Origin of the sequence: Paenibacillus amylolyticus, from assembly GCF_003719335.1 — a bacterium.
Lineage (GTDB): Bacteria > Bacillota > Bacilli > Paenibacillales > Paenibacillaceae > Paenibacillus > Paenibacillus amylolyticus_D.
In genome coordinates this window covers 1-57,671 of the sequence record NZ_RIAS01000009.1, presented here as the reverse complement: position 1 = coordinate 57,671, position 57,671 = coordinate 1, and the positions used below count along the sequence as shown (strand labels likewise).

Below are 57,671 nucleotides of genomic sequence, written 5' to 3'. Positions count from 1 at the left end.
GCGGATGCATACCATTTTGGGGTTTGTTCTGTGCAAAAGTATGGCCCGTAAAACACTTCCTGCAGTCCGATAATCTTTGCCCCTCGTGCTGCCGCTTCGCGTACAAGTGTAATATGCTTCTGAATGGATGCCTCCTTATGCACTTCAACCGGGGCCGAGCCTTCAATCTCATGGGAAGCCTGAATCAAACCGATGCTGATCTTTGCCATAACGTTATCCCGCCTCCTTTGGTGGATTACCGGTGCACATCTTGCGAATGGTGCGATAGAGCACCTCCGTACCTAACGCAATATCCTCAGAAGAGGAATATTCACTGGGATGATGACTGATACCGTCCTTACTGCGGACAAAAATCATGCCATAATCGCACACATAAGATAATGCAAGCGCATCATGGAACGGGCCACTCATCAATTCAGGCATCACGATCCCCATCTCTTCCGCGGAAGAGCGAATGATGGACATCATTGACTCGGCACAATATCGCGGTTCACTGTTGGTATCCTCGGTGACGGTATAGGTCAGACCATATTGGGAGCTGACTTCATCCAGCAATGTCATCAAACGGGCTTCCAGCCCGTTTCGGCGTTCCATCTCCATATCACGTAGATCCACGGTAAAGCTTACTTCTTCAGGAATGATATTCCTCGAGTCCGGAAATACCCTCAGACTTCCTACCGTACCGACAGTGGGTGCTCCCGGATCTTCACGGACCATATCGTCAAAGGCCGCAATCACTTTGGCACTGCCCACAAGTGCATCATGACGCATAACCATAGGAACCGAGCCTGCGTGCCCCGCCATCCCCTTCATCGTCACCGTGAGCCAGAGCGGACCCGAGATGCCTGTCACTAGACCGACCTGAGCGTCCATAGCTTCAAGCACAGGCCCCTGCTCAATATGCAGCTCCAGATAACTGCCAATGGAACCGGGAGGATATACCGCTGCCGCGAATTCAGATGGTGAACATCCGAAGGATGCCAGTGCCTCCCGGCGCTTCACCCCGTTTTTATCCTGGCGTTCCAGCTCCCCCTCCTCCAACTGGTTTGTAATGCCGCGGGAACCAAATAAACCTTTGTTAAACCTCGATCCCTCTTCATCGCAAAAAGCAATCACTTCAATTGCCATGCGAGGCTGTATGCCTTGTTCAACCAAACACTGCACGGCCTCCAGCGCACCCAGTACACCGATCGCACCGTCATAACGTCCTCCATAAGGCTGGGAGTCGATATGTGAACCGACCATCAGGATCGGTTTAGCTGAATCCGTTCCTTCCAGGCGGCCAATCAGATTACCGAAAGCATCCATTCGAGTCACAAGGCCTGCCTTCTCCATCCAAAACCTGACCTGATTGATGCCCTCTATGTCCTCTGGAGTAAGCGCAAGCCTGCATACCCCTGTATCTCCGATCTTGCCGATCTGAGCTAACTGTTCAATATGTTCATCCAGCCTCAGCTGATTAATGGATAACTCGGTTATGGTCTGCATCCTTCCTCTCCTCCTTGTCGCGGATTAAATCAACTCATGCCTACCCTCATCCAGACTGCGAAGTGCAGTAAACAAATGACTTACGATAAGGTCCAGTTCTTCCTCTGTGGTGACAAAGGGCGGGGATAGGGTCAAAATGTTCGCAAAGCCCGGCACCGTGTCTCCGTTCTTGCCGATCAGGATGCCTTCCCGTTTACAATGAGCCAGCACCTGCATGACGTTCTCTGTTGTCGCCGGAGAACCGTCCGGCTCGATCATCTCGATGCCGCAGGTGAATCCGAATAGACGGATATCACCTACGGAAGGAAGTTCAAGCAGCGGCTCTAACTTCTCACCAAGAAGCTGACCCAGTTCCGCAGCCCGGCTGACCAGTTGTTCCCTTTCCAAAATCTCCAGATTTGCCAGCGCAACCTGACAGGACACCGGATTTCCGCCAAACGTGTTCACATGGCGAAAGTGGTTATCCGTTCCAGGCTCACGAAAAGATGGATACAAGTCGGCTCTTATCGCCGTGGCGGATAACGGAGCGTAGGCACTCGTCATGCCTTTGGCCATTGTGATGATATCCGGCTGCACACCATAATTCTGATGACCGAACTTCTGTCCGGAGCGGCCAAAGCCGCAAATTACCTCGTCAACAATGAACAGCACACCATAGCGCTGGCAGATGTCCTGTACCCTGCGCATATAATCTGGCGGAGGAACAATCATACCGCCACCGGTAATCACCGGCTCCATAATTACAGCAGCCACCGTCTCCGGGCCTTCCCATTGAATGACTTCCTCATAGATGGCGGCACATTCAAGCCCGCAGCTATCTTTACTTTTTCCAAACGGACAGCGGTAACAGTACGGCGGAGGAACATGGGAGAAGCCTACACCGAGCGGCTCGTATTTGATCTTGCGTGCAGCCTGCCCTGTGGCGCCCAGTGCCCCCATAGAGTTACCGTGATAGGCACGGTGACGAGAGATGAATTTATGACGCGCGGGCTCACCGTTCTGATGGTGGAACTGACGGGCTATTTTGAAAGCCACCTCATTGGCATCCGAACCTGAATTAGAGAAAAAGATTCGATACTCTCCCTCAAGCCATTCATTCAGCTTCTCGGCCAGTAAAATCGCCGGTTCATGGCTCTGTGTCATCGGGATATACGCGAGAGTTTTCATCTGATCGTAGGCACGTTTGGCAATCTCCTCACGTCCATGCCCTACATTGACGCACCACAAACCCGACATGGCATCGAGGTAACGTTTACCCTCCTGATCCGTAATCCAGCTCCCCTCACCGCTAACGGCAATCAACGGGTGATCGTTATGCGGTGAGATGTGGTGCCAGACATATTTGCGATCCTTCTCCAGCCATTCTTCCTTCGTACCGCCCAGACGTTGTGATTGCTGATCCACAGAACTCATCCACCGTGCTCCCTTCTCTGATATGATCCGTATTACAACGTTCCAATGTCAGTCTCGTCCGTAGATTCATGTAAGGCAGGCTTATTTCACGGCCTCTTCATATATACTCTTCTCTAGCGCTTCATCCAGATTGGCTGCTTTCTTGATTAGCCCATATTTCAGTGCAATATCTGCCGTACGGGTAAACGATTCGTCAACAAAGCTTCCCACTTGCTTCTCGGTAAATCCTTCCGGACGAATCAGCTTGGCAATCTCTTCGAGCATCGTCACTTGATGTTCACGAGTTGTACTGCCCTCGGTCACATTACTCATCACGATGTCCACCGTCTCATCCTGATGATCAATGGCATAGTTCCAGCCTTTCAGGATGGCCCGGGTTACTTTTACCGCCAATTCACGGTTATTATCCACCCAGTCCTTCTTGGCAATCAGCGTATCCTCCAGCATGCCGACTCCGGCGTCCTCAATGTTGAACACGTTCAGATCGGATTCCTTTGTGCCGCTTTCCAGTACAACGTGATATTCGTTATAAATCGTGGCTGTAGCCACATCCACCTGATCATTGAAAAACTGATCCATCGTAAAGCCCTGCTTCACCAGCTCGATATCTTTTTTCGGATCAAGTCCATTCCTCTCCATAAAAGCAAGCACCTGAAATTGCTGACTTCCAAACCAGGTACTCACCTTCTTGCCTTTCATCTGTGCCGGATCGGTAATTCCTGCGGACTTCTTCGCAATCAGTCGATAGCTACTCTTCTGTGAAATCTGGGCAAGTGAAACGAGGGGGAGACCGTTATCCCGGCTGACCAGCAAGCTGTCCACTCCCGTAATCCCCACATCGGCTGCACCATTAACGACCTGTTGCTCGATAACGATATCCGGGCCTCCTGGAATAATCTCCGCATCAATACCTTCTTCTGCAAAAAAACCTTGTTCCTTCGCGGCATATATTCCGGCAAACTGTGCCTGTGGTACCCATTTAAGCTGAATCTTCACTTTGGTTAATGGCTGCTCCGCGGTTCCTGAACCACCCGAGCTTGCAGCGGCTGGCTGTGCTGCCGGCTCCGTTTTTGTAGAACATGCTGCCAGCACCAGCACCACACACAAGATCAACATCCCTAAACCCGGCTTCATCGTTTTGTACATGTCCAGAACAACCCCCTGTTTATATATGGATTTTGTTAAACGGTACGGCGAGATGGAGAACGGATTTTCCGCTAGAAAACAGAGCATTTCAGATTTCATAATTTCAGATTTCAGAATGTTATTGAGGGATAGTATGCACACGACTCCAGTGAAGCAGGCGTTTTTCAGCCAGAACAACCGTCTCATAGAGCACAATGCCGAGGATCGCTGCGATGACGATACAGGACCAGGCCAGCGGCATGTTGGCGAGCCGAATCTGATCAGAGAGCAAGTAACCCAGCCCTTGGGAAGCGATAAAAAACTCCCCTACAATAGCGCCGATAATACTGGTCGACATGTTGATTTTCAAACCCGCAAAGAGAGATGGCAACGCATGGGGCATCCTCAGCTTCCAAAAGAACTGTTTCCTGCTCGCCGCCAAGCTGCTCAGCAGTTCTTCATACTGCGGCTGAATAGAGGTCAGCCCTTTGAACAGGCTGACAGCCATCGCGGCCATCGTTATGACCGACACGACGGCAATACGTGACCAGATCCCGTCTCCGAACCAGTTGTTCATGATGGGAGCCAGAGCCACAATCGGAACAGCATTTAGTGCAGACAGGACTGTGACGGCTGCCCTGCCACTATTCGCGAAAAGTGAAGCTCCCATCGCAGCCAGAGCCCCTAGCAGAGAACCAATCAGAAAACCGCCCAACATCTCGGTACCACTGTAGATGGCATAGCGGAAGAGCATCTCGGCATTGTCCCGGATAGATGCAGCAATGGCAGAGGGTACGGGCAACTGATAATCTTCCAGTGACAGCAGCACATGAAAGAAGCGCAGTTGCCACAATGTTAGAAAGATTCCGCCTGCGAGCCATGGCAATAGGCTGCGAAGCATCCTGCCAAGCTTCATGCCAATACGCTGAATACCTGTGCGGGAGCGGCCAGTAGATGAGGACGAAGGTTCCGCTTGTTGTCCCCAACCCCTGTTGCCAGGAAGAGGTTGCCCCGTAGCTCCGCTTGTGGTTCCTTCATCACGTTTTCGCTGGAATACACTGCTTTTGCTCACGGCTGCTCCCCTCCTTTGGGTCTGAATTCGGGCTGCCATGGGGTAAGCCAACGTTCAGCCAAGCTGATGAACAGATAGGAGATGAGTCCGATGCCCATGCTGAGCATGATGGTTGCCCAGAACATACCTGCTTGTGCTGAACCATAATACAGCGAGCTGACCATCAGTACGCCAAGTCCATCAGGTGCTCCCATCAATTCCACGACAATCGAGGAGGTCACTGCGAGTGGAGCCGCAATTTTCATGCCGGAGAATAGACCAGGAAGTGCCGAAGGCAGTAAACACTTTACATAACGTGCCCTCCACGAAGTGCCGTAGGCACGCATGAGTTCCAGATGCTGAGGAGAAACACTTTTCAAACCTTTTAAGGTATGGATGATGACCGGGAAAAAGGTGACATACGCCGCCATGACAATTCGCGCCCACTCGGCGTTATGAATAATGCCATATACGATCGGAGCAAGCCCGATGACCGGAACCATCTGTGAAGACACCACGTAAGGAGACAACGTGCGTTCAATCCAGACCGCGGCACTCATGAGCAGTGCCAGTGATGCCCCTAGCAATGTTCCGCCGGCAAAACCGATGGCAGCATTGCCAAAGGTAACCGAGCCTTGCTCCGCCAGCGTGCTCCAGTGACGGAAGAACGACTCCATGACAATGTGAAGATATGGCAGACGAGAAGTGGCCTGCTGCGGAGACATAAACAGATGCAGCATCCACGCCAGCCCTTCCCAAAGGACGAAAATCGATATGATCCATATCATCACCCAGGCACGGTAACCCGGTTTAAACAAACGAAGGAACATGGGCTTTATCACGCTCCTCATGAAAACAGTTACGAATCGTCGTTATCATCTGATAGAAGGATTCGGTTTCCCTCAACTGGCTCTCTCGCTCGGCTGGAAGGTTCACGGAATGGATCGAATGCACTTGGCCCGGATGGGCAGAGAGTACGATGATGCGGTCCGATAAAAAGACTGCTTCGGGGATGCTATGGGTAACAAAGAGGAAGGTTTTTCCGGTAGAACGTTTAATCTCAAGCAGTTCCATCTGCAGTTTTTCTTTGGTGAATTCATCCAGCGCAGAGAACGGCTCATCCATTAGTAGAAGGGGTGGATCAAGTGCCAGTGCACGTGCAATAGACACGCGTTGCTGCATCCCTCCGCTCAGCTGCCATGGATAATGATCTGCAAATCTAGTCAGTCCAACCCTATCCAGCAGTTCACTGCTAATGCGTCGACACTCTTTTCGCCGGGTACCCCGTAGTTCCAGCGGCAGTTCTACATTGTGGCGCACCGTACGCCAATCGAACAGAGCCGGAGTCTGAAAAACGATGCCGAACTCCCTTTGCAGCCTTGCCTGCTTCGGTTCTTGTCCTGCGATCCGAACACGGCCTGTTGTTGGCTGAAGAAGATCAGCAACAATGCGGAGCAGCGTTGATTTGCCACAGCCGGAAGGACCTAACAGGGAGACAAATTCATTGGATGCAATATGAAACGTCACATCGGATAAGGCTTTTACTTGCTGAGGTCCGCTACCAAAGACGACAGAAACATGGTCCACATCAATAAGAAGCTGTTCAGAGGTACTTTTCGTGGATTGATGAAGTGATACAACAGAGGGAGAGGTCATAGGCATTCTCCTTTGGAAGGATGGGATGGTTGGAGACATCAAGGTTGAACGGTGGTAGGTTAACCTACACAAACGTAACGGGTTGACTTGTTAGATACTACTATATCGCTTTGACTGAAAATTACATTATACAAACTGTTTGGAGTATGGGCTTGAACATGTGACAAACTGTAAAATGAGATTGGTTCTCAGCACATAAGCTACACATTTGTTGTGACATGAAGTAACGTATATCTGCCATAAATTAAACTCTCCTCTTTACTCCTTCTTCTGCAAACAGCGTATATTCATTTGTATTAATTGATGAAATATTCGGAAAATATGACATATCCCCTCGTAATCCTATGAGATTTCATGTATAACGATGGATATAGACAGAGATTGGAATAAAGCCATGGTGGGATACAGTTGTACCAACTATAGCTTGAATTATCACAAAATCATTGAAGACAACATGTTTGAGGGCTGTTCAAATCTTTTTAAATCCAAAATTTGGGGTGGTCATCATGTTTGATTGGCTGGGATGGAAAAAAGGGTTGCCGCTGTGGTGGTCTTATCGGTTGAACGCACACCGTAAGGAAGATGTGGAGCACATTTTTGAAGGGATCGCGGAGACAAGAAGACAGTTATTGATGGATTGGGCGAGTGATCAGTGGAGTCATCTGGATCGATTGCTTCAGCAGATCGAATCGGTTGACCTCCAAGATGCGAAGCCCGGATCACCACAGGCAGAGAAGCTGGATACCTGGTTTAAGGCGAGCTACGCACGAACTCAGGATAGCACGGAATTGTTCATTCTTAACGAGCAGCATGAAGTTTCATTTTCTACATATCAGAAACATATAGGTCAACGTTATAACCCTCACGAGAATATATCCTTCGGTCACGGATTGAGCCATGCACAAGCAGGCATACATGGTCAGAAGTGTCTTTATGGTCCGTATTCTGATCCGCTTACACTGGAGATCGGGCCACGCTCGTCCACATTTCATGACGCCATTACCTTGATGTTCATTGCCCCTATCGTGCAACAAGGTAAGTATGCGGGTGCTTTATGCAGCCGTATTCCTGGCGACGTGCTTGGTGATCTCATTCAGCGTGAATCGGGACATATCTACCCGGATTCAGGGGATAACTATCTGTTTATGGCTGAGTCTGTATTGCGGCCTGAGCTGCAACCAGGTACCGCTCTATCTCGCAGCCGCTTCGAGGACCGAACATTTACGCATGGGGAAAACCTGAAAGACGGTGTGACCACCGATTGGGGCATCGTGTCTGTCCAGAAGCATACAGAGCTTGAGCTGATGTTCACCGATCCCTCCACCGGCCAATTGCATCCGGGGGTATCGAAAACGATTCAAAATGGCTCCAATCTGTTTGTGGCCTATCCCGGTTATTCGGATTACCGCCATATTCCCGTCATCGGTAAAGGTATCACCTTTCAACTTCCTCACTGCCCGGATCGCTGGGGCATGATGTGTGAAGGTGATCTGGAAGAAGTATACCGAATACGCAGTATCGGATGGCGACAATTCAAACAGCATAGCTTCTATATTACGCTCTCGGCTGTTCTGGCTGCCGCCTTGATTTTTGCGCTGACAGGCAGTGGATGGAACGCAGCTGCAATCGCTGGCTTTCATATCATCTTTGGATTCTTTGGTGCATTCCAGCTTCATCGCAAACAATACAATCGCGTCCATAGGGACTTGCGCAGTCTCAGTCAATTCATTCGAGTGAATGCAGAGGGGAAAGGTGATCTTACCCAGCGTCTGGATACGAACGCTTTTGCTCAAGATGAATCAGGTGAACTGGCCAAATGGATTAATAACATGATCGATTCTCTGGAGAGCATTATGCTCAAAGTGCAGCGTGCTACGGTGGACGTGATGGATAATCAGCATCTGATGCGTGCATCTACAGAGACTACTCAAGTGACTACTGACCGCGTCAACCTCAAGCTTGGTTCAATGATTCAAGCTACCCGTACACAATTACAAGACCTGGATCAAGCAAAGCTGGCCGCCGATCATATGCGATTAACCCTAAAGCAGTTGGAGGCATCCGCCAATGAACAGATTGGTGTAGCCAGACAGGAAGTAGATCGCATCGGTGATAAAATGATTCAAATCTCCAGTGCCGTGTCGGATACAAACCAGACGATTCTCTCCTTCCTTGGCACAATGAAAGACATCTACCGCGCTTTAGCGGTCATTGAAGAAATATCGGCACAGACCAACCTGCTTGCATTAAATGCGACAATCGAAGCCGCTCGTGTGGGAGAGCATGGACGCGGATTCTCGGTTGTCGCTGAAGAGATTCGCAAGCTGGCTGATGTGTCCCGCTCCTCCACGGAGGACATTCATCAGATTTTAGATCGGATCTCGACGGCTGCAAGCGCAGCATCCAAGCAAATCACCGAAGGAGATCAGGTGCTTGCAGAAGGAACAACACTGGTTCAAGCAGCATCAGAGCTTCTCCAAAAAGCCACTGCCGAAGAAGCGGAGCGTACCCAAGTCGTCGATCAGGTCGTATTTTTAATGGAAAATATCGCTGCCATCAGCCACCAAAATCGGGTGACCTCTACCGAGGTGGAAGCCGAGATGATGGCGTTGATCCGGGATATGTTGAAGGTTCAGCAATCCTCCCATGATGTGGAGGCCATTACCCTTTTCCTGCAGCAAGTCGTCAGCCAATTTCAATTGAATCAGTCTGCCTAAATTGCTGTCACGGGACGTCATCATTGACGCGGATTGGAGAAATAGCTAAAATTTGATGCAACTGTTGCTTTTACAATTGTCGTATCATTTTCTATAGAAGATTTCCAATCTGAACCGTTGAAAGGGTGGTCTGCATGGAATTGCTTCAGGATTCATTTGGCCGCATACATGACTACATCCGTATTTCCGTTACGGACCGCTGCAATCTGCGTTGTGTCTACTGCATGCCCGCGGAAGGCATGGAGTTTGCTCCGCATGATGAAATTATGAGTTATGAAGAAATTACGGAAGTGCTGAAAGTGCTCGCCCCGATGGGCATGCGCAAGGTTCGGCTCACGGGGGGAGAACCGCTGGTACGGAAGGATTTGCATAAACTTGTGGGCATGATCTCTGCCATTGATGGCATCGAAGACATTGCACTGACCACAAATGCCTTGCTGCTGGACAAACAGGCGAAGGCTTTGAAGGATGCTGGGCTGAACCGCATTAATATTAGCCTGGACTCCCTGCATGCTGACCGCTTCTCTATGATCACACGCGGTGGAGATGTCAATAAGGTGCTGAAGGGTATCGAGGCAGCTACTGCAGTGGGCCTGGCACCGATCAAGCTGAATGTAGTGCTCATGAAAGGCATTAATGATGATGAGATCAAAGATTTCATTGCTATGACGATGGATCAGCCGCTGCATGTGCGGTTCATTGAATACATGCCCATCGGGCATGCTTCCGACTCCTGGCGCAAATCGTATTTGCCACTGGAGGCCGTAACGGATGTGTGCGCCGAGGCTGGCTGGACGGTTGAGAATACTGAGGGCCCAGCCGGGAACGGTCCATCCCGCAACATGAAAATTGCAGGCTCCCAAGGCACATTTGGTCTTATTCATCCGGTCAGTGACCACTTCTGTGATAACTGTAATCGGCTGCGCCTTACAGCGGACGGACATATCAAGGCTTGTCTGTACTGGTCAGATGAATACAATGTTCGCCGCTATGTAGATGATCCCGATGCGATGGCTGCACTTTTCCTGAAAGCACTCGGTACCAAACCGAAAAATCATGAAATGGCACTGGCACTGGAGAAAAAAATGCAATCCCACACCCCGACGGTACGACGTATGTCGCAGATCGGTGGATAAAAGAAAGCCGGACTTCCTTATCCGAACGGAAGGAATACGGACCATTCGTTATCTTAAACTACCGTTGTAATACGCACTATTATGTATATCAAAACAGACGAGAACATCATGTTCCCGTCTGTTTTTGCGTTGTATTTTAATCCTAGTTGAGCTTAACAACCTTTTCTGATTCAAAAGATTCGAAAAAATGTAAGTAGACATCATCCCAACATTGGGGCTACAATTCTTCAATGCATCTGACGATGTATAACATAAACCAAGATTATATATAAACATATTATAGGAGCTGACAGTATTGAACATCGTAGAAGCACTCGTTGCAGCAAGCCCGTATTTTAAAACATTACTAAAAGAACAGGATATCATGATAGCAGTCAACGATACTAAGCAGGTACGGTATTATTCCCCCAGCAATGATCTTGATCTGGGCTAAAAACCAGGCGATCCCATTGTCCTTGAAGATCCAACAATACGCCAAGCACTTATACACGGCGAGACTTCCTCCTACCGTATAGATGCCCAACACTATGGTACACCCATCAATACGGCATCCACCCCGATTCGGGATGAGGAAGGGAATATCGTTGGCATATTTGCTATTGCTCGCTCTCTTAAAAATGAAGAAGAGCTGGAGCATTTCACAGAGGTAATCGGCGGCATCAGCGACAAATTAACAGATATGGTGCAGACGGTAGCTGCCCAAGCCGAGCAATTGACGGCATCATCCACGCAAATTTTGGATAATGCCCGCGTAGCTGTGCAAAATTCTGGCGAGGTTAACAAAGTCGCCAGATTTATTCGCGAGATTTCAGAACAAACGAATCTGCTCGGTCTGAATGCTGCAATTGAAGCTGCACGAGCCGGCGAGGCAGGTGCAGGATTCGGTGTCGTTGCATCCGAGGTACGCAAACTATCTACTGGAACCAAGGAAGCTACAGTCAACATCGAACGTTCACTCAAAGACGTGCAGACCTCCATTCGGCAGATGGAACAGGAGATTTCCTCTATAGCCCAGTCCAGTAATGAACAGGCCGAGCTGGTAATCGAGTTCAGTGAGATTATTGACCATCTGAACGCCACAAGCCAGGATCTTAAAATATTCATTGAATCGATGCTACTCAAAGCAGAATAAACGAATACATCAGGCTTCCCGTAATTACGATGCGGGGGCCTTTTTTGGAGTAATAAGTTTCTCTTTCCTCCTTGTTTCTATTAACTTTCTCGTGATCCGTTCCCTTCTCATCCCCCTCTCGCGATTTTGCCCCTTCTTATGCGATTCCCTGATCTAGGCATGAAAGAGTTTCCAGCACATCATGAGCGCAAGTCCAACCATGATCAGAGCGGATAAGCGATTGAGTACAAACCGTAGTTGTCCTGTACGATCATGACTGCCGACCATCCTGCCAGCTCCTACAAGTCCCAAAAACCACACCCAGGATACAGCCATCGTTGTCGTTGCAAAATATAACCGTTCCACCCCTTCATACTGAAGTGAGCTGGTACCAATTACAGCTACGGTATCCAGCAAGGCATGCGGGTTGAGCAGGGACACAGATGCAGCAAAAGCAATCTGCCGTCCTGCAGACATAGCCACTGGAACTTCTTCGGGGGAAGCGGATGATTTCCATAACCCCCAGGCCATGTAGAGCAAAAACAGGCTTCCAGCCCCATATAAAACATGGGTAAGTAGAGGCCATTGAACCAAAATGAGAGACATGCCCCCCACAGCGGCTCCAATCAACAGTGTGTCACTAATCCCTGCTGTAATTATAGCTGGCAGTGCATGCAGGTATTTCTTTTGCGTTAACCCTTGATTGAAAATAAATACATTCTGAACACCCAGCGGCAAGATCAGGCCGAATGCCAGCACCACCGCATGAATAAAAACGTCCATTGCCCTTCCCCCTTATCTCTTTGTTCAGCGTAAATGAAATCAGGAAAGACGTAACCAGCCACTTGGATGGCAATGAACCCAACCAAATGGTATAGTGGACGGTACGAATACGATAACGGACACTTTAGAACCCTCCGTCTCTGTACATCCTAACAACTGTCATAGACACATGATCAGCGACATCTTTATCTTCATGACTACAGGAGGTGAAACTACCTGATGGGACATCAATATTCCAATATTTCTTCTGGCCATAGCTGGAAGCCAAACCCTGCGCTTGATCTGCCTTTGTATCGTCAGATCGAAGCCTATATCCGGCAGAAAATCACAACAGGTGAGTGGTCGGCTGGGACTCGTCTTCCTTCTCAGCGAATGTTGGCAGCATCCATGGGTGTAAACCGCAGTACGCTGGTCACCGCTCTGGATAACCTGACTGCGGCAGGCATGATTGAAGGCCGGCACGGAGGCGGGACCTATGTCTCCGGTTCCGGTTGGCACAGTATGGCCCATGCCGCGTTACCTAAATGGAACGAAGCTGCACAGGAAGGCTGGTACTATCCAAATTTGCCCGAGATTCAGCAGATTAATCAGGCGGAGTTCAGGCCTGGCATTATTCGACTGGGTACAGGTGAGCTAGCGCCGGAACTGATGCCTAACGATGCGTTTAATGAAATTCTCCAGACCCTGTCCAGCCGAGCACTTATGCTGAATTACATCGAACCTCAAGGCAGTTTGGCGCTCCGTGAGGCATTGTCTGTGCATTTGCAGTCTGGTGGTATTCAAGCCTCACCAGATTCGATCCTGATCGTGTCGGGATCTCTACAGGCACTGCATCTGATCTCCGTGGGACTGCTACCTCGTGGATCAGCTGTATTATTAGAGAAGCCATCCTATCTCTATTCCATCCACGCCTTCCAATCGGCAGGGCTCAAGCTAAACGGAATTACCATGGAGGAAGAGGGCTTACATCTGGGGCATTTAGAACGTGCGATGCACACGTTACACACAGGAAAAGACGAGAATAACGGCGAATCCTTCCCGCTACTGTACACCATTCCGAGTTTTCATAATCCTACAGGCAGCGTAATGAGTCGCCGCCGCCGGGATGAATTGTTGTCCCTCGCCCGCAGTTCCGGTATTTCCATCTTGGAGGATGCCGCTTATCAGGAACTTTGGCTGGATCACCCTCCCCCTCCTCCACTTAAGGCAAGTGACCAGGAAGGTCGGGTGCTGCATATGGGCACACTCTCCAAAGCAGTCAGTCCAGGTCTTCGTCTTGGCTGGCTTGTCGGTCCTGTGCCCGTCATTCGAAGGCTGGCTGATATCAAAATGCAAACGGATTACGGTACCAGTTCAATCGCACAAGAAGCAGCCGCATTATGGTTTGCAGATGGCCATCACGCAGCCCATATGGAGCGGCTGCGTCCAGAGCTCCAAAGACGCAGAGACTTCATGCTGGAGCTGCTTCAACGTTACCTTCGTGACATTGCGGAATGGAAGATCCCAGAAGGCGGCTTCTATATCTGGCTACGCTTCACAGCGGAATCCTTGTCTATCCGCAAGTTGTTCTATGCCTGTCTGGAAGCAGATGTACTCATTCATCCAGGTTATCTGTATGATCGCATGGATGCGAGTCATATCCGCCTCTCTTATGCCTACGCCTCGCAAGATGAGACGGAACGCGGACTCATGGTTCTTGTCGAAGCTGCCCGAAGGCTGATGGTGTCCAGCTTGTGAGCAACATTTTATGTATGCCAACCAAGATACTTCCCCTGCCGTATGGCTCCTGCATCTAGATGCTGCTCACCTTACGCTTACGTTGGCCGTTCGACAAAATGAAAATAGCCTTGAACCTGGGCGGAATATATCCGCAGTAGTTCAAGGCTATAAATATAAGCGAGCACTCACAATCATTGAAGAAGTCAGTACCAAGAGATCATACCCCAATGGTTATCCTTTGACCGCACCCTCTGCAATACCCTCCATAATAAACTTTTGGAAGAAGGCATAGATCAGGATGACCGGAATTGCTGTCAAAACCAGAGAAGAGAGAATCAACGGCCATTCCTTATTGTACTCACCAAACAGCATGTTTGTGGACAGGATCAGTGTATACCGGTTTACATCCGTCAACATCAGTAGTGGCAACAGGAAGTCATTCCAGATCCACAGGAAGTCCAGAATGGCTATCGTCACTGTGATTGGAAGCAGCAGCGGGAAAATAATCTGAAAGAACGTCTGGAATTCGTTACATCCATCGATCTGAGCGGATTCTTCCAGTTCACGCGGAATGGACTTCACAAACCCGTGATAGAGGAAGATTGCCATGTTTACACCAAGTCCGATATAGATCAAGGCCAGTCCGTAAGTGCTTCCTTGCACCCACATCGTCTTCGCTACACGTGTCAGCGGGATCATGATGGAGTGGAAAGGCACCAGCATGGATGCAACAAACATGAAGAAGATCAGGTTACTTAATCGACCGGAAGTCCGTGACAGCTTGTAACCTGCAAGCGAAGCACAGAAGACGATTCCTCCAATGCCCAGAATGGACACAATCGCAGAGTTCAGCGAGCTGCCGAGCAGATTGATTTTGTTAAACGCATCCGTATAGTTTTCCCAATGTAATGTGGTCGGCAGAGCGATAAATGATTGGAACATTTCACCCTGTGTTTTGAACGAGTTCACCACAGCCATGTAGATTGGAAGCATGGCTAGCAGGGAGCCGAGAACCAATAACAGCCGAATCAGGTAGTTATTCAGTCGCTGCATTCTCATGCTTCCACCTCTTTTCTCTTCATGACGGTGATCTGGATAAGTGTGAAGATCAGTACTATGATGAACAATACAACTGATTTGGCACTTGCGTAACCGTATCTGAAGTTGTTCGAAAAAGCTTCTTCATATATATTCATGGTGATGACTTGTGTAGCCCGACCTGGGCCGCCACCTGTCAAACCATAGACAACCTCGAACACTTTGAATGCACCGTTCAATGTCAGGAAGAAACAGATTGTAATGGCGTGTGTAATCATCGGCAGTACGACGTTACGCAGCACCTGAAACGCATTTGCGCCGTCAATGACCGCGGCTTCCTTAAGACTTTTCGGTACACCCTGCAATGCAGCCAGGTAGATGATCATCATATAGCCCACACCGTTCCAAAGCGATACGATTAGAATCGAGTAGAAGGAGAACTTCGGATCACCGAGCCATTGTTGGTCGAGAAAAGAAATAGCCAATTTCTCAGCCAGCTGCGGCAACACCTGGGAAAAGATGAACGTCCACATGAATGCACTGATAATGGTACTGATCATATTGGGCATGAAAAATAACGTCCGGAACAACCCTTTGCTGCGTGTACGCGACTCAATGAATACGGCCAGCAGCAATGCAATGACATTTTGCAGAATGAGCATAAAGATCACATATTTCAGCGTAAACCACAGCGAGTTCAAGAAATCGGGATCTTCCTTGAACAATTCCACAAAGTTTCCCAGTCCGATAAAGCTGTAGTCACGGTTTAATCCGTTCCAATCCGTCAAGCTGTAGAACATCCCGCTAAACGTCGGGTACAGCAGGAATATCGCATAGATTATAAAAGCTGGCGCTGTGAACGCGAGCAGTGAAAGATACTTTTTGAACACATTCGTAGCCATAACTTCTCCCCCTTTTTGCACAGCGGATGAAGGTTAACGGGGGAACGAAGATCGTTCAACCAGCCGTTTCATCTGCTTCGAGACGGTGACGAAATAAAGCACCGCTAATTTGTTGACAAAACCCCCGAGAAACGGATATAAACGAGATCTTGTCAACAAACGCGGGTGCTGCTTCCGTACATCTCAACCTTGTTGACCGTTCAGGCGCTTACTAGTTAAGCATTCAGCTCTTACTTGTTGACTTTATTGTAGGACTTCCACGCCTTGTCGAGCGCATCAATCACCTGCTGTTGATTCAATTGACCAGAGTAGTATCCTTGCAGCGCTTTACCAGACTCATCTTTAACGGCTTGAGGGATCGTTGGATCCTGATATGCTTTGCCTTCGTTTACATATTTCAGGGCATCGTCTACCCATGGGAAGCTCTTGAAGGTATGCACTTTGGCAACCGGATTAAACTTGAGTGCTTCGTAGAATGCACTGGAGTCTTTGTCATCCAGAATGTAGTTTACAAAGTCGAGTGCCACTTCTTTATTTTTACTTGTCGAAGATACGGCCAGGGAAGTGGAGGTACTCAGGTTGATTTTCGTATCATCCGGATTGTCGTTCAGCGGCATTGGAGCTACACCAAAATTGATGTCAGGATTGGATTTCAGAATCGTTTCTGCGTACCAAGGTCCTTGAATCCACATTGCTGCTTTGCCTGTAGCATACGCCGCTGCACCATCATCCGCTCCGACTTCAAGCGCTTTATCCGTTCCATTGGCATTGACGAGATCGAATACGTCAAACAGTGCTTTCATATCGGAGAAGGAAGCTTCGTCCTTGTTCATTTTTTCTACAAAGTCTTTGTGCTCTGTCTGTGTCAGTGCCCCTACAGTGAGCGGCAGGAACAGTTGCGGAACCCAAGCTTCTTTGTAAGAAAGCTCAAACGGGGTGATGCCAGCTGCTTTCAGCTTCTCTACAACCGCTTTCATTTCTGTCAAGGTCGTTGGCACCTCAAGCCCTTGCTCCTTGAAGATATCTTTGTTGTACAGATAACCCCATGACAAGGTTTCAAGCGGAACCGCGACGACTTTACCACTTGCATCCGTTACCGAAGGTTTGACCGAATCCAGCAATTTATCTACAAAAGGTTGGTTGGACAAGTCTTCGAGATATCCGGCTTTGCTGAAAGGTGGAATCTCGTTCACCGCGTGCAGAGCGAATACGTCTGGTGCATCATTGGATGCTAGTCTTGTTTTCAAAATCTGAGGTGCGTTATCTGCTGGCGGCATCTCCAGCTGCACATTCACCTCGATGTTTTTGTCTGCTTTTTCCTTGGCCTTGAACTGTTCTATATATTTATCGTAATGTTCTTTCAGCCTGGGTTGAGCAATGAATACTTTGAGGTTCACGGTGCTGCCAGCTTTGACTTCGTTCTGCTCAGTATCTGTGCCTGCATTCGAGCCGCAACCCGCGAGCAGAACGCTAACCAGTGCCGCACTTACAACGCTTTTCCATACTTTCATCTCTTATGACCTCCCGGTGTGTGACTGGTTTGTCTTTCATAGGCTTATTATATATCGCAAAATGTAAGCGCTTCATTGGACAAAATTAGACTCTTCCATTGGATTATTTTAAACCTTAATTCAAATAAAACCCCCGAATGAGTTATTCGGGGAATGGGTTAGACAACTTAGACTGGCCCTTGCGCATCTCTCCGGGTGACACACCAAAGTGCTTTTTGAACACCCGATAGAAATAGGACACATCTTCATATCCGGTCATCTCGGCAATATGTTTGAATGGAATTTGATCGTCCAATACCCACTCTTTTGCTTTAGTCATTCGAAGCTGCACGATGTAATCCGTTACATTCACGTCGTACTCTTTCTTGAATGCTTTGCTCAGATATTCCTTGCTGACAAAAAAGATCTGGGCAAGCTGCTCCAGTGTAATCATCTCCATGCAGTGCTGCTCCATATATTGCTTCACATCTTGGAGGTTCAGCTTATTCTTATATTTTCGCTGTGCAATAAGCTGCTCTAATACCTGATAATACGAATCCGCGATCCACTCCACAGCGGCGGAGATGGAAGTTAAAGCTGCTGCAGGCGGCAATGCCCCTTCTTCCGAGCGACCTGACAGTCCGTTAGACACACACAACTCATCCAGCAAGTTCTGCAACTCGTAAACAACACGCCCAAGCTGGCGAGGTCTGAGGATTTCACTCCGTTCTAGCTTCTGCTCCAATTGCTGAAACCATTCCCGCAAACTGGGCAGATTCAGATCGTTGAATCGCAGACGTGCTTGCTGCTGGAACAGTGAGAACTCACCTGCGAATAAGACCGGATAAGCTTCCCACAACTCTGGAGCCGTAGTTGCTTTGTCCAGTTCACGGCTACATTTTGCCAGCGTAGCATTTAATTCGTCTGGATTCACCGGCTTCAGCAGATAATCAGCTGCACGATACCGCAGAGCGTGTTTGGCATAATTAAAATCATCATAACCGCTAACCACAACGACCTTAATCTCCGGGTATTGACTGTTCAGCGTCTGCATCAGCTCCACACCGTCCGATCCCGGCATACGCATGTCGGTAATAATAAGATGAGGCTGCAAAGCCTTGACCATCTGTATCGCCTGTTCCCCATCCTCTGCTTCACCGCAGACAACCAAGCCGAGCTCATTCCATTCACCAAGATTGCGGATAATATCCCGATTCCACGGCTCATCATCCACCAGCAACACTCTATAGATCTCCTTACTCACAAGGGCTCGCCTCCTGTTGTGCAGGGGATTGTTACGATCACTTTTGTTCCCTGCCCTAGTTCACTTTCCATACGTATACCGTATTCAGGTCCAAAATGCATCACCATTCGTGATGTAGCATTGAGCAGTCCAATACTCGTGCCTGAACTCCATACCCGATCGGTATGCCGCGTAATGCGTTCCAGTTTCGATTGCATCTCTGCGAGCCTATCCGGCTCCATACCCACGCCATTATCACAAATTTGAATGGTCACCATACCCTGCTGTGGATCACAGAGCACTTCGATGCCCAGTCTCCACTCCCCAGGCTTTTTCTCCAACCCATGCAAAAATGCATTTTCTACAATGGGCTGCAATGATAACTTCGGAATATAACACGCTCGGAGTTCTCCCGTAATTTCCAGCTTATATTCAAGCCGGGTGGCAAAACGCTGCTTCTGAATCAGCATATAATGTTCCAATTGATCCAGTTCGGATTGCAGGGGGACAAGGCCGTCCGGTGCCCGCACAATATACCGGAACATTTCACTTAAAGCCCGAATCACCTTGTAGCTGTCTGCCGGTTTTTGCGAATAGACCATGCCGCCGATCATCTGCAGTGTATTTTGTAGAAAATGAGGGTGAATCTGAGATTGTAGCGCTTTGAGCTCGGCTGTCTGCTTCTCCAGATTCATTAAATAGTTGTCCCGGATATGTTCCCGGATTCGGCTAGCCATACCGTGCAGATTTTTCTCCAGCAGGCCGATCTCATCCACTCGTCCGCTGCGCTCTACTTTACGATCCTTGATCAGCTGGATGCCCTTCATGGAATTCGCCAGTTTGACAATAGGTTTAGAGGTTCGCCAAGCGACCAGTGCTGCCAGAGCAACAGATACTACCGTTGCCACTCCGCCCACGACAAGTCCATACTTCATCGTTTCCAGTGCGCTCTCGTTAATGACATGATCCGGTACGATTTTGATCACCCGCAGCCCTGTCGACTCAATATCGTGATAGAAAATATATTCCTGTGCTGTGCGAATAAAACCTGCGTTATTCTTCGTTTCACTCAGCTGCTTCAACGCTTCATCCGAGGGCTGGATGGAGGAGTTCGGCTGATATACCGGATGACCTGAGCCATCCCCAATATATGCGGTATAATCTCCCCTGCTGTCGAGCAGGTCCAGAGTCTGGTTAAACTCAGCCCATTTGATCTCCAGACTGATTGCCCCGATCTGAGCCTGATCCTCAAAGCGGTTCATGCTGCGGGTCATATGGAACTTCGCCGGATCTATCGGATCATTGATAATTGTAAAATCTTTATGCTCTGTAAAAAGCTTATCGTATGCTTCCGGAACATCCTGAACCGTCTTAATGCGAGATTCCATCGAGTTAAACGTGAACAAAGTGTCCTGCTCCCTCAAGTACAGTTCGACACCGAATACATAATTGCCAGCAGAATAGTACACACTGTTCAGCATATTAAAGACGGCTTTCTGTTCATCGAAACGGCTGGAGGCTGGTGCTTCCCGAGTCAACGCCAAATACTGATGCAACTCATCACTGATCTGAATGGAATAAATGATATTATTCATGCGAGTAAACTGTTCTGCCAAATAGATAGACGCCCAATTCATATTGACCCGGTTCGTATCCATAATCTCTGCTTCCATGGAGGAACGTGTATTCTCCGCAGCTACCGCGGTCATCACAATGACCGGCAGTACAGCAACCAGGGTCATCGCCAAAATCAGTTTATTACGAATGCTGCGCTTGAAAGGGTCTATCAGCCGACGGTAGAATTCGTTAAACACAGCGCATCCACTCCTGAGCTAAAATAAGACAAACGCCCCAGCATCAAAGCGAGGGCGCCATGGTCTTGTTATTTTTTTCGGAAAATATGAAGTAAATGTTGAACTAAAGATTTTACACAGGCCATTCCGATGACAGAATAACCTGGAGAGTAGCGGTTATCCCCAGATTTTTTTGATTCCTTTTTCCAAAAGGGAAAATCCGGTGATAAGTTTATGCTTCCGATGTAGCTTTCTTGCAGAAAGCTTTCAGGCGACCGCTTCGCTTTTTCAGGTTTTTTCTGTCCTCTCCGTTAAAGTGTAAAAGAACAATTCAAAATCTTCTATTTTCCTTAGGTACATTTTCAATATCATTCCCTAGTGTTGCTCGATAATGCGTACGCCCCATCGTTCCAGCTTGATCTCTTGCCCAGCAACAATCGAATCTCCTGATAATAGCTCTGTCCCTTCGCCATGCGGATTCTTGAAGGAAACCGGCGCATCCGAATAGTTGAAATAATAGCGAATGGTATGACCCTGATCGTTCACACCTGTCTTCACAATGAGTGGAAATGCAAGTTCCTGATCCGCTCCCCATACGCCAGCTTCTTTCATCACACGTTCCAGCACCTTGCGAATGACGGCAGCACTCGTATAACATCCAACATATGTCGCTTTGCCTGTACCATAGTTATTTTGCGTGATCGCTGCATACTCTCCCCAGTGTGGATGATCGTACCAAGCGAGCACCTCCGCCGTCGTCGGTGTAATCAGCTCCATCCAGGTGTGCACCTGATTATGCTCCTCACCTACGCCAAACGGATCATCCCGCAGCGCGACATGCTTCGGCTCAACAAACAGGTTATAGCTAATACCACACGCTTCACTGATCAGTCCGGGCTGACGCGTAGAGCGAACTTTGATGTGCTCATTGGCAAAACCGCTTTTAAACGAGTACACGATGTGTCCGCCGTCCTGTACAAATTGATTTAATTTTTCCAGCAACGCATCCGAAGCTGCGTACAGGGCAGGCACAACAAGCACATCATAGTCTGCATAACTCTCCACGGAAGGATCGATTAGATCGCAGCCAATGTTCATTTTATACAGTTCATCGTACATCCAGCGCACAACGTCGTTGTAGTTCTTGTCACTTGTAAAGTTAAAGCCAAACCACTTGATAGAGGTCAACGCCTCGTTGCTAAACAGTACAGCCACCCGATTCGTCTTCTTCAGATTCACCAGCTTAGGACTCAGGCGGGCAAAATCGCTGCCAATCGTCTTTGCTTCGTTATACACCGGATTCGGTTCAAAATCATGGCTCAGCAGACCTTTCCAATAGGTCTCAAACGAATTGTGCAGCGAGTGCCAATGCCAGTAGGCAACCATGTTTGCACCTGAAGCCAAATGGCTGAATGCCTGTAATCGCAGCTGGCCCGGATAAGGAACCCAGTGCCAGAAGGCCTGTGCTTCGGTCTCCAGGACCAGATAATTGGATTGTTTCGTGGAACGTGCCACATCTCCTCCAAACGAAATTTCAATTCCAGTTAACTCGTCCTGGGAAGGATGATAGATATCTACACTGGTGATGTCAAAAGGTCGGGATGCCGCAAAATGATCGACATCCCCTTGAATGCCGTAGGAATACCCGCGCCATTCAAAGTCAAAGTTCTGGGTAACAAACTGGCCATCCTGTTTGTACTCATTAACAATCCCTACTTGCCACGCCAGGAAATCCGTGACCAATTGCCGCTGGAACTTGGCAAACTCAGCTCCCAAGCTACCGTTAATGGTACCCACAACGGAAGGGAAGTCTTCCCAACTGTTGATGCGATTACTCCAGTAGTCCAGTCCAAATTCCTTGTTCAACTCGTCCAGCGAGCTGAACTTGTTGCGCATATATTTAACAAACTGTAACTGCACGTTGTCTCCAGCTGTGTTGTAGTGCTTCGTTTCGTTGTCTGTCTGATATCCGATGACAGCCGGATGTTTACTCACACGTGAGATCAGCTTGCGGATGATACGCTCTGCATAAAACAGATACGTCGGATGAGTGATATCCATAATCTGTCTCGCTCCATATTTTCCAGGTCCCTGTGCGGTTGTTGCCAGAACGTCCGGGTGCTCCTTCACCATCCACGTCGGAACAGCATACGTTGGTGTGCCTACGATGACATGAATTCCGGCCGCATGCATCGCATCCAGCACCCGGTCTACGGAAGTGAAATCAAACACGCCATTCTGCGGTTCATGGGTACTCCACGTCGATTCAGCGATGCGTACGACATTGATGCCAGCCTCTTTCATCATCTGAATATCCTTGTCCAGTCTCTCATATGGCATATATTCATCATAATAGGCTACGCCGTATAATAATTTGTCCATGAAATAGTCTCCTTTGAGTGTATAAGATAAGTTGACATGTTCCCACTTCTAATGGTAGCGTTTACATTATTGCTAGTATCGTTTTATTCGTTGTTCAGTATCTGTTGATACGCTTGCATATCCCTATATATTAGGATGTCCGCGTTAAACTGATTATAATGAAGTGCATGCAGCGTGCCGATGGCACAAGGCGAGTATTTTTTACCCTTTTCCGAGGTGAATGTCATGGATAACCGTTCGCAGCTGCGAGAGATGCCATACCATACGCTGGCACACTGGCTTCCGATAATTGATTGTAACATCAAATTTTATGGCGCTCATAGCCAGCAAGTTCCATATGGGTGGGCTATGCCTGAGGAGACACATCCCGGCTTTGAGATCATTTTGATCATTCAGGGCACGCAGGAGAGTATCATTCATGGCTACACGTATACGGTGGACGAAGGCTCTATTCTGCTCATTCCGCCAGGATTCAAACATACTAATACATGCATCTCTGCGGAAGGCATGACCTATTTTAGCGCACATTTTAACGTGGATGATCCGGTATTCACCTTAAAACTGATGTCCCAGCGCAGCAGAATCTATGCTGCAGGTATGGGAGATAATATGAAAATAAGAGCTGTGCTTGAAAGCTGGATGAGCATGATTAATACGGCCGAGGCTTATTCATCCACAGACAAATTACTCATGCAAGCACGGATGTTTGAACTGTTCGCGCTGTTATCTCAAGCAGCAGAGAATGCACCCGCATCCGCCCTTTCGGTTGATGCTGCTCACGCTCCTGCTCCGACAGCCATGCATTACGCGGGAGCGATCGCCGAAGCGATCAAGCAGGCTTTCCATGCCCAGCTGCGATCAAGGGATGGCAATGTATCTTCGGTCAAAGTCGAGCAAATCATTGCGTCGTTTGGCATCAGTCCGGGATATGGTTTGCAGGTCTTTCGCAAAGTATTTGGTCATTCTCCGCGGGCCTATCTGTCTAAACTGAAATTACAGGAGGCCAAAATGCTGATAGAGCAACCTGATCTTTCGCTTGGGGAGATTGCGATAAAACTCGGTTACACCCACTTATCACATTTCAGCAGACAATTCAAACGCTGGACAGGGCAAAGCCCTCTGCTCTATCGGAATCAGCATGCAGAGAACAGCCGGGATTCCGTTTCTCAACTTTCAGAAGGAAACTTGGAACGCTGAAGACGAATACGTATATTTTCGAATTCTTCCGGGGTGTTCATATTGCTCAGTTGCAGTGCGGCGTGCTCGATGCCCGCGTGCTCCAGTTCGTTTATTTCGACAACATGGCCACCGATCTCGTCCAGCCAGCGAATGACACGCAGCCGGTCATGCATAAGGCACTGCTCTAGCTCGGGAAGTACACGTTTGTGGTAAACTCCGGCAAGTGGATGAGTACGTTCTTCTACACGGGGAACGATGGCACTGCTTGTTGGATACTGTTCTGCGATTATCTTCATTCCATTGAAAAAAGAAGTTTGCAGCAGCGGCATGTCGCAAGCACTGACCAAGTTCCAATCTGTACGAGAAGCACTGAGTGCTGCGTGAAGCCCGGCAAGTGGTCCCTTCCCGGGGTAAACATCCTTTACGCATTCGAAATCCTTATCCCCCTGTGCGTTGTAGATTGCTTCGTTCGAACCTGTTGCAACTACAATTCGGGATACGGCGGGCCTGATCGCATTGCTTATATGAGTTAACACAGCTGAGCCGTTCAGTTCGAGCAGTGCTTTGTTCGTTCCCATTCGGCTGGATAGTCCACCTGCCAATATAATGCCGGTCCATTTATTAGCATCCATAGTTCTCTCCTCTTCCCGTAAGAACCTGAGTTATATATTTGTGTAAAATATTTATGAAACTCCGAATCATATATCAGAAGTCGACCGATACATTGCAAATCAACTCCATACCCTAAATCTACACCGAACTTATAAAGCACGCATCCATATCCTACATTTCGTTACATCCGTTTTGGGAGTAAGACATACCTCAGGACATACCTTTAATTCATATATTCTATACGTTGAATCCCCTTTCAACAAATGATACATTGAACAATATGATTCGATTCGGAAAGGAATGGCTCAATTGGACAGATCTGCACCTGTGAGAGGCACCTCCTCGCTGACCTCTCTGAAACTATATAACTTTTTCATCTACGGAGCCATTTCGATCTTTGCCGGATTCCTGCAGCTCTATCTTCAAGAGATTGGCATGACCAAACTGGAGATCGGCAGCCTCATGGCCATTGGTCCTTTTGTATCTCTGTTTGCCAATCCATTCTGGGGATTTTGGAGCGATAAATCACGCAATATCCGTATTGTGCTAATGATGATGATGGGAGGCACCTTTGTGCTTGCACAGGGTGTATTTTACGCGCCCTCATATGCATGGATCTATGTCGCCATGATTTTCTTTTATTTTTTCCAAAGCCCCTTATTCGCTCAGACCAATAGTTTGATTCTTGGTTATATTGACGGTACAGGTCAGAAGTTCGGGTCATTTCGGCTCTGGGGCTCTCTCGGTTGGGCGCTGACTGCAGTTGCTGCCGGGCCGGTTATTGACCGTTTTGGCGTGAGCAGTGTATCCATTATTTTTGCATGTATGATTGCTGTAGCGTTTATATTTTCTGTACTCTTGCCAAGGCAGCCCATTGCTTCCGATACCCCGATTGTGACGTTCCGTAGGTTCGGCAAAGTGATGTTTAATCCGTATTTTATGATTTTTATCGGTCTTGGTGTGCTTGTTTCGGTACCCAATGCCATGAACAGTACATTTATGTCGCTTTATATTGTAGAGATGGGCGGCGACAAACAGATGGTCGGCTGGGCCATCTTCACATCCTCTATTCTCGAAGTGGGTGTGTTCCTGTTGCTGGATCGGCTGTTGAAACGCAAAATGAGTATACTACTGGGCTCTCTGATTTTAATTAGTCTGCTGTTTGCCCTGCGCTGGCAGCTCATGGCGCTGGCTAACAACCCGATGGAGGTTGTCTTTATTCAGCTCATGCACTCGGTCACCTTTGGGGGTTATTTCTATGTGGGCACACAACTGACGATGTTGTTTATTCCACGGCCTTATCGCTCCTCCGGGCAAGCGGTATATACGATGGCTTGGGGTGGTCTCTCCGGCGTCATTGCCGGCCTGTTTGGCGGTTGGCTATTCCAAAGCTTCGGTGCAGAGGTGATGTACAGCATCGGTGTCTTCTTTTCCCTCGTTGGCGCGACTGGTTTTGCTATCATGTGGCTGTGGAACCGTCGTAATGGGTACCAGCCAACGGTGCTGACCGAGATGGGCAATATGGATGAAGACAAGTAGGCTATTGACCTGAACGAACACAATGATGACCAGACCACGGTTCTATACACTGTTCTATCGCTTTACGCTCCGCGGTCGTTTTGCGGCTAACGATCACCAGGAAGCTTATTTGAGCCATTTCTAGACGTTTCATATTCTAACGATCCGTACGGAGCTTATTTCTTGAAAATGCAGTCTTTTCACCCTGTTTTCCTCGTTTTAGACAGAAATAAGGCTTCTGGTGATCATTAGAATTCAAAAGTGCCGAAAATCGGGTAAATAGCGTTTCCTGTGATCGTTAGAGTAATTTGCATTCCATAATGAAAGACGGTTCCTTTATATCGGAAAAATCACAAGAAGGGCGTCCCGTCATCTTAAGGATGAAGGAACGCCCCTTTTTAATGCTTATGCAGCTTGTTAGTCTCAAAACTTCGTGCTCTAATCCGAACCCTTCAAGCATTCGACAGATGAAAGTCGTGGCTAACGTAGGTTTACCCACCAGCTCTGTCTCATGCTACTATTCTACGTCTATCTAATGCTCTTGTGTGTCTATCTCATGCTCTTGTGTGTCTATCTCACGCTCTTGTATGTCTACCTCATCTCGTATCCTCGTGTATCTGCCTTATGCCTTAGGCAATTGGAACGAGCTTTTCAGCGATACAACCCGGTTGAATACCGGACGGCCTGGTTCGGAGTGTTTCGGATCAACACTGAAGTAACCGTGACGGAAAAATTGGAACTTGTCCTGCGGTTGTGCTTCTTTCATCTCTTGCTCAACGTAACCGTGAACGATCTCAAGCGAATTGGGATTCAACTGATCCAGGAACGTTTTTTCCGGTTGCTCCACTGCTTCTGCTCCAGCACCAGTCACATCCGCCTCCATCTCAGCCCCTGCTACAGCAGCTTCCACTTCTGCCTCCGCTTCCGCTTCCGGTGCATCTGCCGAAATCAACGGCTCGTACAAACGGAATTCCGCGGGTACCGCTTGCGTTGCTTCTACCCAGTGAATCGTGCCTTTCACTTTACGTCCTGTAAAGCCGCTTCCGCTCTTCGTTTCTACATCATAGGTGCAATGAATCTCAACGACATTACCGTCTGCATCCTTGATGACGTCATTACATTTAATGAAGTAGGCATGTTTCAAACGAACTTCGTTGCCAGGGAACAAACGGAAGTATTTGTTCGGTGGATTTTCCATAAAGTCGTCTTGCTCGATATAAATCTCGCGGGAGAACGGAATTTGGCGGTTGCCCATCTCCGGATTTTCCACGTTATTCTCCGCTTCCAGCCATTCCACTTGTCCCTCAGGATAGTTGGTAATAACCACTTTGAGCGGGTGCAGCACAGCCATGGTGCGCGGAGCTTTCAGTTTCAGATCCTCACGAACAAAGTGCTCCAGCGTTTGCAGATCAATGACACCATAGTTTTTGGAAATGCCTGTTTCGTATACAAAATCACGAATCGCTTCCGGTGTATATCCCCGGCGGCGCAGCCCCGAAATCGTCGGCATGCGCGGATCATCCCAGCCATCGACATGGCCTTCGTCCACAAGCAGCTTCAGCTTTCGTTTGCTCGTTACCATCTGCGACAGGTTCAGACGGCCGAATTCATACTGACGCGGCTGACTCTCCATCTCACATTCCGCGATGACCCAATCATAGAATGGACGTTGATCCTCAAACTCCAGGGAACACAGGGAGTGAGTTACGCCTTCAATGGCATCTTCGAGCGGATGCGCAAATGCATACATCGGGTAGATACACCATTTGTCGCCCGTGTTATGGTGGTGTGCATGAGAGATACGGTAGATCACCGGATCACGCAGGTTGATGTTAGGCGAAGCCATATCGATCTTGGCACGCAGTACTCTCTCTCCGTTTTTGAATTCGCCTGCACGCATCCGTGTGAACAGATCGAGATTCTCTTCCACCGAACGCTCGCGGTACGGGCTGTTTTTGCCCGGTTCGGTCAGCGTTCCGCGCATTTGACGGATTTCGTCGGCGCTTTGATCGTCGACGTAGGCTTTACCTTTTTGAATAAGCAAGACCGCACGGTTGTACATCTCATCGAAATAATCCGAGGCAAAACGTTTCTCGTTCCACTCGTATCCGAGCCATTTCACGTCTTCCTGGATGGAGTTCACGTACTCCACGTCTTCCTTCACAGGATTCGTGTCATCAAAGCGCAGATTCGTCTTGCCGCCGAACTCGCCGCCCAGCGTAAAGTTGATCCAGATCGCCTTCGCATGACCAATATGCAGATAACCGTTCGGTTCCGGTGGAAAACGGGTAATAACTTCCTGGACTTTGCCCGACCGGAGGTCTTCGGTAATGATATTTTTAATAAAGTTAGGTGGGGTTGTGAATCGGTTGTCCACAGTTATCAAACCTTTCATGAATGGATTGGAGCTTGCAAATAGTACAGCAATTCCGGGTAAAATTCCTTAATGACGAAACCATTTCCTGAAAATATCTTCTTTCATGGAAAGTTTCGTACGCGTTTCATTTAAATATACCTTTAACGGGGAAGGAGTTCAATAAATAACAGCATCAAAATCGGGATCAAACGCATACGTCACCCGATTCAAGTTAGGTCCAATACCATTTTGACGAGTTCGCACGAATCATGTAGCATATGAGTAAAACTAATTTTAAGGGAGGGTTTCCCAAGTGAACGCGCTAAAACTGACCAAAGAACAGCAGGATGAAGCCATCCGCACGATCCAGTCGTATTTTGAAGAGGAACGCGGCGAAGAGTTGGGTGATCTGGCGGCATGGGGCGTCCTCGATCTGTTTATGACACAGCTTGCTCCCTACATATATAATCAGGCACTCAGTGACGCACGCACAACGGTAAACCAGCGCATGGCCTCCATGGAAGAGGATCTGTTTGCCCTGGAGCGCAAATTGCCCCGTCCTCCCCGCTAATCTACCTATTATATAAAGAAAGAAGGTTGCAATCATGTTTACCTATTCATTGGATGAATATACAGAGCTTCGCCCGCTTCTGATGGAGCACACCAAACCGCTGTTTGAACTGACCGATCGTTCCCGTGATCAACTTAGACATTGGCTGCCTTGGGTAGATCAGGTGACCGAGATTGAACATACATCGAGCTTTATCACAGGCGCGTTAAAACAAGCTGCGGAGAACGGCGGTTTCACAGCCGGCATCTGGTTAAAAGGAGAACTGGCAGGTATTATCGGTTTCCAAGAGATTAACTGGACGAGCCGTTCCGTAAGCATCGGATACTGGCTTGGCAAAGGGTTCGAAGGACAAGGCCTGATGACCAGCGCCTGCCGTGTCTTGGTCGATTACGCCCTCGTGACACTGGACCTGAACCGGGTCGAGATTCGCTGTGCTACCAACAACAAGCGTAGCCGTGCCATTCCCGAACGCCTGGGCTTCGTTCTTGAAGGTGTTATCCGTCAGGCAGAAAAACTGCCGAAAGGATACGTCAATCATGCGGTATACGGCATGTTACAGCATGAATGGGAACTTTTGCGATAAAATAGCCTTACATAATGGACATCATCGAACTTGTATAACATTTTCATAAATAAAGTACATCCTAATCAACCGAAGTATATCAAAGTACACTCAATCACACTGAAACACATTATATATCGCCTTCATCCGCTTGCCCCACGTCTGTGACACGCACACTTACCACAGATGAGGGGTTATTGTGGATAAAGCACCATTTTTTACTTCCCCTTAAGGTTGAACTCATCTCTGCTTCATGCTTGGTGCCTAAGATAGCGTTGTGGATTAACACCACAAACTCTATACAGGAAGAAGGATGATCACGGATGAAGAAAACCACATCATCAAAAGCAGTTAAAGTAACCAGCGCTTTAGCTTTAACACTTGCACTTGGCGGGGGCTTGGTGGCAACGACTGCGGTTCATGCAGACCCTGCGGCGAAAGCATCCGATGCACTCCAAAACAAAAACACTGCTCCAATAGGTTCCCATATATTAAAACCGCCTGGTGAAGCCGAAAGAGGACTTGGGCCTTGGTTCGGCCCCCATGCTGAGAAAGTACTCTCTGTGCTGGGTATAACTAAAGATGAGTTAAAAGAAGCCCTTCAAGCAGACCAGTCCCTTGCGGAAATTGCTGTTGCGAAAAATGTTGAGACACAGACGCTTATTGATACACTTGTTGCCACGGAGAAAAAGGAACTGCAGCAGCAACTTACCGACTCCAAGATTACTCAAACTCAGTATGATGAGCGTTTAGCCGCCCTAACGGAACGTGTGAGTGAACTGGTAAAAGAAAAACCATCCGCATTACGCGCGAAAAAACCAGAACAACCTGCGCCTGGAATGGGTTTGCCTGGACGGGGGTTTGGCCCTGAAGTTGATCGCAACCTAGACAAGCTTGCGTCTTTACTTGGAGTAACCACCAATGAGTTAACTTCATCACTCAAAAAAGGGGATACCCTCGCAGAGATTGCCTCTACTCAGAAGGTAAACGTGCAAACCCTTATTCAGCAGCTCGCAACCGATAGAACAGCCGATCTGCAGCAAGAGTTGAAGGATGGTAAAATTACACAGACTCAGTATGATGAGCGGGTCGCCGACCTGACCGGGCGCATCACAGACCTTGTTAATGGCACACGACCAACCGATCGACCCGAGCATCACCATGGAGCTCGTGTGAAAGACGAGTCCGGCGCTCCAATTAAACCTTTGAAGAAGAACGACAAACCAGACAAAGCGGGTATGACAGATAAATCAGGAACGAGCACTTCTGATCTTATTAAAGATCCTGCGTAACCAACCCTCTGATCTTAGTAAAAACCCTGTGTAACCCAACTATTCGACCAGATATTGCTTAATGAAACGTTATAAATACATCTTGTGCCACTAGCCTGATTTTCAGGCAAAACCAAGAACGATAAACAGTTCACAAGCAGAGCATAAGACGGATACCCCTTATCTCCGCATCCTACAGAATTCTTTCCACGCCAAGCCCCTCCTTCCCACGCTGTCTGTAGCGGTGAAGGAGGGGCTTTAATGATTATCAGGTACATCGTCTTTTAGAGCGCGCGCACCATACCACCATCCACAATTAATGACGTTCCGGTAATGTAGGTGTTTGCACCGGATAACAGAAATACAACAGCTTTGGCGAATTCCTCCGGCTTACCATAACGTCCCAGTGGTATCTCCTTGCGGAATTGCTCAGCGATCTCGTCCTCACTGACCCCGTTCTGTTCTGCCCGCGCCGTATCCAGCTCACGAATCCGATCTGTTGCGATACGTCCAGGGGATACAGTATTAATCAGAATACCGTAAGGTGCAAGCTCCTGAGAGAGCGTTTTGGCAAGACCAAACACACCCGTACGGAACGTATTGGATAGAATCAGACCCGGAATAGGCTGTTTCACCGATGTGGAGGCAATGTTGACGATATGTCCTCCGTTTGTCTTCATATACGGAAGCACGCCCCGAATCAGCCTCACATAACTAAGCATGTTCAGTTCAAAAGCTCGCTCCCAGTCCTCGTCTGTCAGCGACTCAAACGTACCGGAAGGTGGACCGCCAGAATTGTTAACCAGAATGTCGATCTGCCCAAGTTGCTCAGCTGTCTTCTGAATCAGTGCTGCAATGTCCTCCTTGCGTGTTACATCCGTTGCGACATATTCGACACGCCCGCCGCCGCCAAGGGCAAGCAATTCTTTTTGGACGGCAGCGAGCTTGTCCTCGCTCCGACTGGCCAGCATCACATCTGCACCTTCCAGTGCCAACTGTGCCGCAACTGCTTTGCCTAGGCCTCGACTGGAGGCCAGCACGAGTGCTTTTTTACCGCGAAGTCCCATATCCATTGTTTATTCCTCCCTATGCCGAGTTTGTTCCCCTACACATCCGTCTAACCGTTTATGCATTAATAAAATAAGCCATTAAAATGTCGTCCACATCCCTGCCACCGATTCTGAACTCGGAAACAAGCCTGCCCTCGGTTACAAACCCACATTGTTCGTAGAAAGCAACTGCTCCCGGATTGCTCGATAATACACGCAATCTGAGCTTACGAATGCCTTGCTCCAGTGCATGCTGCTTCATCGCTTTCATTAGAGCTGTTGCTACACCAGAGCGGCGAAAGTCCGGGTGAACAGCAATATGGATTTCATAGACATGCCGATTCACTGGCATCCCTGTAGGGGGATGAAATCCGACGTATCCGCATACCTGATCCTCTTGCACTGCAATCAACTGACTGCCTGGTGGACAATATTGCAAATACTGCTGTCTGGACCGCCATTGCATCGGCGCAGGCGAGGTGGACGCATTCCAGACCAGCATATCCAGCTCCATCAGCTGGTTAGCGTCTTTCATCTCAGAAGCACGAATGTGATACGTATGACTGGTAAGCATGCTGATTCAACCTTTCGTATATCTTCATTCACAAATCTTTTTCTTTCACCTTCATTTAAATATCCTTTTCCCTGGCCTCATTACGCTATCTTTTCGTGCGCCTTTATTCTGTTATCTATTGTAGCATAGCCACCGGGTGGACTAAAATTCCGCTTCGGTTTGATGACCGTGTACTTCGAAAAATCACTTCACCTTGCCGTAACGTCATGGTTTATACTTGTTCCATTGTATCTGTGTAAATAAAGGTTCCACATCGTAAGGAGGTGCACCGGATTGAATATCAAAGAAGCCGCTTCCCGGCTGGGAATTTCCGCAAGAGCCATTCGTTTTTATGAGGAAAAAGGGTTAATTCAACCTGCCAAGCAGGTCAGCAACGGATACCGCACCTATACGGAGAATGATATATGGCGTTTGCAGACGATTGCAGCGCTGCGCGAGATTGGCATGTCTCTGCAGGATATCACCCATGCACTCGCCGAGATCGATCAAGGCAATCAGCAGGGACTGGAGGAATATCTGGAGTTACAGCAAGCGGTGATGTATGCCCAGTGGGTGGAATTAAAACGTATGATGGATACGACCCAGCGAATGATCGATCTGAACCGCCAGGACGGAACACTTGACGTCAGCCATCTTCACGATCTCGCGGATAGCGCACGCCGTCTGCGTGAAGCAAGACAAAATTGGCACGACCGCTGGAATTATGATAAACAAGCTGCTATCCATGATCAGCGGGTTCAGATAGAGTCGCCACAACCAGACAAACCTTTCAACCTGTACCACAATTATGATGAAGCCTTAGCACACACCGTGCAGTGGATCTCTCCTGTACCTGGAGAACACGGACTGGATATTGGCACTGGGACAGGCAATCTGGCTGGCAGAATGCTGCATCAGGGTGCTGTCATGACCGGGATTGATCAATCACGGGAAATGCTGCGAACATGCCGCCTCAAGTATCCTCAGATACAGGTGAAGCTTGGTAATTTTCTAGCCTTGCCTTTTGCGGATCAGTCCTTTGACTTCGTTGTATCCAGCTTTGCCTTTCATCATCTAGGCCCGGATCAGCAGCAGCTCGCTTTGGAAGAAATCCAGCGTGTGCTCAAAGCCAGCGGCACGAGCAGAATCTGTCTCACCGACCTGATGTTTACGGATTCCACCCATCGTGACGCTTATAAGAGACTCGCCGCCGCGTCTGGAGATACAGAACAGCAACGAGCACTGCGCGAGCGCCATTTCCCAATGCTGGACGAATTATGCTACCGGCTGACCCACCTGGGCTACGAGACCAAGCAAGTCCGTCATAATGAATTACTACATACAGTACTTGCGGTTCCGCTGAAATAGCAGGTATCTAACAACTACCTCCGGCGCAACACGCAGTATATAGGAAAGAGCCAACTCTCCGAGAGGAGGTTGGCTCTTATTGCTGGTCTTGCTGGAGTACAGCAGATGGCTATTTTACATATAAATATCAACCACAGTACGCTCAGCCGCGCCGCTTGCTTCTTTGAACGCATCCAGTGAGATGCGTACCCCGCCTTGACGATAACGGTTTGCTGTACGCTCACCTTGAATGTCCTTGTCATTCACCGTTACACGGCTGACAGATCCCTCATTCAGGTGATAGATAAACGTCACCGGCTCGCCTGCATATTCAAATTCGAATTGCATGCCGTTCAGTTCAGCTGGCAGTACCGGGTCAATGACCAGATTACCGCCTTCCTGACGAATACCGAGTGCATTCGAGATCAGCTGGTTCATGTAGATTCCAGGGCCGCTGGAGTAGATTCTCCATCCGCCTTTTACCTCTACCGTCCCTTTGCGAAGCTGGTCAAAATGTTCCTGTGCCTCGTAACGGGTATTGAACTTACCGTCCGAACTACTGAAGTACGCGTTCGCTTGGCGAATCTCCGCGTTAGGCACAACCTCGCGGATTCCCACCGGGTTGATCATCGCCAGTCCGTTCCACACTTGATCCGTTTTACCCAGCTTCGCCATCGCTTCCACATAACGGATGTGGGCATGCACGTATTGCAAACCGATCTCACGTCCGAAGTTGGACGCTTGCTCTGCACGTTTGAAGTGTGTGCTCACGCCGCCAGCATATTGCGCCGGACGGTTCATCAGACGTACGCCATCCGGGCAGAGGAACTGCTCACGAATGAGTGCATAGTGTGCCTCAGCCTGTTCTGCGTTCAGCAGTTCACCGATCATGCTGCGCGTCATTGGCAGCAGGCGGTATTGAATGCCCGTCTCCGTGTCTGTCGGATGCAGCATCAGCTTCGCCTGATCCGCCTCTTCCATGTACACAAAGCCTGGAATCACATCCGTGCCCAGCATGTAACGGTTGAAGTCCTCGCGGATACCCTGTGCCAGTTCGGCAAGCTCCTGCGCAAAAGCTTCGTCTTTCGACTTCAATGCCTGTGACAGCACATTCACGGACTGATATGTCAGAGCTACCGTCCAGCTGCTCACCATGTATTGCTTGAGCTGTGCATTGGCTGGCTGGAGGGTATCATCCCAGTCTCCATCTCCGTAGGAGGACAGGAACGTATCGTGCAGGAAGTGTGCACGGATATATTCGATCTCTTTTTTGGCGTGCTCCAGTACCGTTGCTGTCTCTTCTGTGAATCCGAAGCTATGTTTAACGGTATAAGGTACTTTTTCGTCCAAGATCGCATAATCACGCGTAGCAGTCAGGTAATCTGCCAGCACTTTCAGCGGCCATACGATGATATCGCCATGGCTTTCTTCCTGTTGGATCGCGAAGTATTTGTCAAACATAAACCATTGCGGCCAGTTGCCATCATCTTCGTATTGGTGAGTGTACACCATTTTAATGATATCGCGAACCTGCTCATATTTTTGAGTGGCCATGAAGTACTCTACCGGACCTTGGCACACATCACGCGTACCCCATGCTGCGCCGCCATACTGCTCCAGACCGTGAGGTACAGAGTAGTGAACCAGCATATTGTGGGTGTACCACCAAGCAAGCGCGTTGACTTTGAACAAATCCTCCGCATCCTGGCTCTCGCCGCGGGACAAACGGAAACCATTCATGACACCTGCAAAGAACGCACGGTATGCCTGTACTTCTTCTTCAAAAGAAAGAGTAGAAGTTGCTGTGTCAGCTCCCGAAGAAGCCTGGCCTTCCAGCACGCCCTGAACCTTCAGTGTCCATTCCGCAGTCTCTTCTAAACTTAACGTTACGAGTGAAGCAGCACCATTGCGAACACCGCTGGCGAGCAGTGTTTCGTCCCCGGCTTGTACAGAGGCACCTTCGACCGTCATGCGGTACTCCAGCTCAGGATACGTTCCTGCACTCAGAGACTTCGAATCAGCTTTGAAAATCAATGTGCTGCCATCCTGCGTCATGTGCAGTGGATATTCGTACTCATTCACATTCATCGTAATCTGGTTCGTCACCAGGTAACGATAAGCTTTTCCACTTGTAGAGCGCACATTCATGCGTACTTCTGTAGAATGCGTCGTTGTGTAATTCGTCACGATGAGTGTATCGGACTCCATTTTATAAATCCAGCGAGCATAGTTAAACCCAATCTCGAACAGGGACGGCATCGTCAGCAGACGATATTGTCCATCGATCTCTACATAGACGCGTTGTCCAGCCGTTTTCGGTACGTTCAGAGCATTGCGGGCATTACTGATCATTTTGTTAAAATTGGTGTTGCCGATCACAAGCTGCGAGTTAAACATTCCGTACATATACGAGGTGGTTGTAATAACCTGTGCTCCAAGTTCTACATTACCACCGCTCATCAGAATATGTCCGTGTGGACGCTCCACCAGCAGTTCTTTGGCTTTCAATACGATATGCTCGTAAGATTCGGTAAAGAAGGATAACAGTTGATCCCCGCTGTGTTCTTCCTGATGACGGTCAGGATACAGCTGGTTAATCTCTTCCTGCGTCAGATCGAGTGCAGCCAGTGGTTCTCCTAAAGATGAAGAGAGTTTTACCTGTTCAAGCACATCACCCTGCTCGGCAGTCATAGCCTCAACTTCGTTCCATGCTGCTTCCACTTCATCTCCATATTCCAGCGCAGCAATGCCCGATGCATGGTTAGGCTTCGCTAGTCCATAGAAAACAACCTGTGCCTCACCGTTCAGTTCCAACAGTTCGGATTGCAATGCAGTATATGCGAACTCATACTGGTAAGTCTCGTTTGCCAGTGATGGGCGACTCAGACTTTCAGGTTGATTGGTTTCTTTGTAAGACAGTCCGAAGAACTGGAATCCATCAGTAGAGTAACCCACTGTTTTCGTCAGGGAGCCTTGCTGCATGTAAGGGAAAACACCGCCCTGCGGCTGATTTTGACGAGAGCATACCACATACCCTTTTGTCTCATCTTCAAATACCGTATGGTCAATGTATTGTGACAGATAAGCTTCGTTACTGCGCACTGCGCCCGGATCAGCAAGTCCCACATCTTGTCCATAGACCACATCGACACGCTGCTGTTGTCCTGTAATCTTCACATCCCAGAACCAGATTCCTTGCGGTGCAAGCGTAAATACAACTTTATACTGGATCGCCTGTGCTGCATGGTCCGGTTGAACACTGCCTGTCCAGATCAGCTGACGGTCTGCATGTGACTTGCTCGTGGATACCTGACTGCCCGAATGCACACCTAGCAGCGGGAACGATTGAATCTTCCCATTCTCCCCATGTACACGCAGATACAGATTATTCAAAGATCCATCGATCGGGTTGCCAAGCAGCTGGTTCAGCATCGTTGTGCCGGAAGTGGCCTGAAGCAAGTCTCCACTGTTCAAAAAAGTAAATGTGACTTCGCCAGCTGCCAGACGAATCGTTTCATTCATGGTTGTTTCCATCTCTCAATCACTCCTTAAATTAGTTTACTGCCTTCAGTCGAAACGTTTCGATATTTTTGAAAAAGAATAGGGCTCCCTTTGAACCGGTCGTTCCCGACCCGTTCCAACGATACCCCTCCTGTTGTAACTCATCACATTCGCATGCAGATCATTCTTCTCGTCATTATGTAGTCCTGATCTTAAGAAGAACCCACGGAACCGCGCTCCACCAGATCAATGGTTAACGTATAGGATGGATTAACGCTCTCTCCATTCAACATCTGGAACAGAAGATGTCCAGCCAGTGATCCTGCCTCATGCTTCGGCTGACGAATCGTTGTCAGTGGCGGATGAACATATTCGGACAACTGGATGTCATCAAAGCCGATGATCGAAATGTCTCCCGGCACCGAGATGCCACTCTCTTCAAATGCCTTCAACCCGCCAATGGCCATCTCATCGTTTCCGTAAAATACGGCAGATGGAAGCTCTCCCTGCACAATCATCATCTTGGTTGCACTAAAGCCGCCCTCACGAACGAAATTACCGTTCAAACGCCACTTCGACTTCTCTTCAAGTCCAGCCTCCCGCATCGCTCGCAGGAATCCTTGGTAACGCAATGCATTATCATAGGAGTTGGATGGACCGCTGATATATGCAATGTTCCTATGACCACCTCTTATCAAGCGACGGGTTGCAAGGTATCCCCCCTGCTCACCATCCACCAGCACATTGACCAGATGATCACCGGACAGCTGACGATCCATGACAATAATCGGGAAGCGTGATCCAGCAGATTCAACCAAAATGTCATCATGGATGTTGTGAGCCAGTATAATGGCCCCGTCCACCCTCTTCTCACGCAAAAAACGAACCGCTGTTGAATCCCGACCACCCATGGAGCTGCAGGCAATAAGATCATACCCGTTCGCGAGTGCTACATCCTGCACACTGCGAATCAGCTCGGAGTAATACGGTCCCGACAGGTCTGTCAAAATCAGCGCAATGGTATTGGTCCGACTCCGTTTCAAATCCATGGCAAAGCCGTTTTTTCGGTAATTCAGTTCTCTTGCTGCCTCAAGCACCTTCGCTTTGGTCTTCGCACTAACCTTGCTGTCCCCGTTCAGTGCATAGGAAGCAGTTGAGAGCGCTACACCCGCCAGCTTTGCCACATCCTTGATCGTTGCCATTCCTCTTTCGCCCCTTCTTGCTTAACTCTTCCATTACTATTTTATCTCATCAGACAGCAGGTATGGAATAAAAAACCAACACCATGCAGTCCCGTTCACTGCTCCAGTCGTGGTTATCATTCATAATAATGCATATGGCGTATCGCTCATGGCACTTCTACCCATGCTTCCTAAAGTGCACTTCTGCATTTTACCTTATTACGCACAATCGAAACGTTTCGAGGCGTTTCCAAAAAAATAATCCCGAGTTGTTTTCCCTTTCTCCCTGCTTGTGTAAAAACGAAACGATGGCAATAATTCGCTCCATCTTTTGATGGGAACTTTGCATCACTCGCTGCACAAAATCCAGTAAATCTGCCGTAAACGCTAGATTGAAACGTTTCGACATTATCATTATATTCTCTGTTGATAGCGATTTCAACCATTTTATCTAATTTCGCAGAAATAAGTACAATTTTCGATCACTTGTCCACGAAGTCTTGTTTATCATATATACTGCATAATAGTTCAAATTCATCAATTGCACAAGAAGTATGATACCATGTTACAGCTCTTCCAAATCATAATAAGGAGAAAGTTACGTCATGAAAAACAACCAGCCAGCCGATCCAGTCAACGAGCATTCCTGGCTCGCTTCCTTACCCTACATACAACCTATTCCTGACGCTCTATTCAAGCTTATACATCTTGTTCAGCTTCACGACCGTGAAGCATTGGCCCATATTGAGGAATCCTGGAGCACGCTCCATGTATTGTATGTCATAACCTCTGGTCAGGCCAGACTCATTGGAGCAGATGGCAAACTGACATTAACTACCGGCTCCGCATTTGTTCGCCGCGCAGGCCGCCTGCTGCAACATGACCACTATCGTGGTACGCTCTCACCAGTACAGGGTATCGCCATCGCTTTCGATTTTACCGATCAAGAACAGCGTTTCTGGCCGTTTGGCTCCCCATCTCCAATATCCAGCCGCTTGCTTGTTGAAAAAGCAGCAGAACTGGCCCAAGTATGCATGTCAGGACAAAATTTAAGTCCGTTCAGACCACATATTCTTTTTTATGAACTTCTGGATATGCTGCAGGATCAAGCTACTGTTTTTCCGCAACCAGATCACTCTTGGCTGGATGGTGCACTCCGCTATATTCATGAGATGTATGCGCACCCTCTCACTCGTGAGCAACTGGCCAAGGCATCGAATGTGAGCCCCGAACATTTTTCGCGGGAATTTAAGCGGTATACCGGATTTACCTTCATCGAATATGTATCCCGTTTACGGATCAGGATCGCTCAAGAATGTTTGCTGTTGGGAAGTCCCACATTACAGGAAGTGGCCCGGCTAACCGGATACAAAGATTCGTTCTATCTGAGCCGCAAGTTCAAACAGATCGTTGGTGCAGCACCTAGTCATTACCGGCACTTTCCGAAGAAAATTGTCTCTTTGACCTACAACTATACGGCCTCATTGCTGGCACTGGGCTGTATTCCTCACTTATGCGCCGTGGCGAGCTGGATGGAACACGACCTTGATGAGCATGTACAACACCAAATAAGGCAGTATGCGGAGCATGAACTGTTAGCTCATCCGCAGTTGATCGCTAAGGTCAACCCCGACATAATTATCGGCTATGCACCTCATCCAGCACTGAATGAATTGCGAATGATTGCGCCAACCATTCTGATGCCTTTTGAAGAACTGGACTGGAAACAGCAGTTTATAGAGATCGGTCGAATTACAGGTCTGGAGCCCAAAGCTCAAGCTATTATTCACCGTTATCACCAGTTGGAGCATGAAGCCAATCAGACCTTGGACAATCTGATGGGTGAAACCCGAGGTTCGGCGGTATGCTTATTCCTGAATGGTGAACAAGGTGCATATATCTTTGGTCATGGGTGGGGCAGAGCTTCTCATATTCTTTATGAGTCTCTTGGATTTCAACCACCGGCACGTATGCTCAAAGATGGACAATTGCCATCCGGATACATCCATGTGCCTTTGTCCGATATTCATTTGTATGCCGCAGATCACATATTTGTAGCCTATCCTGAGGAAGTTGCAGAACAACAAGCCGTCCACTCACAGATGAATTCAGCATCATGGAGCAGCCTTGCGGCCATTCGTAACGGTTGTGTATACGAAATTGATGCAGATATGTTCTACGGTTTTGACCCTCTGTCCATGATGAAGCAATTAAAACACATGATGCATCATTTCATATCACACCTGTCCATGCCTTAGTGATCATCGTTGTCCATGTACAAATCAAACATCTTCCTCTATGTTATTAATGAGAATAATAATCATTATTATTTATAAATTATACATAGGGAGGAATCATTACATGTATGCTGTTAAAAACAGATTAGCCGCCTTGCTGCTTATGCTTACCATGCTTATGATCCTGGCCGCTTGCGGTAGCGGAGCGGGAACAGACGCCACACCTGGAACTTCCGAAGCCAGCACAGATCCGTCGTCCGGTTCGGTTCCTTCGGATGCTAAACGAATCTACAAGTCCTTAAGCGGGGATGTTGAAATTCCGGCTGAGCCCAAAAGAATTGTTACAGACATGTACGTAAGTGATCTGCTTGCACTGGGTGTGAAACCGGTTGGCTCTATTCAATATTATCTGGAGAATCCGTACTATTTGGATCAGGTGAAGGGCATCGAAAGTATTGGTGATCGGAATGCTGTATCACTGGAAAAGGTTGCCGCCTTGAATCCGGATCTGATTATCACCTACTCTGACCAGGCTCAGGAAATTGAGAATTATCAGAAAATCGCACCTACCGTAGTTATTCCTTACGGTACCTTCACAAATGTACAAGATGAAATCCGTGGCTTCGGAGAACTTATGAACAAATCCGAAGAAGCCGAAGCTTGGCTGAAAACGTACACCGAACGGGTAAAGGCCGCTAGTGCCAAGGTGAAGGCTGTCATCCGTCCAGAGGAAACCTTCTCGATCCTTGAAGTATCGGACAAGAGTTATTATGGATATGGAGACAACTTTGGTCGAGGAGGACAAGCGGTTTACCGTGCTTTAGAACTTGCCCCGCTTGAACGTACCAGAAAAGAACTGATGGGCGATACTCAATGGAAAGAGATTTCACGGGAGGTTGTTGGGGATTATGCAGGCGATCATATTTTCCTGACCGTTGGTGAGAAAAATAAAAATTATCAGGGTGATTCCGTCTGGAAGTCCCTTCCCGCAGTAAAAAATAATCAGGTGTATGAATTGCAGGAGGATAGGTATTGGTACTTTGACCCGATTGCAATCCAGGGTCAGGCTGAAGAATTGGCAGATATGATCATAGAGCGTGCTGCCCAGAATCGCAAATAACGCAATCATGAATGCCAAGCGCCTGGAGAGACCAGCTAGCCTCTCCAGGCGTTTGTTTTTAGTATGAAGGGGAACGCAACATATATTACATCTGTTTGCTCATATAAGTTTTTGCACCTTTAATGTATAGTTGTATTTCACTTTTTTACCGCATGAATAAAATGAATCGTCTCGAAGGCAGACAAATCATCTGTTCGTTGACTGAAATACCGTTCCTGTACTTCTACAGGGGATAGATGCTCATAGATGAGAAGCCCTGCTTTTTCCAACAGATGTTCCATCTCCTTATACGTGAAGCAGGACAGCATCGGTTCGCCCCCCATCGCAGCCATTTTGACCATATTCGCGACACGGTTATACCTGCCCTTCTCCTGAAAGAGATGTTCATCTGCATAATCAAACACGATGGAACTTCCAGCCGGAAGAGGTGCAAAAGCGTGATGAATTAAACGGCAGAGGTCTTCTTTGGACAAATAATATGAAACGCCAAGCAGTGTAAACATGGTTTTCACATTTCTGAATAGACTGCTCCAAGAAGCTCTATGAATCATTTCACGGGTAAAGTCCATGGGTACAAAATGAAGATTGTGCGGAATAACCAGCTCTGCCTGCCTCAAACGCTCTTTCTTTAACTTCTGTTCAGACGGGAGATCTACCTCGAATATGTCCAACTCATCCTCCATTTCCGGGTGTCTAAACGCAAATGTGTCCATACCTGCACCAAGAACAATCATCTGCTTCACACCCAGTGCAGCTTCCTGCAGCATCACCTGTTCACTATAGGCAGAGCGCGCCAGGGTGATCGGTGACAGCTGGACTTGGGTTATCCATTTTAACATCTGATTTGGGTCGCCACTGAACTGATGATCCGCATTCGGGTTAAAGAAATGAATGCCTCTTGTCATGTTTTCCCCAATAGCTGTGAACTCCTCTGAAGTAATTAACTTTCGAGCTACAAAATCATGAAAGACGATTGGTTCATCATGCTCCATATGGTAGGCTCGGGCAAACGCTGAAATCAGAGACGTCATACTGGACTGCTTTTTCTGGCTCATCACATGTTCCTCCCGTATCAACAAAAATAAGGTCCCCCTGGCCAGGAGAACCTTAGTATATACGGAAATTTTATATATGTAAATTATAGCATATATACATTTTTTTGTCAATCTCATTTTGAGATGAGATCATCAGAATCTATATTTTTTCAATAGGCTCCATTCATTATGATTACTAGTCAAGTCCATTTCGTCCATCCGCTTAGGTTACATCCCTATGCATCCATTCCGTACTCCCGCATCTCCCGGTTACGGTTCAGCGCTGCATGCAGTACAAATCCAATCAGAGCCATTACAGCTGTTGCCGTCGCCAGCCAAGCTACAGGAATCAATCCTTGTTTATCGTACATGACGCCCATAGCATATGGCCCAATCACACGTCCAACCGCTCCGATTCCTCCCGAGACACCAATGTAAAAAGGGGCTGCCCTCCCCGCATGCTCCGATATAAACGCCGGTGTTGCGGGTGAGATTAACATCTCTCCGAAAGTAGCCAGCACCATCGCAAGTACCATGCCCGTATAATTGTACGTGGTGATCATAACGATGTAGGCGAGGCCGTAAAATACGGCACTTGCCGTCATCTGGGCGCTGGAGGTACGAGCCATCGTACGTTTTACCCAACTGGTGAATGGCTGCCCCACAAAGATCAGCACACCGTTAAGTGTCCAGAGCAGACCGTACATTCTTTTCTCCAACCCTTCCGAAATAATATAAGGCGAAACGCCTGTATTCCAGATGGAGTTACCAAACAAAAGGAACAACACACCCAGACTCATAAACAGATACAGCCGAGTATTTCCCAGCAGTGTCCAGATGCCTGGACCGTCTGGTACGGTTTTGCGTTTCGTCAGCTGTACTTCTCCCTGCTCCGGCTCCACCCGGGACAGATAAAACCAGAAGAACACCGCAAATCCTGCTGAGGTCACCCCGTTTAACACAAAGCTCAGATGATACGAAAAGTCAGCGAGAAATCCGCTAAGCGCCGTTCCAATCGCCACACCGATGTTGTTCGCCACATAAATAATGTTAAACAGTTCTCCGCGCCGCTCGGCAAACCGGAAGCCGATAAACGCTTGAATTGCAGGCAGGGATAATGAACTGAATAACCCAATCCAGCCCATTGCACAGATAAAAACAACCCAGTACGCGCTAATCCAAGGCAAAGCAAACAATCCTGCCGCGTTTAGTGCCAGCGAACCAATGATTAGTTTTTTCACACCTACGCGATGGTATAATGAGCCACCAAGCAGCTGTCCAAAAATACCGCCCAGCGATTGAATCAAAATGACAAAACCCGCGTTTGCCATCGTGCGTCCAAGCTCGTCGAATACATACATGGTCGTCAGCGGCCACATGAGAGCACTGCCCGTCGCACTCACCATACTTGCCAGCAAAAACACTTTCACTTCTTTTGGATAGTTATCCAGCCATCTCAACATTTTCGTCCAAAACTCCTTACATCCTCTAGCCTGACATCCCCAACCAATGTCCGCACAAAAGGCTCCCGCACACGTGGCATGACTCGCCACGGCGGAAGCCTGTAGATTGAAAGATTATATAATATGAATCTATATTACATCAAAATAATCAAGCCGCAAGCACACTCATTGCCGCTTCACTTCAACAGTGGCCGAGAAAAAGGTTGCACCGTTCCCCATATCCGATAAGCGGCCCGATGTCAGGGAATTGGAGCGTTGCTTTTTGCCCTCGCCGTCCCACCATAGTCCTTGGCTGATGACCGTTCCCGGAAGCATGGCATCCGTAACTTTGGCGGTCAGTTCAATACGTCCCCGTTCATTCCATACCACAACCGCATCGCCATCCTGTACTTCGCGGCGGGCCGCATCCTCTGGATGAATTTGCAATAGCGGCATCTTCTCCAGCCGTTGATGTTTAGCCGAATTACCAAAGCTGGAGTTCAGGAAATTATGGTTCGGCGGAGATACAAACATGAGCGGATATGCATCCTCTGGACCAGCTGGATTCTCTCCATCAAAACCTTCAACTAGCGCGGAGTATGTCGGTAATGGCGGCAGTCCCTTCTGTTCCATCTGCTCGGAGTATAATTCAATCTTGCCTGATGGCGTAGGCAGATGTTCTAGGAAAGATTCGTGGGCCGACATGTCCAGCTTCACAAACCGCTCTTTCTTCAGACGATCCAGTGTAACCCCGTTCATATAAGGGTTCTCCGTGCCCTGAAGTGCATTCTCAATCATCTGCTCCGGCTTCTCACCAAAGATGTCCGCATCATACCCCATCGCTTGTCCAAGTAGCGAGAACAGTTCTACATTGCTTTTGCTCTCGCCGATTGGCGCGATCACCGGCTCTTGTAGCTGTACATACTGATGCCAGTAGGACAAGTAGAGGTCTGTTGCTTCAAAAGAAGAGGTGGCCGGCAACACAATATCTGCATATTTCGCCGTATCGGTCATGAACAGGTCATGAACCACCGTAAACAGATCTTCCCGTGCAAAACCTCGCTCCACTCGTTCCGTATCCGGTGCTACCACCAGCGGATTGCTGCAATAGACCAACATGGCTCGGATCGGTTGCTCTGCTTCCAGCAGTGCTTCGCCAATCCGGTTCATGTTTACGACCCGCGGCTCGGCATGTTGCCTTAGATCAGGCCGCTCCAGCGCGTCACCGTTAGTGCTCGCGTAGCTGTTCGTACGAACGGCACCGCCGCCGTGCTTCAGCCACTGCCCTGTAATTGCAGGCAAGCAGGCGATGCTGCGCACGTTCATGCCCCCATTGTCATGATGCTGCAAGCCATTGCCAATGTGAATATGAGCAGCCTGCGCTCCCCCGTAGAGCTGTGCCAGCTCCACAATCGTTTCTTCAGGCACGCCTGTAATACGTGCTACGCGATCCGGGGTGTAACTACGCACATGCTCGCGTAGCGCTTCGTGTCCCACGGTATATTTTTGCATAAACGCTTCGTTCGTTAGTCCTTGCTCAAACAGCACATGCATCATGCCCAATGCCAGTGCACTGTCCGTACCCGGATAGAGCGGAATAAACCAGTCTGCCCATTGCGCCGTACGATTGCGATGAACGTCAATGACAACGATTTTGGCACCATTCTTGCGGGCCTTCTCCGCGAGCACAACCTGATGCATATTGGTGCTGACAATGTTCCCACCCCACACCACAATCAGATCTGCATGCTCTGTATCCTCAGGCAACGTGCCGTGGTTAGCTCCCATCGTATATTTCCAGCCCGTATTACCGGCAGCATTACATATCGTTTGCTCCAGCATACTTGCGCCAAGCGCATTGAAGAAACGCCGATCCATGCCGTCTACGCCGAGCACACCCATATTTCCGTAAAAACTATAAGGGAGAATGCTCTCCGGTCCATATGTTGCAGACAAGTCTTTAAACTTCCCCGTAATTTCCTGAATGGCTTCGTCCCAGCTGATACGCTCGAACTTGCCTTCACCTTTGGCGCCGACACGCCGCATCGGATATTGAAGACGCCCCGGATGATACACCCGCTCCGTCATATTTCGAACTTTATTACAGATCGCGCCCTTCGTAATCGGGTGATCCGGATTACCCGTGACCTTCGTAATTTTACCGTTTTCTTTATGTAATAGCAGACCACATGTGTCTGGACAATCGAGCGGGCATACCGCTGGAAATACACCATTCTCCTGTTCAATCATCATTGGGCTCCCCCTCTTTCAATAGCTATCCCTATATCATATCCCGTTCAGGGTTATAACGTAAAGAGAACAGAATAAATCGGCAAGATCTTCATCATTGCTGCGTAGCACATTGTGTGCAAACCGATCATTCCATTCAAAAATTCTAATTTCGAAAAAAGTTTGTTGCCTATGATTCATTCTCTGAACCCGGGGGTAAATTAAGAACAAGGCATTAGGCTGGTGTTTCCCCACTTCCTCCTCATGCCATATCATGGACCACTCCCGAAATTCGCCATGCTCAGGTTTCGTTCCCCCGAACCTTGTCATGGCGAATTTAATTTTGGGCAAAAAAAAGATGACCCCATCTCACCTCCCCACGACCAAACCTGTCGCGAAGCGATATGAATGCATCATCTCACTTCATTATTTCTATATTCTTATCTGATAACTCCCCGTATCCCAACTTGATTTCACGAGCCAGTTTATTTTCTCACATTCTGACTATTTATTCTGCGAATACAATGCTAGGATGCTCCTAAGTGTCGACCCTGCCATGAGTTACGCCTGTTTACTCCACATCGCTCTGCTTTCTGCTTCCACAGGAGAAACCATAGCAGGAACAACCGTCTCCGGCTTGACCGCTTGCTCTGTTTTACGCAGATATACCATCCAATATGCAGCCGCTACGAACAACGCTCCACCCGTCAAATTACCCAGCCAAACCGGGATGAAATTCATAACATATTGCCCCCAGGAATAGTGCCCCTCAAAGATCGCCGCTGGAATTAGAAACATGTTGGCCACAACGTGCTGAAAGCCGATAGCCACAAACGCCATCGTTGGAAACCAAATGCCCAGAATTTTACCGCTCATCGTATCGGCTGCATAAGACAGCCAGACAGCTAGCGCCACCAGCCAGTTACATCCTATGCCTGAGATAAAAGCCTGCAGGAAGCTATCATGCAATTTATGTCCTGCCATATCGACCACTTTGGTCAGGTATACACCATCTGCGGTAAGCCCAAGGACATGACCAAAGAAAAATGCCACAAACAGGGCACCGAGCAGGTTGCCCACCGTCACAAGTAGCAGGTTCTTCAACATAGTGGCTGGAGAGATTTTACGTGTGATTGCAGCGAGCGGTACAGCCATCATATTACCCGTCAGCAATTCTCCGCCGCCAATCAAGACCAGAATCAGACCTACCGGGAACACTGCCGCTCCGATAAATGTTGCAATGCTTCCCCACTCCGCTGGTGCAGATGCAATTACGCGAATATCCAGCAGAAACCCAAGCGCAATAAAGGCTCCCGCAAGGAAACCAAGAATGAGCACAGAAGAAACCGGGTTCTGTGCTTTCTTAACACCAGCCTGTGCCGTATATTGTGCAACCTCTAAAGGCGTTTTGGCCGCCATATGTCATCTCTCCTTTGTCTTCGGTCGGTTCGCAGATCATTGAATTCATCTATGGTTTTATTGTATCTCGGTCTTGTTGAAAACTTTGTGCAAATAATCACAAATCAACGCAAGAAGATGATCTCATTTTCCACTTAGACCATCAAAAAGAAGACTGACGATAAGATCGTCAGCCTTCTTTCTGTCTTTATTTTATGATGTACCGAATGCTATATCGTTGCTAACCGCCTACGTTGTAGATGACTTACCTCACCCATTTACACCAGTTCTGGCGCTTTAACCTCTACTGGAGGCAGGGCTTGCAGGCCTGCTGTGTTCAGGAAGTTCCAAGGTTTGTTGTAGTGGGGTTGGAAGAAGAAGTCAATAAACGCCAGCTCATCCACGGTCATGTTGTTCTGAATACAAACCGAGATCGTATTGATCGACTGCGTCAAATCCACTTGTGACATCACTTGTGCACCAACAATCCGGCGAGTCGCTTGTTCGTAGACCACTTTAAGCAGCAGTTTCTCAGCCGTTGGCATGAATTCAGGGCGGTAGCTGTCTTCCAGAACAACCGATTCAACAACAAGCCCCTCTTCTTTCGCGGACATTTCGGTCATCCCTGTTCCTGCAATATTTTGCTCATAAATTTTGATACCCGATGTGCCCTGTGTTCCCATATAAGGTGTCGTTGGACGAACCAGGTTTCGCGCTACGAGTGTACCCATCCGCACGGCGTTTGTTGCCAGTGGAATGTAAGCCGCTTTGCCGGTAGGATTGTAGTGGATCGCACAGCTGTCGCCTGCAGCAAAAACATCTTCCTGACTGGTTTGCATGTATTTATCGACGATGATTGCGCCGTTTGGCAACATATCTACTTGACCTTTAAGTAGCTCTGTATTCGGGCGGAATCCGATGCAGAGAATGACCAAGTCCGTTTCAAATTCCCCCTTGGATGTGATGACTTTGGTTACCTTGCCGTTCTCGCCCGTAAATTTCTGTACGGTTTGACCAAGCGCTAATTTAATGCCTTTATTCGTGAGCGTATCTTCAATACCATCTGTAAATTCAGGATCAAGGTATTTGTTCAAAATACGATCCACACTGTCGATCAGCGTCACTTCTTTACCGTTCATCTGGAATGCCTCGACCAGTTCCACACCGATGTAACCTGCGCCGACTACAGTAACGCGTTTCGCATCTTTCGCTTTTTCGATAATAGTATTGGAGTGATTGTAGTTTTTGCAAAGCAGGATGTTATCCATGTTGATGCCTTCCAGCTTCGGTACAACAGGCCATGAACCTGTAGTCACGATCAGTTTATCAAATGTATCTTCAAATTCTTCCCCGGTTTGCAGATTTTTAGCCCGCAAGGTGTGGCCTTTTGCATCTACTGCTGTAACTTCGTGAAGCATCTTGGTCACCACTCCGAGATCTGCCAATTGATTCGGCGAAGAGTAGAACAAGCCGTCAGGGTCTTTTACTACTCCTCCTACGTAAAGCGCAATACCACATGACAGGAAAGAGATATTATCATTGCGTTCATATACGGTAATGGTGGCATCCGGGTATAATTTAGCGGTATTTACGATGGCTGCTGTTCCTGCGTGTGTACATCCGATGACTGCGATTTTCATGAGAAGTTCCTCCTTGGAGTATATAAAATAATGAGTTAATAAACACGGTTATGATTGTGAAATAATTCACTATTAGTTTGATGAGTTACTTGTGATTTATTTCACTTTATATATTCATTATAATGTGATCTTTTTCACATTGCAATAGATTTTGCAAAAAAAGTCGATTTCCTCATAAAACAGTGACCCAATCTTATTTTCACTGATTACATTTTCCCCGAGTACCATTTTGCTTATGCTCTCCAAATCATTCAAATTCCGTTTTAGCGCAATGTTAATCCCTTATGCAATGTTAATCCCTTCTATTGAACACAATGGACATAATTTAAAATTGAAGCAATTTGATAGTATTCCCACTTAGATCTGACTCGTGACTAAAGTACTTTAGTGAGTAGATTACCCTGTGCAGATGCAACCCTTTAGACAAATAAAAGAAGCCTGTTCCTGCGAAATAGCAGGACAGGCTTCTCGTCATCATACGTTTATCTTAACGATGTAGCACATTAACCGAGCAATTGCTCAATCGTAGCACTCATGGACTCTGGTGATTCTTTTGGTTCAACGCGGCCAACAACTTCCCCTTCGCGGTTCACAAGGAACTTGGTAAAGTTCCATTGAATGTCGCTGGTTTCACCTGAGCCGGGCTGTTGTTCTTTCAAATATTGAAAGAGGGGATGAGCCTCTTCTCCGTTCACATCTACTTTTGCAAAGACCGGGAAATTAACGCCGTAGTTAATCTGGCAAAAGGATTCAGCTTCTTCGCTTGTCCCCGGCTCCTGCCCACCAAATTGGTTACAAGGGAAACCAAGTACGACGAGGCCTTGATCACGATAACGGTCATAGAGCTTCTGCAATTCACCGTATTGCGGGGTCAATCCACATTTACTCGCTGTGTTTGCAATAACGAGCACCTTGCCTTGATACATATCCAGCGGCACTTCCTGATTTGCGGTGGTTACCGCCTTGTACGAATATACGGACATTGCTAATTCCTCCTATGAGATCGTAATATACCAATTATAAACGTGTTCAAGTGTGAACTTCAAATTTACCGCGAAGCCACAATCGCCTCATATCGAGTTTGCCGCTCGGCTTTGCTCAGTTTGGGACAGGTGTAACAATAATCTTGACCCCCATCCACCTTATAATACAGGCAGCATGTTGACTTCATTAAAACCTTTTCCCCCGGTTGATACGGGCTGTCGATCTCTACCGACTTGAATTTCAACAGATTTTTACGTAATCCCATAACTTCCGGTGGCATCGTAATCACATGCTCATATCCCTGAATAACCGCTTCTCGCTCCTGATCTGTAATCTCCATCTGGACAGCCAGTGTTTTGAACCATCTCAGGATCGACGCAAGCTGTGCCCACATCTGACCGGTATTTGCCCCGCCAGCCAGTGCCACTCCTTCAATTAAAGGCCGAAGCTGTTCTCCATAATAAGCCGTGAGCATCGCCTGGCGCGTAGATGTAGAAGCTGCGACTGAGTCAGGATCGTCGTTAATGGGTGGTGCGGGATGAACCTGTTCAGTATCATTTAGCAGTTGAAAATGAAATGCCGGGTACCCCTCTTTTACGATAAGCTGTAATTGGATATTATCCAGTGAGAGATCCAGCAACGAGTCACACATCGCGTTTACATAGTGAATGCCTAACAACAGTCCACGAACAGAATGCATGAAATATACCGCTGTGGTCTGCAAGCTATCTGCACGTAAATGTTCGTTGTAAGCTGTCAGCATGTCTCTTGCCTGCTCTGCATCGCATAACGAAGCCAAATGTATATTGTAAATGGGATTCAACGCAGGTTTAGTCGATATACGTCCATATTGTTCAAGCCAGGTATAATTAATAGCGCCCATGAATGAAAACCTCCTGTGAATGCGAATGAGCCGCGTGCTAACAGCGCACAGCGGCTTCATTTCTATAATTCAGGATCGTACATCCGATCCAACTCGTTTATTTTAACTACCTGTTGCTTGCACACGATGTTCCGCACGACCTGCTGCATGAACCATCGCACTGTTAACAACCTTGGTCTCAGGAGCAACTGGTTTTGGACGTTCCCCAGCGAGTGCATATGGCAAGCAGAGAGGTACATTAGAGCGCGGGTCCATAACGATGTCGGCTTCAATGTTGAATACTTCACGCAGTACGTCCGAGGTCATCACTTCTACTGGCGAACCTTCTGCAATGGCTTTACCCTGCTTGATACCGATCATATGCTGTGCATACCGGGATGCATGATTCAGGTCATGGACGACCATCACAATGGTACGATTAGCGGTTGCATTCAGATGCTCAAGCAACTGTAATACTTCAAGCTGGTGAGCCATATCGAGGAAGGTTGTCGGCTCGTCCAGGAACAGAATGTCTGTTTCCTGTGCAAGTGCCATAGCGATCCAGGCACGCTGACGTTGTCCGCCAGACAACTGATCGATCGGACGGTCATGGAATTCAGTCATGCCAGTCACTTCGATCGCCCACTCAATCATGCGTTTGTCTTCTGCACGCATGGAACCGAATCCTTTTTGATAAGGGAAACGACCATAGGAAACCAGTTCTGTAACGGTCAGCCCTTCCGGTGCTGTAGGATTTTGAGGCAGAATCGCAAGCTGCTTGGCAACTTCACGCGTAGACTGCTTATGGATGGACTTGCCGTCGAGTAACACACTGCCTGCTTTCGGAGACATGATACGTGCCATCGTCTTCAGAATTGTTGATTTCCCCGAACCGTTGGCTCCCACAAGTGCGGTAATTTTCCCTTGGGGGATCTGAATGTTCAGATCCTCAACAATTAGTCTTTCTTCATAAGCGATATCCAGCTTGGACGTCTCCAGACGAAACATGCGATCATCCCTCTCTCATTAATCCCGGTATGTATTCCGGCTATCATAACAACAAAATTGAAATTATATTCTGATTCAATGCTTCTGAATTTTCCGACGCTTTAACCTTTTTAAAGAAACTGTTTAATCTGCTACACTAAAGATACTGATAATCATTATCACTTGTCAACCGAAAATCCCAATTTTTTTGATGATATAAGGCATTTTTCGCTGGAAGTATACATCTCAATGGCTACTATGACACTTATTATATGAGAGCATTTCTCAATGATTACGTACTATTTTTCACTGCTCGCCTAATTACCCTAATTTGAATCAATCAAATTATGTCTATTTTGTGAACTAACAAAATTCTGTCAGAACTCTACCGTACATACTCATCTGAATTTAAGACTTGCTCCTCACATAAAAAGATGACCCTGAAACTTTCGTTTCAAGATCATCTCTGTTATCACATCTTATGGACTTATGGATACGATTTATTTAGCTATTCATTCAAATCATTCATAGATGCCTCGCTCTAACTTTAACGTGGCTCCTGCATCAGATTGATCTTGATCTCCGACCCCGCTGCACCCTGCTCAATGCTCACAACATGCTCAGGATTGATATTTTCCGGGAGCGTGAGCTGCATTCCATAGGGATACAAGCGGTCTGCCTCCGTAGATGATAAGGGTTTTGGACTGAGACTCTCCGTTTCCGTCGGGCCCACTGATGAGGTTACTTCAGATGAAGCATCGGTTGTGTTTCCTTGATTTTGTGACGATGTCTCATTCGTTTTATCATCCGATGGACTTGATGAGCCTGAAACGGTTTGTTGCGTAGAAGTATCCCCTTGCCGCTTGGCTCCGTCTGTTATATCAGCCGTGGAATCATCTGATTTTTGACTTGCATCTGCTTCGGACTCATTTCCCGTTCCTGTTGAACCTTCTGAACCGGATGATACGTCATCCGTTGCAGCTTTGTCTTCACTATGATCGAGGCTCGTCCACTGGTCTGTAACTTTGAGTTCCTTCATGCTTCCGTCATCCATACGCAACTGGAGGTTCCCCTTTTCAAAAGGAATTCCGCCCGTCTCGCTCCGAAAGCGGATGACTAATTGGGCTGGTGATTTAGACCCTTCCTGCTTGTTCTCTGCAACAATATAAGCAATGTAGTCTGCTGGCTTCTCTTCAGGATTCGTGGCAGCTACAGGTTCTCGATCTACGGGTAGCTGTGCCTCAGGTTCAGATGAATTGTTCATCAAAGCATAAGCACCTCCTGCAATACCGATAATCAGGATTAGCAGCAGTAAGCTCAACCAGCGCTTTTTCTTCGGACCGGTCAACATGCGCATGAACGGAGAGGCCAGCTCAGATTTGGCACGATCATAGACCGGCTTCAACGCTTTTCCTGCTTTGGCATGGTACGGCTTAAAAGCAGACTTGGATCGGAACGCTTCCCGATCATGCGTTTTGAAATACAGGATGATGGCATCTGCATATCCTTTATGCGCGTTAGAACCGCGAACAAACATCCGCTGCGCACCAGACCATTCAAAAAAAGTATAGATCTCTTCAGGGTGGCCCGTATGACTGCGTGCAAACTCGATCAGACCCGAATAATCAAGCCGATTACTCCCGCTACCCCCACGATAAAACGCAAGCGACAATGCCTCGTACGCTGGTGTTCCCGGCTGATTCCGTAGCTCTGCCGCGAGCCAGCGGCGAGTCCAGCGCTGAAGCTCATCCCGCTCAGCAAGAGAGAGGGACTCCATGCTTTCTTCCGCATTACCATCACCGCTAAGCCATGCTCTGGCAGCCAGCATCATATTGGTTCGTGAAGCAACATCGGAGCCCTGACGTGCTGCCCAATCCCGAACCTCATCCTCATGTTGCAAAATATCGATCTGTAACAGCTGTTCCCGATTCACCCGTTCCAGATCAAGATCCTGGATCATAAACAAGTTGATGACATAAGCAAGCTTGTCAGCCAGCTTGGTTAAAGCCTCCTGATATGCAGCCTGTTGTCCACGAAGGGATGGGGCGGTTGGTTTGCCGGTAGGATGCGCAGCCGTAGCCTGCTGTCCTGAATCGGCAAGAAGCTCTGTTTGCCCGATATGTCCGGTAATTTCCGGTTCCAGCACACCGTTTCCTGTGATTCGATCCAAAACGCTAACCCGCTGAAGAGCTTCGTTCGCCGATTGCACCGGATCGGGTGCAGAGCACAGCCTTTCCCTGAGTTCAGTACAAGATCGTTCCACCAAAAAAGCAGATTGGATGGCAGAAGGATGAGCCGTAACCCATCGCTGGATAAGCTCAATCACGCCCGCTGCCGTTTCGGTACGCTTCAGCTGATTGTCCAGATATGGCTCAAACAGCAGTTTGGTTAACGAAGCATTGCCCAGCACCTTATCAAAGAATGCCTGATTCAACTGAGCATCCCGATCCAGAATGGTATACAGCTCTTGCACAGCACGCATCCGTTTCTGCGCTCGTGCATTGTTGACAGCGTAGATAAAATAATCCACGATCCGAGCCTTCACCACAGGTGCGGCTACCCGAAAATACTCGCCGATGCGAGAAGCCACCGCTTCTTCGGGTACATTTTCCCGCCGTACACTATCCAGTTCCCGGCTGAGCAAGGTCAGGAACAATTCGTTCAGACGTGAACGTTCATGCAATCCGCCTTCCGGCTTCAAATAGGTCAGCAATCCGCTCAAGACCTCATGTTTGTTATTCAGATATAAATCCTCTACACCTTGTTCGAGGCTGTAAAATACAGATAGCTCGCCATAGGCTTCAATGGAAAGTTCACGTCCAGGTTCCATACCTGCAAGCATCTCATCGGCAAATCCATAAAACTCGGCGGATCTTGCCGGATCCTGCATCAAGAACCATGCGAATTCCGCATAAGGTAACTTCGCTACCGAAGCGTCCGCGTGTGTGACACGTCCAGAGACAAGATCAAAGGTAAAATCTTTCTCTGTATTCCGATCCTTGGGACGCAGCGTACCACGCTCCACAAATTGCACATGAATACCTTTCTTGGCCTGCGGTTCCTTGGCAAACGTCATAAAACCAAGCTGCCGTCGGAATGCATAGGGTAATGCCTTATACAGTAAACGCAGCAAAGCCTTTGCTCCTGCTGTTACCTCCTCTGCTGGCACATCAAGCGCTATGTACACCTTGCGGCGTGCCGCCACAGACTGCATCACGGCATACAGCATTCGCTTGAACAACGTCTCATCCATTTTCAGAGCGCTTAGAATCTGGCTCGGTGACGCGTTTAGACCAAAGCTGCCGCCGTGCAGTTCAGTTCCAAGTCTTGCGCCACCTTCTGTCGCTACTGGCAACGCTGTCAGCGCAGGCAGCTCCGTGCCCTGCTCGATATCATACGAGGTGGCGAACACGGTATCTAGCCAGTCGCCACGTTTCATATACTCTTCCGAGCTTGCCGGAGATAGAACATAATTGTGAGCGAAAAACGCGCTGCGCAGGCCCGTAAAATCCGCAGCCTGATACACATTTTGCCCGAGAATGGTCTCGCCGCTCTCCAGATGCAGGAGGTGCATGGAAGCCGGAAACTTGCTCTCGTCCTTTTCACTTCGGCCTGTCAGCTCCGCAGGAGCATCATAGACACAGTAAGGATGAAGTACTTTTTTGATAAAAGAAGGGTCCAGTCCCGGTGATGCAGCCACCGTATCGAATCCCTCCGTTGTCCGGAATACCCCGCGCCGCTCTCTCGTGTACATCTGCTGTTCAATGGGCGGAGTGTTGGTAGAACGCATCATCCCACTCTCCCCTCAATGTACTTGAGTTTGTATAGCAGCCACAGGAAAGGCTCGTCCACACGAATGGGACTAACCACGCCCTGAATTTTCATATCTACCGGATTGCTACCCAGCGCAGATACGGCAAAATAAGCAGTGTCTTTGAAATACACATCCATCGTACCTTTGAACGGACGATCCACTTTCTCGATAAAACGGCGAATCTCCCCGTCGATATTCTCGAACTCGGTCAGGTCGAACCAATCGCGGTGCACCATGTTGCGGAACACATTGCTGTTGGATTTGATGTAATCGCCCTCCTCGTCCTTGAGAGAATGCAGCATGTCACTTTTGGTAAGCACGACAGCGGTTGGAATATTGGTTTTGGCCTTGTCCTGATAGGCGATAAAGTCACCGAAAAGGGTCAGCACCACGTCGCGCGGCTCATCGTATTTCGGCGTCCATTCACCCGGTTCGTTGCCCAGGTTAATGCGGATTTTGTCCCGGATCGAACGAATCTGGAGCGGGTCAACCATAAACAGAATGCCTGCCGAGTTTTTGATATGCTGTCCGTGCAAGCCCAGATAATCCTGCTCCACCATACCTTCACCTGCCACGTCAAAAAACACCAGGGTCAGCGGCGCTTTATCCTCGTCCTTGAACACAAACTGAAAAATAAATGGCTCCTGCAACTTTTCCTTCTGCGTGGAATCCAGCAAGTCGCCTCGTTCGAACAGTGGTTCTTCATAATCGGCACGGAAACGGCGGCTGATCTCGGCGTTCAGCGGCATACAAGCGGCATCAAAATGATCCGCAGTATAATGCTGTAACGTATGAATTAAGGAAGTCATATACACAGATTTCCCGACCTGGGATGCACCAATAATCGAAATGATATTGCTTGGCGCCTTACCCGCTGTTACAGGCAACTCATTATGACAATGCGGGCACAGACGTCGGCGTGTCATCACACCGTAACGATCATTCAGACCCATGACAATGTTATCCGAATAAATTCGGTGCTCTTCTGGTACATCATAAGGTGACAGCACAGCTTCCATATCAAACACCGTATCCAGCCCAAAGCGCTCCCGATATCGGTTCAGCTTGGCATCTTCTCCGAGTGCATAATCCTCGTCATCGTCACGATGGTGAGCCGCACGGAACACAACCTCTTCCGGTGAGAATTTGCTAAAGCAGTATGGACATACGATATCGT

The 57,671-nt window shown here is 48.2% G+C and carries 44 protein-coding genes (1 of these 44 running past the window's edge); 13 read left to right on the top strand and 31 right to left on the bottom strand.

Translation table 11 applies throughout. The features are described 5' to 3' along the window. The 7 genes from EC604_RS16845 to EC604_RS16815 form a co-directional block, all read right to left on the bottom strand. Positions 1–209: the 5' end (the start) of a nitrilase-related carbon-nitrogen hydrolase gene (locus EC604_RS16845; protein ID WP_123065274.1), read on the bottom strand. The gene continues 673 nt to the left of window position 1, outside the view; only the first 209 of its 882 coding nucleotides appear in the window; the start codon lies at positions 207–209; its stop codon lies beyond the left edge, outside the window. A 4-nt stretch (positions 210–213) separates the two neighbouring features. Beyond that, entirely contained in the window at positions 214–1,488 is a 1,275-nt protein-coding gene (locus EC604_RS16840) for a M20 family metallo-hydrolase (RefSeq protein ID WP_123065273.1), read from the bottom strand. A 24-nt stretch (positions 1,489–1,512) separates the two neighbouring features. Further along, a complete protein-coding gene (locus tag EC604_RS16835) occupies positions 1,513–2,901 on the bottom strand; it encodes an aspartate aminotransferase family protein (protein WP_123065272.1) in 1,389 nt (462 codons plus the stop codon). 81 nt (positions 2,902–2,982) lie between these two features. Then, positions 2,983–4,047, bottom strand: a complete 1,065-nt coding sequence (locus EC604_RS16830; protein ID WP_240036968.1) for an ABC transporter substrate-binding protein — start codon at positions 4,045–4,047, stop codon at positions 2,983–2,985. A gap of 118 nt (positions 4,048–4,165) precedes the next feature. Next, positions 4,166–5,098 (bottom strand): ABC transporter permease, encoded by a 933-nt coding sequence (locus EC604_RS16825; protein WP_240036966.1) that lies wholly within the window; start codon positions 5,096–5,098, stop codon positions 4,166–4,168. Then, entirely contained in the window at positions 5,095–5,907 is an 813-nt protein-coding gene (locus EC604_RS16820) for an ABC transporter permease (RefSeq protein ID WP_123065271.1), read from the bottom strand. Before EC604_RS16820 ends, EC604_RS16825 begins: the two co-directional genes overlap by 4 nt. Further along, a complete protein-coding gene (locus tag EC604_RS16815; protein ID WP_123065270.1) occupies positions 5,888–6,733 on the bottom strand; it encodes an ABC transporter ATP-binding protein in 846 nt (281 codons plus the stop codon). The genes EC604_RS16820 and EC604_RS16815 overlap by 20 nt, the downstream gene beginning before the upstream one ends. A gap of 506 nt (positions 6,734–7,239) precedes the next feature. On the opposite strand from EC604_RS16815, the gene EC604_RS16810 reads away from it, so the two are divergent. The 4 genes from EC604_RS16810 to EC604_RS30565 all read left to right on the top strand — a co-directional run bounded on the left by EC604_RS16810 (position 7,240) and on the right by EC604_RS30565 (position 11,718). Further along, on the top strand, positions 7,240–9,450 hold the full coding sequence (locus tag EC604_RS16810; protein WP_123065269.1) for a methyl-accepting chemotaxis protein: 2,211 nt from the start codon (positions 7,240–7,242) through the stop codon (positions 9,448–9,450). A gap of 134 nt (positions 9,451–9,584) precedes the next feature. Further along, positions 9,585–10,586 carry a GTP 3',8-cyclase MoaA gene (gene moaA, locus EC604_RS16805; protein WP_123065268.1) on the top strand — a complete coding sequence of 334 codons (1,002 nt, stop codon included), beginning with the start codon at positions 9,585–9,587 and terminating at the stop codon, positions 10,584–10,586. Positions 10,587–10,881: 295 nt separating this feature from the next. Next, a complete protein-coding gene (locus tag EC604_RS30570) occupies positions 10,882–11,019 on the top strand; it encodes a hypothetical protein (protein ID WP_240036964.1) in 138 nt (45 codons plus the stop codon). 246 nt (positions 11,020–11,265) lie between these two features. Continuing rightward, positions 11,266–11,718 (top strand): methyl-accepting chemotaxis protein, encoded by a 453-nt coding sequence (locus EC604_RS30565; protein ID WP_240036962.1) that lies wholly within the window; start codon positions 11,266–11,268, stop codon positions 11,716–11,718. A gap of 153 nt (positions 11,719–11,871) precedes the next feature. Here the strand turns inward: EC604_RS30565 and EC604_RS16795 are convergent, their stop codons facing one another. Then, the gene (locus EC604_RS16795; protein WP_123065267.1) at positions 11,872–12,480 is read right to left on the bottom strand and encodes a LysE/ArgO family amino acid transporter; all 609 of its coding nucleotides are present in this window, start codon (positions 12,478–12,480) and stop codon (positions 11,872–11,874) included. Between the two features lie 219 nt (positions 12,481–12,699). Here EC604_RS16795 and EC604_RS16790 point away from each other — a divergent pair, with 219 nt between their 5' ends. Continuing rightward, positions 12,700–14,217 (top strand): PLP-dependent aminotransferase family protein, encoded by a 1,518-nt coding sequence (locus EC604_RS16790; RefSeq protein ID WP_123065266.1) that lies wholly within the window; start codon positions 12,700–12,702, stop codon positions 14,215–14,217. Between the two features lie 213 nt (positions 14,218–14,430). On the opposite strand, the gene EC604_RS16785 is transcribed toward EC604_RS16790, so the two are convergent. From EC604_RS16785 to EC604_RS16760, 6 genes are all read right to left on the bottom strand, one after another. Further along, positions 14,431–15,258 (bottom strand): carbohydrate ABC transporter permease, encoded by an 828-nt coding sequence (locus tag EC604_RS16785; RefSeq protein WP_123065265.1) that lies wholly within the window; start codon positions 15,256–15,258, stop codon positions 14,431–14,433. Next, entirely contained in the window at positions 15,255–16,139 is an 885-nt protein-coding gene (locus EC604_RS16780; protein ID WP_123065264.1) for a carbohydrate ABC transporter permease, read from the bottom strand. Before EC604_RS16780 ends, EC604_RS16785 begins: the two co-directional genes overlap by 4 nt. Positions 16,140–16,369: 230 nt before the next feature. Further along, positions 16,370–17,650, bottom strand: a complete 1,281-nt coding sequence (locus tag EC604_RS16775) for an ABC transporter substrate-binding protein (RefSeq protein ID WP_123065263.1) — start codon at positions 17,648–17,650, stop codon at positions 16,370–16,372. A gap of 142 nt (positions 17,651–17,792) precedes the next feature. After that, the gene (locus EC604_RS16770) at positions 17,793–18,893 is read right to left on the bottom strand and encodes a response regulator transcription factor (protein ID WP_240036960.1); all 1,101 of its coding nucleotides are present in this window, start codon (positions 18,891–18,893) and stop codon (positions 17,793–17,795) included. Further along, the gene (locus EC604_RS16765) at positions 18,890–20,686 is read right to left on the bottom strand and encodes a sensor histidine kinase (protein WP_123065262.1); all 1,797 of its coding nucleotides are present in this window, start codon (positions 20,684–20,686) and stop codon (positions 18,890–18,892) included. Before EC604_RS16765 ends, EC604_RS16770 begins: the two co-directional genes overlap by 4 nt. A 354-nt stretch (positions 20,687–21,040) precedes the next feature. Then, positions 21,041–23,047 (bottom strand): beta-galactosidase, encoded by a 2,007-nt coding sequence (locus tag EC604_RS16760; RefSeq protein WP_123065261.1) that lies wholly within the window; start codon positions 23,045–23,047, stop codon positions 21,041–21,043. Between the two features lie 225 nt (positions 23,048–23,272). Between EC604_RS16760 and EC604_RS16755 the strand changes: the two genes are divergently transcribed. Then, positions 23,273–24,244 carry an AraC family transcriptional regulator gene (locus EC604_RS16755; RefSeq protein ID WP_123065422.1) on the top strand — a complete coding sequence of 324 codons (972 nt, stop codon included), beginning with the start codon at positions 23,273–23,275 and terminating at the stop codon, positions 24,242–24,244. On the opposite strand, the gene mobA is transcribed toward EC604_RS16755, so the two are convergent. Further along, positions 24,214–24,858, bottom strand: coding sequence for a molybdenum cofactor guanylyltransferase (gene mobA / locus EC604_RS16750; protein ID WP_123065260.1), 645 nt, complete (start codon positions 24,856–24,858; stop codon positions 24,214–24,216). The two genes, EC604_RS16755 and mobA, sit on opposite strands and share 31 nt — an antisense overlap. A gap of 280 nt (positions 24,859–25,138) precedes the next feature. Here mobA and EC604_RS16745 point away from each other — a divergent pair, with 280 nt between their 5' ends. After that, entirely contained in the window at positions 25,139–26,377 is a 1,239-nt protein-coding gene (locus EC604_RS16745; protein WP_123065259.1) for an MFS transporter, read from the top strand. Position 26,378: 1 nt separating this feature from the next. Here the strand turns inward: EC604_RS16745 and EC604_RS30845 are convergent, their stop codons facing one another. Both EC604_RS30845 and EC604_RS16740 read right to left on the bottom strand, forming a co-directional pair. Further along, on the bottom strand, positions 26,379–26,510 hold the full coding sequence (locus EC604_RS30845; protein WP_275670043.1) for a hypothetical protein: 132 nt from the start codon (positions 26,508–26,510) through the stop codon (positions 26,379–26,381). Positions 26,511–26,978: 468 nt separating this feature from the next. Then, complete coding sequence (locus tag EC604_RS16740; RefSeq protein ID WP_123065258.1) at positions 26,979–28,751, bottom strand: glutamine--tRNA ligase/YqeY domain fusion protein; 1,773 nt, start codon at positions 28,749–28,751, stop codon at positions 26,979–26,981. 274 nt (positions 28,752–29,025) lie between these two features. Here EC604_RS16740 and EC604_RS16735 point away from each other — a divergent pair, with 274 nt between their 5' ends. From EC604_RS16735 to EC604_RS16725, 3 genes are all read left to right on the top strand, one after another. Continuing rightward, positions 29,026–29,283, top strand: coding sequence for a DUF2164 domain-containing protein (locus EC604_RS16735; RefSeq protein ID WP_090924184.1), 258 nt, complete (start codon positions 29,026–29,028; stop codon positions 29,281–29,283). Positions 29,284–29,317: 34 nt separating this feature from the next. After that, complete coding sequence (locus tag EC604_RS16730; RefSeq protein ID WP_123065257.1) at positions 29,318–29,866, top strand: GNAT family N-acetyltransferase; 549 nt, start codon at positions 29,318–29,320, stop codon at positions 29,864–29,866. Positions 29,867–30,168: 302 nt separating this feature from the next. Then, positions 30,169–31,137: a hypothetical protein gene (locus EC604_RS16725; RefSeq protein WP_123065256.1), complete on the top strand. Its 969-nt coding sequence runs from the start codon at positions 30,169–30,171 to the stop codon at positions 31,135–31,137. A gap of 263 nt (positions 31,138–31,400) precedes the next feature. Here the strand turns inward: EC604_RS16725 and EC604_RS16720 are convergent, their stop codons facing one another. Continuing rightward, complete coding sequence (locus tag EC604_RS16720) at positions 31,401–32,189, bottom strand: SDR family oxidoreductase (RefSeq protein WP_123065255.1); 789 nt, start codon at positions 32,187–32,189, stop codon at positions 31,401–31,403. Between the two features lie 52 nt (positions 32,190–32,241). After that, positions 32,242–32,739, bottom strand: coding sequence for a GNAT family N-acetyltransferase (locus EC604_RS16715; RefSeq protein WP_123065254.1), 498 nt, complete (start codon positions 32,737–32,739; stop codon positions 32,242–32,244). 273 nt (positions 32,740–33,012) lie between these two features. On the opposite strand from EC604_RS16715, the gene EC604_RS16710 reads away from it, so the two are divergent. Next, complete coding sequence (locus EC604_RS16710; protein WP_123065253.1) at positions 33,013–34,086, top strand: methyltransferase domain-containing protein; 1,074 nt, start codon at positions 33,013–33,015, stop codon at positions 34,084–34,086. A 114-nt stretch (positions 34,087–34,200) separates the two neighbouring features. Here the strand turns inward: EC604_RS16710 and EC604_RS16705 are convergent, their stop codons facing one another. Beyond that, entirely contained in the window at positions 34,201–37,599 is a 3,399-nt protein-coding gene (locus tag EC604_RS16705) for a GH36-type glycosyl hydrolase domain-containing protein (RefSeq protein ID WP_123065252.1), read from the bottom strand. 179 nt (positions 37,600–37,778) lie between these two features. Then, positions 37,779–38,768, bottom strand: coding sequence for a LacI family DNA-binding transcriptional regulator (locus EC604_RS16700; RefSeq protein WP_123065251.1), 990 nt, complete (start codon positions 38,766–38,768; stop codon positions 37,779–37,781). A gap of 584 nt (positions 38,769–39,352) precedes the next feature. Here EC604_RS16700 and EC604_RS16695 point away from each other — a divergent pair. Together EC604_RS16695 and EC604_RS16690 are read left to right on the top strand one after the other, a co-directional pair. Further along, positions 39,353–41,005, top strand: a complete 1,653-nt coding sequence (locus tag EC604_RS16695) for an AraC family transcriptional regulator (protein ID WP_123065250.1) — start codon at positions 39,353–39,355, stop codon at positions 41,003–41,005. Positions 41,006–41,108: 103 nt separating this feature from the next. Continuing rightward, positions 41,109–42,104 (top strand): ABC transporter substrate-binding protein, encoded by a 996-nt coding sequence (locus EC604_RS16690; protein WP_123065249.1) that lies wholly within the window; start codon positions 41,109–41,111, stop codon positions 42,102–42,104. 137 nt (positions 42,105–42,241) lie between these two features. On the opposite strand, the gene EC604_RS16685 is transcribed toward EC604_RS16690, so the two are convergent. From EC604_RS16685 to EC604_RS16635, 10 genes are all read right to left on the bottom strand, one after another. Further along, entirely contained in the window at positions 42,242–43,159 is a 918-nt protein-coding gene (locus tag EC604_RS16685; RefSeq protein ID WP_123065248.1) for a class I SAM-dependent methyltransferase, read from the bottom strand. A gap of 215 nt (positions 43,160–43,374) precedes the next feature. Beyond that, positions 43,375–44,598, bottom strand: coding sequence for an MFS transporter (locus tag EC604_RS16680; protein WP_192895127.1), 1,224 nt, complete (start codon positions 44,596–44,598; stop codon positions 43,375–43,377). Positions 44,599–44,766: 168 nt separating this feature from the next. Continuing rightward, positions 44,767–46,830 carry a molybdopterin-containing oxidoreductase family protein gene (locus EC604_RS16675; RefSeq protein WP_123065421.1) on the bottom strand — a complete coding sequence of 688 codons (2,064 nt, stop codon included), beginning with the start codon at positions 46,828–46,830 and terminating at the stop codon, positions 44,767–44,769. Positions 46,831–47,370: 540 nt separating this feature from the next. After that, complete coding sequence (locus EC604_RS16665; RefSeq protein ID WP_123065245.1) at positions 47,371–48,228, bottom strand: formate/nitrite transporter family protein; 858 nt, start codon at positions 48,226–48,228, stop codon at positions 47,371–47,373. A gap of 257 nt (positions 48,229–48,485) precedes the next feature. Beyond that, positions 48,486–49,847, bottom strand: a complete 1,362-nt coding sequence (locus EC604_RS16660) for an FAD-dependent oxidoreductase (protein ID WP_123065244.1) — start codon at positions 49,845–49,847, stop codon at positions 48,486–48,488. Positions 49,848–50,350: 503 nt separating this feature from the next. Beyond that, a complete protein-coding gene (locus EC604_RS16655) occupies positions 50,351–50,830 on the bottom strand; it encodes a glutathione peroxidase (protein WP_090924172.1) in 480 nt (159 codons plus the stop codon). A gap of 65 nt (positions 50,831–50,895) precedes the next feature. Continuing rightward, positions 50,896–51,714 carry a ferric iron reductase gene (locus tag EC604_RS16650; RefSeq protein WP_161556963.1) on the bottom strand — a complete coding sequence of 273 codons (819 nt, stop codon included), beginning with the start codon at positions 51,712–51,714 and terminating at the stop codon, positions 50,896–50,898. 102 nt (positions 51,715–51,816) lie between these two features. Beyond that, the gene (locus tag EC604_RS16645; RefSeq protein ID WP_090924170.1) at positions 51,817–52,701 is read right to left on the bottom strand and encodes an ABC transporter ATP-binding protein; all 885 of its coding nucleotides are present in this window, start codon (positions 52,699–52,701) and stop codon (positions 51,817–51,819) included. Positions 52,702–53,227: 526 nt separating this feature from the next. Beyond that, entirely contained in the window at positions 53,228–56,470 is a 3,243-nt protein-coding gene (locus tag EC604_RS16640; RefSeq protein WP_123065242.1) for a hypothetical protein, read from the bottom strand. Further along, on the bottom strand, positions 56,470–57,671 hold a 1,202-nt coding region (locus EC604_RS16635; protein WP_123065241.1), incomplete at its 5' end, for a TRAFAC clade GTPase domain-containing protein. The genes EC604_RS16640 and EC604_RS16635, both read right to left, overlap by 1 nt.

Bases quoted from the DNA above. Each gene is read 5' to 3' on its own strand.
- EC604_RS16840 (WP_123065273.1), bottom strand. From the start codon at position 1,488: ATGCAGACCATAACCGAGTTATCCATTAATCAGCTGAGGCTGGATGAA.
- EC604_RS16835 (WP_123065272.1), bottom strand. From the start codon at position 2,901: ATGAGTTCTGTGGATCAGCAATCACAACGTCTGGGCGGTACGAAGGAA.
- EC604_RS16830 (WP_240036968.1), bottom strand. From the start codon at position 4,047: ATGTACAAAACGATGAAGCCGGGTTTAGGGATGTTGATCTTGTGTGTG.
- EC604_RS16820 (WP_123065271.1), bottom strand. From the start codon at position 5,907: ATGTTCCTTCGTTTGTTTAAACCGGGTTACCGTGCCTGGGTGATGATA.
- EC604_RS16815 (WP_123065270.1), bottom strand. From the start codon at position 6,733: ATGACCTCTCCCTCTGTTGTATCACTTCATCAATCCACGAAAAGTACC.
- EC604_RS16810 (WP_123065269.1), top strand. From the start codon at position 7,240: ATGTTTGATTGGCTGGGATGGAAAAAAGGGTTGCCGCTGTGGTGGTCT.
- moaA (WP_123065268.1), top strand. From the start codon at position 9,585: ATGGAATTGCTTCAGGATTCATTTGGCCGCATACATGACTACATCCGT.
- EC604_RS30565 (WP_240036962.1), top strand. From the start codon at position 11,266: ATGGTGCAGACGGTAGCTGCCCAAGCCGAGCAATTGACGGCATCATCC.
- EC604_RS16795 (WP_123065267.1), bottom strand. From the start codon at position 12,480: ATGGACGTTTTTATTCATGCGGTGGTGCTGGCATTCGGCCTGATCTTG.
- EC604_RS16790 (WP_123065266.1), top strand. From the start codon at position 12,700: ATGGGACATCAATATTCCAATATTTCTTCTGGCCATAGCTGGAAGCCA.
- EC604_RS16785 (WP_123065265.1), bottom strand. From the start codon at position 15,258: ATGAGAATGCAGCGACTGAATAACTACCTGATTCGGCTGTTATTGGTT.
- EC604_RS16780 (WP_123065264.1), bottom strand. From the start codon at position 16,139: ATGGCTACGAATGTGTTCAAAAAGTATCTTTCACTGCTCGCGTTCACA.
- EC604_RS16775 (WP_123065263.1), bottom strand. From the start codon at position 17,650: ATGAAAGTATGGAAAAGCGTTGTAAGTGCGGCACTGGTTAGCGTTCTG.
- EC604_RS16760 (WP_123065261.1), bottom strand. From the start codon at position 23,047: ATGGACAAATTATTATACGGCGTAGCCTATTATGATGAATATATGCCA.
- EC604_RS16755 (WP_123065422.1), top strand. From the start codon at position 23,273: ATGGATAACCGTTCGCAGCTGCGAGAGATGCCATACCATACGCTGGCA.
- mobA (WP_123065260.1), bottom strand. From the start codon at position 24,858: ATGGATGCTAATAAATGGACCGGCATTATATTGGCAGGTGGACTATCC.
- EC604_RS16745 (WP_123065259.1), top strand. From the start codon at position 25,139: ATGGCTCAATTGGACAGATCTGCACCTGTGAGAGGCACCTCCTCGCTG.
- EC604_RS30845 (WP_275670043.1), bottom strand. From the start codon at position 26,510: ATGAAACGTCTAGAAATGGCTCAAATAAGCTTCCTGGTGATCGTTAGC.
- EC604_RS16740 (WP_123065258.1), bottom strand. From the start codon at position 28,751: ATGAAAGGTTTGATAACTGTGGACAACCGATTCACAACCCCACCTAAC.
- EC604_RS16730 (WP_123065257.1), top strand. From the start codon at position 29,318: ATGTTTACCTATTCATTGGATGAATATACAGAGCTTCGCCCGCTTCTG.
- EC604_RS16725 (WP_123065256.1), top strand. From the start codon at position 30,169: ATGAAGAAAACCACATCATCAAAAGCAGTTAAAGTAACCAGCGCTTTA.
- EC604_RS16720 (WP_123065255.1), bottom strand. From the start codon at position 32,189: ATGGATATGGGACTTCGCGGTAAAAAAGCACTCGTGCTGGCCTCCAGT.
- EC604_RS16715 (WP_123065254.1), bottom strand. From the start codon at position 32,739: ATGCTTACCAGTCATACGTATCACATTCGTGCTTCTGAGATGAAAGAC.
- EC604_RS16705 (WP_123065252.1), bottom strand. From the start codon at position 37,599: ATGGAAACAACCATGAATGAAACGATTCGTCTGGCAGCTGGCGAAGTC.
- EC604_RS16700 (WP_123065251.1), bottom strand. From the start codon at position 38,768: ATGGCAACGATCAAGGATGTGGCAAAGCTGGCGGGTGTAGCGCTCTCA.
- EC604_RS16695 (WP_123065250.1), top strand. From the start codon at position 39,353: ATGAAAAACAACCAGCCAGCCGATCCAGTCAACGAGCATTCCTGGCTC.
- EC604_RS16690 (WP_123065249.1), top strand. From the start codon at position 41,109: ATGTATGCTGTTAAAAACAGATTAGCCGCCTTGCTGCTTATGCTTACC.
- EC604_RS16685 (WP_123065248.1), bottom strand. From the start codon at position 43,159: ATGAGCCAGAAAAAGCAGTCCAGTATGACGTCTCTGATTTCAGCGTTT.
- EC604_RS16675 (WP_123065421.1), bottom strand. From the start codon at position 46,830: ATGATTGAACAGGAGAATGGTGTATTTCCAGCGGTATGCCCGCTCGAT.
- EC604_RS16665 (WP_123065245.1), bottom strand. From the start codon at position 48,228: ATGGCGGCCAAAACGCCTTTAGAGGTTGCACAATATACGGCACAGGCT.
- EC604_RS16660 (WP_123065244.1), bottom strand. From the start codon at position 49,847: ATGAAAATCGCAGTCATCGGATGTACACACGCAGGAACAGCAGCCATC.
- EC604_RS16655 (WP_090924172.1), bottom strand. From the start codon at position 50,830: ATGTCCGTATATTCGTACAAGGCGGTAACCACCGCAAATCAGGAAGTG.
- EC604_RS16650 (WP_161556963.1), bottom strand. From the start codon at position 51,714: ATGGGCGCTATTAATTATACCTGGCTTGAACAATATGGACGTATATCG.
- EC604_RS16645 (WP_090924170.1), bottom strand. From the start codon at position 52,701: ATGTTTCGTCTGGAGACGTCCAAGCTGGATATCGCTTATGAAGAAAGA.
- EC604_RS16640 (WP_123065242.1), bottom strand. From the start codon at position 56,470: ATGCGTTCTACCAACACTCCGCCCATTGAACAGCAGATGTACACGAGA.